Genomic DNA, 55,651 nt, shown 5'->3' on the forward strand with positions numbered 1-55,651 from the left:
TTTGCAGCAGGTTGCGCTGCGCGCCTGGGTCCAGATCAGCCGACAAGCCGGCACTGCTGATGATCCAGCCAGCAATGGCGTGATCAAAATCATCGCCACCCAGGGCGCTGTCGCCGCCGGTCGCGAGCACTTCGAACACACCGCCGGTCAGGCGCAGGATCGAAATATCGAAGGTACCGCCGCCCAGGTCATAAATAGCGACCAGGCCTTCAGCGTGCTGATCGAGGCCGTAGGCCACAGCTGCCGCAGTCGGCTCGTTGAGCAAACGCAGCACGTTCAGGCCGGCAAGTTTCGCCGCGTCCTTGGTGGCTTGACGCTGGGCGTCATCGAAATACGCCGGAACGGTGATAACCGCCCCTACCAGCTCACCACCCAAGGTATTTTCCGCACGCTGGCGCAGCACCTTGAGAATATCGGCCGACACTTCGACCGGGCTCTTGGGCCCCTGGACGGTGTCGATGAACGGCATATGGGACTCGCCGCCGACAAAGCGGTACGGCAGTTGGTCACCCAATTGCTTGACGTCGGACAACCCACGACCCATCAAGCGCTTGACCGACAACACCGTGTTCAAGGGGTCTGCGGACGCGGCGAGCTTGGCCGACTCGCCCACTTCAGTGCGATCTGCGTGATAACGCACAGCGGACGGCAGGATCACCTGCCCATCGGCGTCAGGCAGTGGCTCGGACAGGCCGCTGCGCAAGGCAGCAACCAGGGAATTGGTGGTGCCCAGGTCAATCCCGACCGCCAGGCGACGCTGGTGCGGTTGAGGGCTTTGGCCGGGTTCGGCGATTTGCAGTAGAGCCATGGTAATCAGGTCTTATCTGTCTATCAGGCGTGCATCACGGGCAGCACTGGGTTAATCGTCGAGGCGCTCTTCTAGCTGGCGCACTTCGTAGGTGAGCTTGTCGAGAAACTGCATGCGCCGCATCAGGCGCTCGGCCTGTTCGCGTTGCGCCGCATCATCCCAACAGGCTGCGAAGCTTTCGTTGAGCTCATCCTGGGCGGTTTTCAGACGACGCTTGAAGACCGCGACACCCGCCACATCGGCTTCGTCCTGCAGTTCTTCGAGTTCTTCACGCCATTGCATCTGCTGCATCAGGAAGTCCGGATCATGCACGGTGACCTCCATCGGCAACTCACCGCCCTTCATCGCCAGCAAATAGCGCGCGCGTTTGGGGGGGCTTTTGAGCGTCTGATAGGCTTCGTTGAGGCTGGCCGATTGCTCAAGGGCCAAGCGCTGCTCACGCTCGGAAGCGTCAGCGAAGCGGTCCGGATGCACCCCACGCGCCAATTCACGGTAGCGCGTGGCGAGCTGCTCAAGGTCCAGCCGAAAGCTCGGCTGCAGCTCGAATAAAGCGAAATGACAAGGAGTACCCACGAGTAGCCTCAGATGTTGAAGCTTTCGCCGCAGCCACATTCACCGCGCACGTTAGGGTTGTTGAACTTGAAACCTTCGTTCAACCCTTCCTTGACGAAATCGAGTTCGGTGCCGTCCAGGTAGGTCAGGCTCTTGGGGTCGATGATCACTTTCTCGCCGTGACTTTCGAACACTTGATCCTCTTCAACCACCTCGTCGACAAACTCCAGCACGTAGGCAAGGCCGGAACAGCCCGTGGTGCGTACACCCAGACGAATCCCCTCACCCTTACCGCGCCCATTCAGGGAGCGGCGAATGTGCTGCGCAGCCGCTTCTGTCATGCTGATAGCCATCGTTGACTCCTTACTCGTCGCCAAATGCTTAGATCAAGCCTTTCTTCTGCTTGTAGTCGCGAACAGCTGCCTTGATGGCATCTTCAGCGAGTACGGAGCAGTGGATTTTCACTGGCGGCAACGCCAGTTCTTCGGCCAGCTGGGTGTTGCTGATGGTGACAGCCTCATCCAGGGTCTTGCCTTTCATCCATTCGGTCGCCAGGGAGCTGGAGGCGATGGCCGAACCGCAGCCGTAAGTCTTGAATTTGGCGTCTTCGATAACGCCAGCATCATTGACCTTGATCTGCAGGCGCATTACATCGCCGCACGCCGGGGCGCCGACCATGCCGGTGCCGACATCTGGATCTTCCGCGTTCATCTTGCCGACGTTGCGCGGGTTTTCGTAGTGGTCGATGACCTTTTCGCTGTAAGCCATGGTACTGAATCCTCACTCATCAGGGCCGCTCTGGAACCCTGTAGAAACGCCTGCGTTTTCCGCCACGTTCCTACAGAGCTTGGGTGGCGGCTTCTATAGTTAGTGTGCCGCCCACTCGATCTTGGAAATATCGACACCGTCTTTGTACATGTCCCACAGTGGCGACAGAACGCGCAGCTTGTTGACGGCTTCGCAGACCTTCTGCGCGGCGTAGTCGACTTGCTCTTCGGTGGTGAAGCGGCCGAACGTAAAGCGGATAGAGCTGTGGGCCAGTTCGTCGTTGCGGCCCAGGGCGCGCAGTACGTACGAAGGCTCAAGGGACGCCGAGGTGCAGGCCGAACCGGACGATACCGCCAGGTCCTTGAGCGCCATGATCAGCGACTCGCCTTCGACGTAGTTGAAGCTCAAATTCAGGTTGTGCGGTACACGAGCGGTCATGCTGCCGTTGATGTACAGCTCTTCAAGGTTTTCGACCTGCTTGTAGAAGCGATCGCTCAGGGCCTTGATGCGCACGTTTTCGGCAGCCATGTCTTCCTTGGCCACACGGAAAGCTTCGCCCATGCCGACGATCTGGTGGGTCGCCAGGGTGCCCGAACGCATGCCGCGCTCGTGACCGCCGCCATGCATGGTGGCCTCGATACGTACGCGCGGCTTGCGGCTTACGTAGAGAGCACCGATGCCTTTAGGGCCGTAAGTCTTGTGGGCCGAGAACGACATCAGGTCGACTTTCAGCTTGGACAGGTCGATATCGACCTTGCCAGTGGACTGAGCAGCGTCGACGTGGAGCAACACGCCCTTGGAGCGAGTCAGCTCGCCGATGGCGGCGATGTCGTTGATAGTGCCGATTTCGTTGTTCACGTGGATCACCGAAACCAGGATGGTGTCTTCACGCATCGCGGCTTCGATCATGGCCGGGGTGACGATACCGTCGGTGGTTGGCTCAAGGTAGGTAACCTCGAAACCTTCACGCTCCAGTTGGCGCATGGTGTCCAGGACAGCCTTGTGCTCAATCTTGGTGGTGATCAGGTGCTTGCCTTTGGTCGCGTAGAAATGCGCCGCGCCCTTGATAGCCAGGTTGTCGGACTCGGTGGCACCAGAGGTCCAGACGATTTCGCGCGGGTCGGCATTGACCAGGTCAGCGACTTGGCGACGAGCGTTCTCGACCGCTTCCTCGGCTTTCCAGCCGAATACGTGGGAACGGGAGGCCGGGTTGCCGAAGTTTCCGTCGACCAGCAGGCATTCGCTCATTTTTTGCGCGACACGCGGATCAACCGGGGTGGTCGCTGAGTAATCAAGGTAAATCGGCAATTTCATGGACTTTCTCCTAAATCAGGCTGGCTGGCGTGCCGTTAGCTCTTCGGCTGTCACTCGACGGCGGACGCTTCAATCTTGTCCAGACGCGGCGCCTTGGTGTTGCAACGGCGCTGGTCCTGACGCTGGGCTACTTCTTGCACCTCACGGCGAGTCACAAGATCAGCCAAGCTGATACCACTCAAAAACTCATGGATCTGCAGGCTCAAGTCACACCACAAGTGGTGCGTCAGGCAGGTGTCACCGGCATGGCAGTCACCCAAACCCTGGCATTTGGTGGCATCGACGGATTCGTTGACCGCGTCGATCACCTGGGCCACCTGAATGCCCTGCATGTCGCGGGACAACTGATAGCCACCACCCGGACCGCGAACGCTGGAAACCAGATTGCTACGGCGCAATTTGGCGAACAACTGCTCGAGATAGGACAGGGAAATGCCTTGGCGCTCGGAGATATCGGCCAGGGACACCGGCCCAGTTTGCGCGTGCAAGGCCAAGTCGAGCATGGCGGTCACCGCGTATCGGCCTTTTGTAGTCAGTCTCATGGACAAGTACCAAGGTGTTTCAGAATGGGAGCAAGTATGCGATTCCCGAGTATTTAAGTCAACTATAAGACCTAGTACTTTAGTCAGGAATACCCGTAAAAAGGGCGCGCGAATCATAGCAGGATGGGGTGGGATCGAACAGCGCAACCAGGCCTGCTGCAAGACCACCGAGCCAATGGAGATCAAATGTGGGAGCTGGCTTGCCTGCGATTGCGGTGGGCCAGCAACCTATAAGCAAGCTGATAGACAGCTATCGCAGGCAAGCCAGCTCCCACAAGAGTCCGCATTCAGCCCGCCTTGGTGGTAGCGGCCTCGTCCTTGATCTCAGCAAAATCCTCTTCACGCAGTTCAGGCAGGTCTTTGGCGCAGTACGGGCTGCCCAGCTCCTTCAGCGCCCCGCACATGCCCTCCAGCTTGCCATCCACCGCCTGCAGATGATCAAGCAATTGACCAATAGCACGAGCCACTGGATCGGGCATGTCTTCACTAACGCCATAGGCATCGAAACCAATCTTTTCGGCCATCGCCTTGCGCTTGGCCTCTTGCTCATCACCGTCTTGCGGCTTGACGATGATGCGGCCTGGAATACCCACAACCGTGGCACCCGGCGGCACAGCCTTGGTCACTACCGCGTTGGAGCCAACCTTCGCGCCCGCACCCACGGTAAACGGCCCGAGCACCTTGGCGCCCGCCCCTACTACCACCCCATCGCCCAGCGTTGGGTGGCGCTTACCCTTATTCCAGGTGGTGCCGCCCAGGGTCACGCCTTGATAGAGGGTGACGTCATCGCCGATCTCGGCTGTCTCGCCAATCACGATGCCCATGCCGTGATCGATAAAGAACCGACGGCCCACCTTGGCACCCGGGTGGATCTCGATACCGGTCAACCAGCGCCCGAAGTTCGATACCAGCCGCGCCAGCCATTTCCAGCCCATGCCCCACAGGGCGCCGGACAGGCGGTGGATCCAGATCGCGTGCATGCCCGGGTAGCAGGTCAGCACTTCAAAGGCATTGCGCGCCGCCGGGTCACGGTGGAAAACACTCTGGATATCTTCTCGCAAACGCTCGAACATTTTTAATCCTTCCGCTTAAGAAGCTCACCACGGGCCGCTTTCTGGGTTTCCGTGAGGATGCCACGCAATATGTTCATTTCAGCCCGGCTCACCGAGCTGCGGCCGTACAAACGACGCAGGCGCGCCATCAAGTGCCGTGGCTTTTCAGGGTCGAGGAATTCGATGGCGACCAGGGTTTGCTCCAGGTGCTCATAGAACCGTTCCAGCTCGTCCATGGTGGCCAACTCGCCACTTTTGGTCGATGCAACCTCTTCCTTTTCCACCTTGCTCGGCTGGCCGGCAGCGGCCAGCCAGGCCATGCGCACTTCGTAAGTCAGCACCTGCACCGCAGCCCCGAGGTTCAGCGAGCTGAACTCAGGGTCTGATGGGATATGCACGTGGTAATGACATCGCTGCAGCTCTTCGTTGGTCAGGCCGGAGTCCTCACGGCCGAATACCAAGGCGATTTCAGCACCGCCAGCAGCCTCCTCCACCACTTTAGTGCCGCATTCGCGCGGATCCAGCAGCGGCCAAGGGATACGACGGTCACGGGCGCTGGTGCCGAGCACCAGATTGCAGCCGACCAAGGCGTCCTCCAAGGTGGCGACCACCTGGGCATTTTCAAGCAAGTCATTGGCGCCGGACGCACGGGCATCCGCCTCGTGGTGCGGGAATACCCGCGGTTCGACCAGCACCAGGCGCGTCAGCCCCATGTTTTTCATGGCTCGCGCCACCCCGCCGATGTTGCCGGGATGACTGGTATTGACCAAGACGACACGAATGTTTTGCAGCAAGGGAGGCGCTCTCGGACACGGGAAAGGGGAGCAAATCTTACAGAACCGCCTAAGGTTATGCCATGAAAGCGAACGTCGTCCTTCACCTGAGGAAAGTTTCTGCTAGAATGCTCGGCTTTCTTTAACAACCTTAGGTGACCTATCCATGCAGCCCATGCTGAATATCGCGCTGCGCGCCGCCCGCAGCGCCAGTGAATTGATCTTCCGCTCCATCGAGCGCCTGGATACCATCAAGGTCGACGAAAAAGACGCCAAGGATTATGTATCCGAGGTGGATCGCGCCGCCGAACAGAAAATCATCGACGCCCTGCGCAAGGCCTACCCTACCCACGGCATCCTCGGTGAAGAAACCGGCCTGCACAAAGGCAGCGGTGAAGGCGAAGACTACCTGTGGATCATCGACCCACTGGATGGCACCACCAACTTCCTGCGCGGCATCCCGCACTTTGCCGTGAGCATCGCTTGCAAATACCGTGGCCGCCTGGAACACGCCGTCGTGCTGGACCCGGTTCGCCAGGAAGAATTCACCGCCAGCCGTGGTCGTGGCGCCCAACTGAACGGTCGTCGCCTGCGTGTCAGCGGCCGCACTAGCCTGGAAGGCGCTCTGCTGGGTACCGGCTTCCCATTCCGTGACGACCAGATGGACAATCTGGAAAACTACCTGGGCATGTTCCGCGCCCTGGTTGGCCAGACCGCCGGCATCCGCCGCGCCGGCGCAGCCAGCCTGGACCTGGCGTATGTAGCCGCCGGTCGCTTTGATGCGTTCTGGGAGTCGGGCCTGTCCGAGTGGGACATGGCAGCCGGCGCCCTGCTGATTCAGGAAGCAGGCGGCCTGGTGAGCGACTTCACCGGTGGTCATGACTTCCTGGAGAAAGGCCACGTCGTGGCTGGCAACACCAAATGCTTCAAGGCAGTACTGACGGCGATCCAGCCGCACCTGCCGGCTTCGCTGAAGCGCTAAGCGAGCGAGCACAAAAAAAGCACCCCTCGGGGTGCTTTTTTTATGCCTGGGATTTAGCAAAAAACCAATTCCAACTGACTCAATACAAGCCAATGTGGGAGCTGGCTTGCCTGCGATAACAGCCTGCCAGCCAACTCACGGGTTACTGACCCACCGCCATCGCAGGCAAGCCAGCTCCCACACTTGAACCTTGCAAGGCTTGGGATTACTGCTGGTTCTGACCTAGGATCAAACGACCTTCCTTATCCACCGGAATCTGGCTGCCAGGGTCACGCTCCATACGCACGGTACCTTCCTTGCCATCCAGGTTGTAACGCACGTCATAACCGACCACCTTGTCGCTGATGTCGTTAACGGTGTTACAGCGAGTTTGTGTGGTGGTGTAGGTATCGCGGTTCTGCATGCCTTCCTGAACCTTGTTACCGGCATAACCGCCACCGACAGCACCGGCCACGGTGGCCAGCTTCTTACCGTTACCGCCACCAATCTGGTTGCCCAGCAGGCCACCCGCAAGGGCGCCCACCACGGTACCGGCGATTTGATGTTGGTCCTGCACCGGACGCTGTCGGGTCACGGTGACGTCCTTGCAGACCTCACGCGGGGTTTTGATCTGGGTTTTCACCGGCTGTACCGCCAGTACTTGCGCATACTCAGGGCCGCTTTTTACCAGGCTGTAGGTGGCAACAGCGCCTCCGGCAGTCACACCGACAGCACCCAATACCGCACCAACCAGCAACGACTTGTTCACATGAACCTCCTGACCATCACAAGCGGACCGAAAGATCCGCGCTATACCCAGCCTTGGAGCAAAAAAAAAGGCGCGAGTTCAATACTCGCGCCTTTCTTGTAACAGCGGATCAACAAACGCCCATCAAGGACGGTCGTCGACCTCCTTGTCGGTAGCGGCAGGAGGGATCAAGTCTTCGCTGTTGAGGTTCAGCCAGATCAGCACCACGTTGGCGATGTAGATCGACGAGTAAGTACCCGCCAGAACGCCGATAAACAGCGCCAGGGAGAAGCCCCACAGGTTATCGCCACCGAAGATCATCAGCGCAGCAATCGCCAGCAAGGTGGAGATCGACGTCGCCATGGTCCGCAGCAGGGTCTGCGTGGTGGAGATGTTGATGTTCTCGATCAACGTCGCCTTGCGCAGCACCCGGAAGTTCTCACGAACCCGGTCGAAGACCACGATGGTGTCGTTGAGCGAATAACCAATGATCGCCAGCACAGCTGCCAATACGGTCAGATCGAAGGTGATCTGGAAGTAGGCCAGGATACCCACGGTCACGATCACGTCGTGGATCAGCGACACAATGGCGCCGACACCGAACTTCCACTGAAAGCGGAATGCCAGGTAGATCATGATGCCGACCAGCGCCATCAGCATGCCGAGGCCGCCCTGATCGCGCAGTTCTTCACCCACTTGCGGGCCGACGAACTCGACGCGCTTGACCGACGCCGGGTTATCGCCGCCCACCTTCTGCAAGGCCTCGGCTACCTGGTGACCCAGTTGCGGGTCTTCGCCAGGCATGCGCACCAGCAGGTCGGTGGTGGCACCAAAGCTCTGCACCACGGCTTCGTGATAGCCGGCCTTGACCAGCTCGCTGCGCACCAGGGTAACGTCGGCCGGCTTCTCGTAGGTCAGCTCGATGAGCGTACCGCCGGTGAAGTCCAGGCCGTAGTTCAGGCCCTTATGGAACCAGCTGAACAACGCCAGAACGGTAAGGAGCACGGTAACGCCGAACGCAATATTGCGAACGCCCATGAAGTTGATTGTACGTAACATGGCAGCCCCTTAAATCCACAACTTCTTGAAGTCACGCCCGCCAAAGATCAGGTTGACCATTGCGCGGGTCACCATGATGGCCGTGAACATCGAGGTAAAGATCCCGAGGGACATGGTCACCGCAAAACCTTTCACCGGGCCTGTGCCCATGGCGAAGAGAATCCCGCCGACCAACAGTGTGGTCAGGTTGGAGTCGAGGATCGCGGTAAATGCCCGGCCGAAGCCTTCGTTGATTGCACGCTGCACGGTCATGCCGGCGGCGATCTCTTCACGAATCCGCGAGAAGATCAGCACGTTGGCGTCCACCGCCATACCCATGGTGAGTACGATACCGGCGATACCTGGCAGGGTCAGTGTGGCGCCCAGCAACGACATCAACGCCAGCAGCATCACCATGTTGCCCGCCAGGGCGACAGTGGCGATCACACCAAAGAAGCGGTAGATGGCGATGATGAACAGCGACACGAACAGCATGCCCCACAGCGCGGCATCGACACCCTTGGTGATGTTGTCGGCACCCAGGCTCGGGCCGATGGTACGTTCTTCAGCGAAGTACATCGGTGCCGCCAGGCCACCGGCACGCAGCAGCAACGCCAGCTCGGAAGACTCGCCCTGGCCGTTCAGGCCAGTGATGCGGAACTGAGCACCCAGCGGCGACTGAATGGTCGCCAGGCTGATGATCTTCTTCTCTTCCTTGAAGGTCTGCACTGGCACGTCTTTCTCGACGCCATTGACCATTTGCTTGGTGTAGGTGGTCACCGGGCGCTGCTCGATGAAGATCACCGCCATGCTGCGACCAACGTTGCTGCGCGTGGCACGGCTCATCAGTTCGCCGCCATGGCCATCCAGACGGATGTTCACTTCAGGCGTGCCGTGCTCGCCGAAACCGGCCTTGGCGTCGGTCACCTGGTCACCGGTGATGATCAAGCCACGCTCGATCAGCGCAGGAGGACGGTTGCCTTCACGGAATTCGAATTCTTCGGAAGTTGCACGCGTAGCGCCTGGGTCTGCCGCGAGACGGAACTCCAGGTTGGCGGTCTTGCCGAGGATACGCTTGGCTTCAGCAGTGTCCTGTACGCCTGGCAGCTCAACCACGATGCGGTTGGCACCCTGGCGCTGCACGATCGGCTCTGCCACACCCAGCTCGTTGACGCGGTTACGGACCGTGGTCAGGTTCTGCTTGATGGAGTATTCGCGGATTTCAGCGATCTTGGCCGGGCTCATCGCCAGACGCAGTACCGCTTGGCCGTTCAGGTCGGCAGGCACGATGTCGAAGTCATTGAAGTTCTTGCGGATCAGCGCACGGGCCTGTTCGCGGGATGCTTCGTCAGCAAAGCCCAACTGGATGGCGCCATTGAGCTGCGGCAGGCTGCGATAACGCAGCTTCTCTTTGCGCAGGAGGCTCTTCACGTCGCCTTCGTAGACCTTCAGACGTGCGTCCAGGGCCTTGTCCATGTCGACTTCCAGCAGGAAGTGCACACCGCCGGACAAGTCCAGACCCAGCTTCATCGGGTGCGCGCCAATGCTGCGCAGCCATTGTGGCGTGGTCTGGGCCAGGTTGAGCGCGACAACGTAGTCGTCACCCATGGCCTTGCGTACGACATCTTTGGCCGGCAATTGGTCTTCTTGCTTGGTCAGGCGCAACAAGCCGCCTTTGGATCCAGCCGCCAAGGTTGCCGCTTTAACCTGGATACCCGCGTCGGTGAGCGCTTTGCTCGCACGGTCCAGGTCAGCCTGATTGACCTGCAGCGAAGTGCTGGCGCCAGAGATCTGGATCGCCGGGTCATCAGGATAGAGATTGGGAGCGGAATAAATAAAACCGATCGCCAGCACCGCCAGGATCAGTACGTATTTCCACAGAGGGTATTTGTTCAGCATCACGCCGCCCGCTTATAACGCGGGGCGCCTTGCGCGCCCCGTCGATTGGTAAAGGTTGTTACTCAGATCGCTTTGAGCGTGCCTTTAGGCAGCGTGGCGGCGATGGCGCCCTTCTGGAACTTCATTTCCACGGTGTCGGAGACTTCCAGTACCACGAAAGCATCGGAGACCTTGGTGATCTTGCCGGCGATACCGCCAGTGGTCACGACTTCGTCGCCTTTTTGCAGGCTGCCCAGCAGGTTTTTCTGCTCTTTGGCGCGCTTGGCCTGTGGACGCCAGATCATCAGGTAGAAGATGACCAGGAAGCCGACCAGGAAAATCCACTCGAAACCACCGCCCATAGGGCCGGCAGCAGCAGGCGCAGCGGCGTCAGCCATGGCGTTAGAGATAAAAAAGCTCATTTAGCACTCCAGTTGCAAATAGTGAATCTTAGGGTCGGAAAACTCAGTCCAAGGGCGGCACAGGGAGGCCACGCTTGGCATAGAAGGCATCGACGAAGGCGGCCAATGTACCCTGTTGAATAGCCTCGCGCAAACCAGCCATCAGGACTTGGTAATGACGCAAATTGTGGATGGTATTCAACATGCTACCCAGCATTTCCCCGCACTTGTCCAGATGGTGCAGATAAGCACGGGAGAAGTTCTGGCAGGTGTAGCAGTCACAGGTAGGATCCAGCGGCGAATCATCATGGCGATGGAACGCGTTACGGATCTTCAGCACGCCTGTATCGATGAACAGATGCCCATTGCGGGCATTACGGGTTGGCATCACGCAATCGAACATGTCCACACCGCGGCGCACACCCTCTACGAGATCTTCCGGTTTGCCAACGCCCATAAGGTAACGAGGTTTGTCTGCGGGCATCAGGCCCGGCAGGTAATCCAGCACCTTGATCATTTCATGCTTGGGCTCGCCCACCGACAAACCGCCTATGGCCAGGCCGTCGAAGCCGATCTTGTCGAGGCCTTCCAGCGAGCGTTTGCGCAGGTTTTCATGCATGCCGCCCTGGACAATACCGAACAACGCCGCGGTGTTATCGCCATGGGCATTCTTCGAACGCTGGGCCCAACGCAGCGACAACTCCATGGAGATACGCGCCACGTCTTCATCGGCCGGGTACGGCGTGCACTCGTCGAAAATCATCACGATGTCCGAACCCAGATCGCGCTGTACCTGCATCGACTCTTCCGGGCCCATGAACACCTTGGCGCCGTCGACCGGCGAGGCAAAGGTCACGCCCTCTTCCTTGATCTTGCGCATGGCGCCCAAGCTGAACACCTGGAAACCACCGGAGTCGGTAAGGATCGGGCCTTGCCACTTCATGAAGTCATGCAGGTCGCCGTGCTTCTTGATCACTTCCGTGCCCGGGCGCAGCCACAGGTGGAAGGTATTGCCGAGGATAATCTCGGCACCGGTGGCGACGATGTCGCGGGGCAACATGCCTTTGACGGTGCCGTAGGTGCCGACCGGCATGAAGGCCGGGGTCTCCACAGTGCCACGCGGGAAGGTCAGGCGACCACGACGGGCTTTGCCGTCCGTAGCGAGCAATTCAAACGACATACGACTCATAAGTTGTCCTCAGGGCCGCGCGGCGCCGGGTTACGGGTGATAAACATCGCATCACCGTAGCTGAAAAAACGGTACTCGTTAGCGATGGCGGCCTGGTAGGCAGCCATGGTTTCCGGGTAACCGGCAAATGCCGACACCAGCATCAACAGCGTGGATTCGGGCAAATGGAAGTTGGTGACCAGGCAATCGACCACATGAAAGGGTCGCCCTGGAAAAATGAAAATATCGGTGTCGCCACTGAACGGCTTGAGCACGCCATCACGCGCTGCACTCTCCAGCGAGCGCACACTGGTGGTGCCCACGGCAACCACTCGACCGCCACGCGCCTTGCACGCCGCCACCGCATCCACCACGTCCTGGCTGACCTCCAGCCATTCGCTGTGCATATGGTGGTCTTCGATGTTATCCACACGCACCGGCTGAAACGTACCGGCCCCCACGTGCAGGGTTACATAGGCGGTGTCGACGCCCTTGGCGGCAATCGCATCCAGCAGTGGCTGGTCGAAATGCAGCCCGGCAGTCGGTGCGGCGACGGCGCCGAGGCGCTGTGAGTACACGGTCTGATAGCGCTCGCGGTCCGCGTCTTCGTCGGGGCGGTCTATATAAGGAGGCAACGGCATATGGCCGACGCGCTCCAACAGCGGCAACACTTCTTCGGCAAACTTGAGCTCGAACAAGGCATCGTGGCGCGCCACCATCTCGGCTTCGCCACCGCCCTCGATCAAGATGCTCGACCCCGGTTTGGGCGACTTGCTGGAGCGCACATGGGCCAGCACGCGATGGCTGTCCAGCACCCGCTCCACCAGGATTTCCAGCTTGCCGCCGGACGCTTTCTGGCCAAACAGCCGCGCCGGAATCACCCGGGTGTTGTTGAAAACCATCAGATCGCCTGGGCGCAAATGCTCAAGCAAATCAGTGAATTGACGGTGTGCGAGGGCACCGCTGGGCCCGTCCAGGGTCAGCAGTCGACTGGCGCGACGCTCGGCCAAAGGGTGGCGAGCGATCAGCGAATCAGGGAGCTCAAAAGTAAAGTCAGCAACGCGCATGATGGGGTTCGTCTAGCAGGGCCGGGAAGTCTAGCGGAAATAGTGAAAATAGACCATGAAACGTGATTGACCAACGGTAATCTCATCTCTATACTTCGCCGCCATTGAGCCCTGATGGCGGAATTGGTAGACGCGGCGGATTCAAAATCCGTTTTCGAAAGGAGTGGGAGTTCGAGTCTCCCTCGGGGCACCATCTTAAAGAAAGACCTTGAAATTCAAGGTCTTTTTTTTCGCCTGCAAAAAAGTGCCAGGCGTGGCAGTGGAGGGAGCGGGACCATGGAGTTGACGCTTGAAGCGGTTGCGTTGTTCGCGTTGAAGCTGGTGCATGAGACTGACCACGGCAGCCCATTGCTGCGCGATGATCCCGTGATGGAGGGCTATGATCGCGAGGTGTTTGGGTTGTTGGTGCGCCAGGGAAACCTGGCCGAGATCCAGTTGAAGCTCGATGAGTGCATCACCCAGGCGTTGATTGCATTGGGTGGAGCGGACAGCGTTCTCGGGCGTGAATTGCAAAGGCTATCCACCGATGTGCAAAACATCGCTCGTCTTGATGAGTTGACCTGCCCGCTGACCGTACTAAAGAGCTATCTGAAAGATGTGCAATGAATCGGTAATCAGGGTAACGACCAGGTAAACCATCAACACCGCCACCCCTGCATCCAGCCAGCGCCAGACCGCAGGCTTGCGAAACAATACCGTCAATCGCTGACAGCACAGCGCCAACACCACGAACCACACGAGTGATGCCGTCATGGCGCCTGTCGCGAACAGCGCCTGTTGGCCCGCAGGTTTCGTGGCACCGATGGAACCAATCAACACCACGGTATCGAGCCAGGCGTAAGGGTTGGCAAAGCCGAGTATGACCGCCGAGCGCAACAGCCCTCTTTGCGAGTTGCCGCCTTGAGCGTCCGGCATGGACTGATCCCGGATGCAGGCCAACAGACGTTGGCCACCAAACCAAAGCAGATACGCAGCGCCGGACAACAGCAATAGTGCCATCACCTCAGGCCGGCTTCCCAACAACGAACCTAAACCCGTGACCCCGAAAGCGATCAGGAAAATATCGGCCATTACGCAAATAGCGACAACGCCCCAGATCGGCCCGCGACCGACACCTTGGCGGATCACCAAGGTGTCTTTCGGGCCAGGGGCGGCGAACAGTCCGATACCCAAGAGCAAACCTTCGATGTAAAGGGCATTGAAGTGAGGAAACATGGACTGTTCGAGCCCTCCAGGACTATTTAGCGCAGTTGAATCGGTTGATTACCGAAACCGGTATGACGAGCATTCACAGTACTGCCCAGGTCAATGGATTTCTGGCGGTAAAAGGTCGTCAGCAACTGATCCGGATTGGGATTTGCAAAGTAGATCAATGAGCTTCTGGCGACCGGTTTGCTGGGCGCAAGTACAGCATGGTAGGCGGCAGGCACGGCATGATCGGAGAGCTCTGTCAGCAAGGAACCCGCCAGCACCGCGACCTCGTTCTCCAGAAGGCGTACCGGCTCCAACGATCGTCCTTTCATCAAAACCAGCCCTTCGCGGGTAGGCTTGATAAACGAAAGCATATGCCCGTCTTCATGAGGATCCTGGGCATATTGACGAGAATGGTCTTTCGCCTGTGGACCATAGACACATAACTGGATGTACGATGCCGCGCGAAAGGGGGCCAAGGGGGCAACGCCAAATTCCTCGCAAATGCCATCCATAACTCCCTGGGCCAACTCGCTCATCTGTCGTTCAAAACTGCCGACTGCGACAACGAAAGTACTTCGGGTGAATTCGAAAGCGGTTCTTTTTGAAGCGTGCGCGGGCCAGTAACAAAACCGCTCGCACAGGTCCGGGTGCTCCTCGGCAAGGGAGTACTCGGCGCCAAAAGGGAAAAAACCATCCGTGTCCTGGGCAAAGGAAAACTCATCCTTGATGGCCTGGGGAATGGCCGAATAGCCATCAATGATCTTTTTGTAGTCCTGCAACATCGCATCAGGAATTTGCAGGATGCCAAAGCCTGATCGGGCAATGGATTCACAGCACGCTTTCATTGGACTCATAGCTATATCCACAGATAGATGTAAAGGAATGCAACACACACAAGGTTCGCAAGCATGTGAGAAACCGCGACACTGGATATGCCAACCAAACCGGGACCTATCCATGTCTTTCACAACGTCGCCAGCAAGACCAAAGTCTGAATCGCTATGTAACCGTGACGGCGGGCAGGTTGTCCTTTTTGGCTTACAAGATGACGACTTCCACTGGAAACGGGTTTGCAAAATATGAGCATCAAAACTGGCGATACTCTTCGAGCGCTTGTTGTACGACGCAGCCGAGAACTGGGAAAACCCCTGACTAACCTGGCTAAGGAGGCTGGCATCTCCAGAACCTACCTTTATGCATTGGCGGACGGTGCTTCAAAAGATCCGTCCGTACGTACCCTGATCAAATTAGCCAAAGCGCTACGTGTCTCCCCGCTGCTGCTGTTTCGCTACTTTGCCGACCTGACCGGTGCTCCAACTGATGCTTACTCAATGGCTATCACCAACCGGGCCATTGGCTTGCACGACCCATCTGACATTGCCGTATTCAATGCAGACGTGACCACGCCTGACCAGACCGTAGTGCTGCCCGGTGAAACCTTTCAGAAAACCTGGGAGATCCAGAACCTCGGGATTCGCCCCTGGCGCGGCCGGCGATTGGTGAGAGTGGACGGTGAGTACGTGATCGCCCGTCGAACCGCTTCGGGGGAGCCATTGGAAGTGGTGATGGATAGCCATCTGCGAAGCCTGAATAACGATATTCCGATAGCAGATACTTTGCCCGGCCAGCCAGTGCATATCACCGTGGAGTTCGGAGCCCCGAGGGAGACCAGTACCGTCACCTCAATCTGGCGTATCGAAGATGAACATGGGCAGCCTTGCTACGGGCCAGCATTCATCCTGCATGTGATTGTCAACGTCATGGCGCGCTGAAAGCAGCCTTACTTGCGCCCCTCTACCGCCATCCGCACCGCCAAACCCATCAACACCGACCCCATCAGCCAGCGCTGCAGCACCTGCCAACCTGGCCGTGTGACGAAAAACACCGCAATAGAGCCCGCCATGCAGGCAATCACCGCGTTGACGCTCACGCTGATAACAATCTGCAGGGAGCCCAGCGCCAGGGATTGCATCAGCACACTGCCATGACCATTAGGGTCGATGAACTGGGGCAGCAACGACAAATACATCACCGCCACTTTGGGATTGAGCAAGTTGGTGACCAAGCCCATGGTCACCAACTTGCGCGGGCTGTCCTTGGGCAAGTCGCGCACCTGGAATGGCGAGCGCCCACCCGGCTTGACCGCCTGCCATGCCAGATACACCAGATACAACGCCCCGCCGAGCCGCAGCGCGTCGTAGGCAAACGGCACAGCCATCACCAACGCCGTGATACCCAGCGCCGCGCACACCATGTACACCACAAACCCCAGCGCCACCCCGCCCAGGGAAATCAACCCGGCCGTGCGCCCCTGGCAGATGGAGCGGGAAATCAGGTAGATCATGTTCGGCCCGGGAGTCAGTACCATGCCGAGTGAAATCAGGCCGTAGGCGAGCAAGCTGGACATATCAGGCATGGATTGGCTCCTGGTTTTTTAGGCTGCCAGCGTGAAATCCTTCGACGCGGTCGTGTTGAGCGTCATGCTAGGGGCTTGCAGGCCAGGGCGTTAGATACAGATCCGCAGGCAAAACGTCATACACCGACGGCACCACTTACCCAGGACAGGCACATGATCGACTTCAACAACAAAGGTTTCTTCAAGCTCAAGCAAAACAACGAATACGCCGAACGCGTAGCGGCCCTGCTGCTGGACGGCGAAGAAGTGGTCGACGCCTACAAGGCCATGCGCGACGGCGTCGTGTTCACCACCAAACGCATCATCGCGGTGAACGTGCAGGGAATTACCGGCAGCAAGAAGGATTTCACCTCATTGCCATACAAGAACATCGTGGCGTACTCGGTGGAAACGTCCGGGACGTTTGACTTGGATTCGGAGTTGGAGATTTATTTTTCGTCGTTGGGGAAGGTGAAATTCGAGTTCACTGGCAAGACCTCGATCGTGGAAATCTCCCGGCTGATTTCCAAGCATCTGCTGAGTTGATCCGCAGGCACCCAAAAGACCTTGGTGTTTCAAGGTCTTTTTTATTGCGGCTCAGCTGACGTACACCGGGCTCATCCTGCTCACAGCATCATTTCATAGGGTCCCATTGCCTTGCTAGTCTGCACCAAGCCCTGCCGCATCAACATCTCAAGATAACTTCCCGCCTCCATCGCGGGCTTCTTCAACGCCCTCCTCTGCTTCTGCGCCGCTCCCAACACTGCCGCCTGATCCAAATCCCAGAGATCCGAAATAAAGTCATCCGGATGCATCGGTTCAATGTCATAGGCAGCCAATATATGAGGTGGAAAGTCTTTCAAATTGAAGGTCACGATGACCTCAGCTTTACTCCGAATTGCCGCCGCCAACACATGCCGGTCATCCGGGTCTGGTAAATCCAAACTCGAACACAGATCCTCATATCCCGTCACCAACGCGTCAGGTATAGCAATGTCCATTAGCGCCGACATGCAGTCCACCTGAGCCGCCGTAAGATCGGGTCGGTTCTTAAGTACGTTGCGCTTCCACTCATCCTGAATCTGGCCAGTCCATCGCGCTCGATACAAACCAGACAAACCAAGCCACATGAGTAAGTCCCTAAGTGCCGCAGGATAGAGAACACAAGCATCGTACACCGCAGTAAAGGGCGAACACCTCATCCGTCATACCCCATTCCCAACTCTTGGGCCTGTTGAACCAGCGCTTCCATTGCCTCTTGGCTTTGCTCGTCACGCCGTTGCTTGAACGCCATCAAATCCGAAAAACGGACTCGCCGATGTCGGCCCGTTTTTGTAAAGGGGATGGCGCCTTCCTCCAGCATCTTGACCAAATGCGGGCGTGACACATTAAGCAGGTCGGCAGCCTCCTGCGAGGTCAACTCGGCATGAACCGGCACTACCTTGACGGCATTGCCCAGCGCCAATTCGCCCAGAATATCGACCAGCAGACGCAGTGCGGAGGTTGGTAGGACAAGCCTGTGTGGCTTGTCTTCTTTGTCGAAGATATCGATGCGCTGGGTTTCAAATTTGGTCGACAATAGGGACGCTAATTCACGCTGACCTTGCACTGCCGCCTCGACTTCTTTTTCCAGCGGAAGGATCGTTTTGGGAAGATTGTTGATGGTCATGATGCAACTCCGGCCTTACGCAATTCAGTTGAGGTCAACGCTAAACAAAACAAACGAAAATCGCAATATTCGAAACAATGCTGGCGACTCACGTACCAGTCAACTTTTCCCACATCAACTGACAAATTGAGCTGATATCGGTTTCTGACTCCCCCTCATAGGCTCACTCCCTCGCACAAGGAAGTGAATCGGTCATGTCAGAACGCTTTTATCCACCCACCGAACAAGCGTTACTCAAGCGACGAATCCTCACCCGGCAACCGTCGCGTGTGCCGTATTCGCCTACTATCGATTTTTTCGAGCCGTCCCCTGCCCAGCCACCTACACCAGCCCAACCTCCAAGCTGCGTTTTCATAAAACCATGCCAACTGCCTGACGGTATCGCTCATTACTCGAGCCCCACCGGTTTTGTCCCACTGGAACTGATCAAGGAGTACGGCCATGTAAGTCTGTTGGGCGGGCGCGAAGTGGACGCCCGGGGCGCGGTTGCCTTGCGCAAGATCAGTGGCAGCGCACTGCCAACCGGCTTAGGGCAGTTGGCATTGCGTTCAGCGTTTTTGGAGTCGGCGGCGACAGTCAGCGCATCCGTCGCTGGTAGCCTGTTGACAGGATTGGTAGCGCTGGCTTGGCCGTCGGATCTAAATGATAGCGCGCTCTACAACGAGGAACAGTTGCGTTCGCTGCAACGAGCGCGTTCGCAAATGCGGCTGCATATCGAGCAACGCGACGACGGCACGCTTAAGGGGTATGGGTTTTACACAGGTAACAATGCCGATTGGCAGATGATTGACGTGGTGCAGTTTCAAAACCGCAGCGGCCAGTTAATAGCAGATTTGAATAATGGCGTAGAGCTGATCTGGACGCCCTCCGTTGATCCAAATGACACCTTAGGTGTTCCGGCATTGGAGGCTGCGCCGCAAGCACCCGTGATCTGGATCTACCCACCGACTGAGACGGCGGCGCAGATTCTGGTTAACCCTATTTACCCACCGGCCTATCGGGATTTTATTCTGGTGTTTCCGGCGGGGTCGGGGGTTCGGCCGCTGTATGTGGTGGTAGGTGCCAAGTCTGGGGATCACAAGTACCACAAAGCGCCCGACACTGAACAAATAACTGGCTTTGAAAAACTGATAAAAGCAAAACCCAAGACTCCCAGACAAGGAGGCGCCGGGCTGAGAGAACGCTGGATTGAGGAAAAAGGTCGGAAGATCTATGAATGGGACTCTCAGCACGGAGAGCTGGAGGTTTATCTAGCGAGTGATGGGAGCCATATAGGTGCGTTCAACCACATAAGCGGCGAGCAGCTAAAAGGGCCAATCAGAAAACGAAACATCAAAAAATATCTGTGAGGGCTACATGGGACTAAAAATAAGGTTGGAATGGTTCGACAGAACCACAGAGAGGCTAAACGGAACGGAGAGTTCAGCGGACTGCGGAGATGACTACTCGGTGATTTCCACGCTCGGGTTGTTGAGCGCAGTGGACGTCAATAACGGCATGTTTGAATTGCGCAGGGAATGGCTATCAGTGATACAGCCACACTTTTTTCATGAAATTGCTCTTTCAGAAAGTGACTACTTCATCGCATTTGATTACGAAATTGCAAACGAGTAATGCAGACTCAAAGAATTCAGCCTGAGCTGTAGTAGATGAAAAAGCAAATGGTGCACAAGTGACCCGATCATCCATCATCAAAATAGACCTGACCCGCATTCAGAACCCCAAAGAGCTTCACGCCACGCTGGGCACTTCACTCAACTTCCCCACTTGGTATGGCCAGAACTGGGATGCTTTTTGGGACGCCATCACCGGCTTGGTAGAAATGCCCGAGACGCTTGAGTTTTCTGGTTGGGATATTTTTTCAGAGTGCCTACCTCACGATGCCAAGATGCTGCGGCAGTGCTTGGCTGAGCTCGCGACCCATTACCCGGACCTTGCGTCGCGGGTTCGCTACTGATGCCCGTCAGCCTGGGCGCCTCACTTGGGCTGGAATGTCGCTAAGTACGCCAGGATATTTTCAATCTTCTCTTGGTCACTGATCCCCCAGAAGATCATCCGCGTGCCACTGACCACCGACTTCGGATCTTCAATGTAGGCCGCCAGTTTTTCCCGTGTCCACACCACGCCTGAGTTCTTCATCGCATCCGAATACTGATAGTCCGTGGTAGTACCGGCAGGCCGGCCAATGATGCCGTTCAGTTCCGGGCCAAAACCACCCCGCGCGCCTTCACCAATGCTATGGCAGCCACCGCAGGTCTTGGTGAAGAGTTTGCCGCCCGCGTCGGCGTCGCCCGCAGCGAACGCGGGTGCGGCGATAACGGTCAGGACGAGGGTCAATAACACATACTTCATTCACGTATCCCTATCGGCTGTTGCCGTGGATTATGCCTGTTCGACCGGCCTTTCTCCCAGCCGCTGCACCAGACGCACCAGATAACCGTCCGGGTCTTGCACGATGAACTGGCGCTGCCCGGCCTCCACGTCACCGGCTCGGTACCAGGCATCTTCAACATCGCGGAACAATGGCCAGCCAATGTGCGCCAACCGTTGCAGGATAGGCGTCACGGCGGGCACATCGATTTGCAGGTTGATGCCGCGCCCGAACGGTGGCTGCAACGGTGCGGTCAGCCACTGGCCGGCGTCGGGGTCGTATTGTTCGAGCATGATTTGCGCGCCGTGCAGGTCGAGGTAGGCAAAGCCTTCTTCAGCGCGCTGGTAGGCGATGGTGAAGCCTAACTGTTCGACCCAGAACGCCAGGCTGACACTGAGGCGAGTGACAATCAGTTCCGGCACGAGCGGGTTACGGTTAAACATGGCATTCCTTGGGACGGCGGGGTGGCGTTCACCTTAACGGATTGTCGTGCCCATGGCTCACAAGCAGTCAAACGACCACCCATCGATTAAAAAACATCCAATCGAACCTATCCGGCCACCTTCCACTCCACCTTACTGAACCCCCTGATGGTGGAGTAAGGATCATGGCTCAGCCATCGATTTTGGTATTGGAAGACGACGAGATCATTCGGGCGTTGATGGTAGATGTGCTGGAAGACTTTGGTGCGGTGGTGACATCGTTTGCATCGGCAGACGAAGGGATGATTTACCTGGAGCGCGGCGATGACCCGGTGGATTTGATTGTCAGTGATATTCAAATGCCCGGCTTGCTCAATGGTTATGACTTGAGCCGTGTGGTCGCCCACCGCTGGCCTGAAGTACAAGTAGTGCTGACCTCAGGTAATACGAAAATCGCCGCCGAGTTGGGCAGTTCCGTGCGGTTTCTGCCCAAGCCCTGGAGTACCGACCACTTGCTTGAGTGCGTGCAGACAGCATTGACGCACTAGGGCCTGCCCCTGCGTTGATAGCAGCGCGATATCATTTCAACCGAACTTGAGGGCCAGTTCTGCGGTCATGTAAGGTGCAGGGAGCGACTTTTCTGATCCGCTGGTCAGCCTTTTCGCTTCTGCGTTCAACTGACGACAATGAGTTGTGTAGAATCGTCGCCCATTTTCACGCGTCATTCATGGCCGACAGGCCCACAGTTCGAGCTCATTGAATGCATTCACAGGCCCATGACGTTAGTGCGCCCTCCTTGTTGGAAACGTTGCGCACGGGCACGGGCCTGCTGCATGTGGCGTTGGAACAGCGCCTGCCGTTTTTTTCCGAGCGCCTGGATGCCCAGTGGTATCGGCGCCTGCTGCAAGCGTACTACGGCTTTTATCAGCCGATGGAAGCGGCGCTGTATGACAGCGGTTTGATTCCCGATGGATATGAGCCTGTGTTGCGTGTGAAAACGCCAACACTGGTCCATGACCTGCACGCACTCGGCCTGACTGACCACGCCATCCATGCCCTGCCTCGCTGTGCCCAACTCCCCGTATTAGACACGCCGGCTGCGTGTCTCGGCGCCCTGTATGTGCTGGAAGGCGCCACCCTGGGTGGCCAAGTGCTGCGCCGGGAAATGGCCCTGCGCCTGGATGTGAACGCCGACAACGGCGGTGCCTTTCTCAATGTATACGGCGCCGAGACCGGACGGCGCTGGAAAGATTTCCTCGATTATCTGAGCCGCCAGCCACTGGATACAGATGCCGCCGCGCGCGCGGTGATGGCGGCCCGTTCGACATTCAGCGGCTTTGAGCAATGGCTCGACAGCCAGGAGGTATTGCTATGAAACCCGAAGATTTTGAAGAGCTGCTTGCCAACTGCGCCGACGAACCCATTCGTTTTCCAGGGGCCATCCAGCCCCACGGCGTGCTGCTGACTTTGTCGGAACCTGGCCTGAACATTATTCAGGTAAGTGCCAACGTCGGTACGTTGTTCGGCCACGCCCCCGAGGCGCTGTTGGATCAACCGTTGCACAGATTGATTGGCGAGGAGTACGCCCAGGCCGTGCGAACCATGGCCGAGGACAGCGCATTCCTGGACTCGCCGCCCCTGCTGATCACCTTCAAGGGTGAGCAGTTCGAAGGCCTGTTGCATCGCCACCAGGGCGTGTTAGTGCTGGAATTCGAACCACGGCTCAAGGATTTCAAACCCCGAGCGCACAATGGCCGCACCAGCGATCTGGGCAAGATGCTGCACCGCCTGCAATCGGCAAAGACCTTGGAGGCGCTCTACGCCATCACCGTCAACGAAATCCAGGCCATGACCGGTTATGACCGGGTGCTCATCTATCGCTTCGAAGAGGAAGGCCATGGCCAGGTGATCGCGGAGGCCTCGGCGCCGTCAATGGAATTGTTCAACGGGCTGTTCTTCCCCGCGTCCGACATCCCCGAGCAGGCTCGGGAGCTGTATCGCACCAACTGGCTACGGATCATCCCGAATGCGTCCTACGAACCGGTACCGCTGGTGCCCAAATTGCGCCCGGACACCGGGCAGCCCCTGGACCTGAGCTTGGCCACCCTGCGCAGCGTGTCGCCGATTCACTGCCAGTACATGCAGAACATGGGCGTGTTGTCGTCCATGAGTATTTCGTTGATGAAGGGCGACAAACTCTGGGGCCTGATCAGCTGCGGCAACCGTGAGCCGCTGCTGGTACCTAATGACCTGCGCATGGCCTGCCAGACCATCGGCCAGGTGCTGTCATTGCAGATCAGTGCCATGGAGGCCCTGGAGCTGACCCGCCAGCGCGACGAGAAAGTCCAAGCGCTGGCGCTGCTGGACCTGGCGATGAAAGCCTCTGCCAATAACGTCTTCGACGGCCTGGCCCAACAAGGCCGAATGCTGATGGACCTGACCCTCTCCGGCGGCGTGGCGATCATCGAAGATAAACAACTGCACCGCTACGGCAATTGCCCGGAACCGGCGCAGATACGCGCGCTGCACAAGTGGTTGCAGGCCAACGGTGAACCGGTATTTTCCAGCCATAACCTGGCCTCGGTTTACCCGCCTGCCGCTGAGTTCCAGAGCGTGGCCAGCGGCGTGCTCGCCATGAGCTTGCCCAAGCCTGTGGATAACGGTGTGTTGTGGTTTCGCCCGGAAGTCAAAGAGAACATCCACTGGAGTGGCGACCCGCAGAAGCCGCTGAATCTGGAAACCTGCGACGCGGGCATGCGCCTTCGCCCACGCACCTCGTTTGAAATCTGGAAGGTGGAGATGGCCGGCATCTCCACCAAATGGAGCCATGGCGACCTGTTTGCCGCCAACGATTTGCGCCGCTCGGCCCTGGAGAACGACCTGTCCCGCCAAGTGCTGCGCGAGCAACAAGCGGTGCGTGCGCGGGACGAGCTGGTCGCGGTGGTTTCCCACGACCTGCGCAACCCCATGACCGTCATCTCCATGCTCTGCGGCATGATGCAAAAAGCCTTCAGCTCCGATGGTCCACACACCTCACGCCGTATCTCTTCCGCGATCGACACCATGCAACAGGCCGCCGGGCGCATGAATGTGTTGCTGGAAGATTTGCTCGACACCTCGAAGATCGAGGCCGGGCGCTATGTGGTCAAGCCGGTGGCGCTGGACGTCAGCCAGATCTTTGAAGAAGCGTATTCGTTGCTGGCCCCCCTGGCCTCGGAAAAAGGCATCGACCTGTCGTTCAATGTCGAGCCCGGCCTGCAGATCAAGGCCGACCCGGAGCGCTTGTTCCAGGTGCTGTCGAACCTGATCGGCAATGCGATCAAGTTCACCCCACGCCAAGGCAACATCGGCATCAGCGCCATGAGCAACGGCGAGGAGATTGTATTTTCGGTGCGAGACTCCGGTGAAGGCATTGCACCGGACGATTTGCCCCATGTGTTCGATCGCTATTGGACCCAGACTGAAAACAACCCCACCGGCAGCGGGTTGGGGCTGTATATCACCCAGGGGATTGTCCAGGCTCACGGTGGGCGCATCGAGGCCGAAAGTGAGTTGGGGTGCGGTAGTGAGTTCAGGTTTACGGTGCCAAAGCCTGCCTGAAACGCGCCCATTTTCTAAACCCAACATGCGGATACCTTTGGCCGGGAACGAACAACCCGGCCAATGCCACTGAAACGGTGCGCACTCAAAGGGAGTATTGGTGCGACAACAGTCCTCCAATTGAGTAAGGGGTTGTACCGATGATCATTGGCAATTCGTTTGACAGCTTGAGCTATAACATCCAGCAAGGCATGAAAGATAACCAGCCTTCAGCCAATCCCGCCCCCATCTCTTCGCCGATTGACAGCCCCCCACAGGGGCAGGACACGCGACCAAAACCCAAAGATTCGGGTATGACCTCTCTCGGAGGAGGCAAACTGCTTTAAACCGTTAGGAGTCACCGGCAACGAGTGCAGCGCAACGCGCTGCACTTGCGTTAACAAAACACTGACATCCTCTGCGTTATCCTTTCCAGTCCCACTTGGTATGAGCTGCATTCTTCATGGGTCAACCTGAAATCCTGCCTGCCGTGATCGCCGGCCCCTTGCTAAGACGCCTGGAACCACAGCGCCTGGTTATCTGGTTGGTGGGCAGTCGTGCCCTGCCCCTGTGCTTGCGGCTGCAATTACCCTCGGGCGAGGCGCGGGATATCCCGCTCGATGCAACGCACTGCCAAGTCGTGCCCGTCGGCCGCCATGCCGTTATCCACCTGATCGACATAGCCCTGAGCCACGCCCTGCCACAGGATGAAATCATCGGTTACGACCTGTTGATCGACGGCCTCGGCATTGCACAATGGGCACCGCACTTGCTGTATGGCGACGCGACTACGCCAAGCTTCGTGCTGCATAGCCGCATCCATCACTTGGTGCATGGCTCGTGCCGCAAACCCCACCATCGTGCCGACGAAGGCTTGCTGTGTGTCGACCGTCTGTTGGCGGACGCCCGCACACCGCTCGAACGCCCAGCCTTGCTGATGATGAATGGCGACCAGATCTACGCCGACGACGTCGCAGGGCCCATGCTGCGAGCCATTCACGGGCTGATTGCGCGCCTGGGCCTGTTCGATGAGTTTCTAGAGGGTGCGGTGGTGAGCGACAGCGCCAGCCTTTATGGGCATCGCGCCAGCTATTACCACCGGGCCGACCTGCTCCCTGCGCTGGACAGTAACGAGACCTTGCGCGAACGCTTTTTCGGCGGTGTGAAGAAACCCATCTTCACCAGCAGCACCGCCGACAATCACCTGGTGACCTTTGCCGAAGTGATCGCCATGTACCTGCTGGCCTGGTCGCCGGTACCCTGGACGCTGATCGCACCAGAACCGCCGCCGCTGAGTGCGCAAGAACAACAACGCTATGCCCGCGAACAGGTTCATATCGATCAGTTCCGCGACGGCCTGCCTGGGGTAGCGCGGGTGTTCGCGCACCTGTCGACGCTGATGATGTTCGACGATCACGACATCACTGACGATTGGAACCTCAGCGCCCAGTGGGAAGAAACCGCCTACGGCCACCCCTTCTCCAAGCGCATCATCGGCAATGCCTTGCTGGCGTATCTGTTATGCCAGGGCTGGGGCAACCAGCCCCAGGTGTTTGGCGAACTGCTGGACCAGACCCAGGCACTGACCGGCCGGGTACAGGCCAATCATCTCGAGGCGACGGCGCAAGACGCGTTGCTGGAGGCCTTGCTGAAATTCCAGCAGTGGCACTACGTATTGCCCACCACCCCGGCGCTGGTGGTACTCGACACCCGCACCCGACGCTGGCGCAGCGAGTTCACCCTCAAGCAACCTTCCGGCCTGCTGGACTGGGAAGCCTTGAGCGAACTGCAACAAGCGCTGCTGGACCATCCATCCGCCATCATCGTCTCGCCCGCGCCGGTCTTTGGCGTCAAGCTGATCGAGACGGTGCAAAAGGTCTTCAGCTGGTGCGGTTTTCCCCTGCTGGTAGACGCCGAGAACTGGATGGCCCACCGCGGCGCCGCCCAAGTGATTTTGAATATCTTCCGCCACTCACGCACGCCAGGTAACTACGTGATCCTTTCCGGTGACGTGCATTACTCGTTTGTCTACCAAGTGCTGATCCGACACCGCAACGGCGGCCCCAAGATCTGGCAAATCACCAGCAGTGGCATCAAGAACGAGTTCCCGCCGCGCCTGCTGGAATGGTTCGATCGCCTCAACCGCTGGCTCTACTCCCCGCGCTCGCCCCTCAACTGGTTTACCCGCCGCCGCACCATGCAGGTGATGCCTTATATCCCAGAGCATGCCGAAGCGGGTGAGCGGTTGTGGAACTCGGCGGGCATTGGCCAGGTGTTTTTCAATGAGCAGGGCCAACCGCAGGCCATTTACCAGCACAACGCGGATGGAAGGCCTCGGACAAAGATGATGGCGCCAGAAAAATAGCGTTTCGCCACTCGTCATAAGCAGCACACCTGCCCTATTCAAAGCGCGCAAGCGCCGATGTACAGTAGCGCCAGCCACGGAGTATCGGCGTCAACCATGACTGGCCTTGGGCGCCAGCCCCCCGCAGGAAGCGCGCAGATGGACGATACATCCGGCAAAGAACCGCTACGCAATGAAGTGTCCGACCTTAACGTCGACCTGTTGCACGCCATCATGGAACTGGTCAGTGATGGCATCTGGGACTGGAACGCCAATACCGGCTTCGTCTACCGCAATCCCGGCTGGTACGAAATGCTTGGCTACTCCCACCACTCCCTGGAAAACAGCGTCTTCACCTGGGAGAACGTGATCCACCCCGAGGATTACCCTCGCGTGATGGCGGTGTTCGATGACTATATCAGCCAACGCGCCGCTCATTACCGGGCCGAATACCGTTGCCGAAAAGAAGACGGTACGTACCTCTGGATCGAGGACCGCGGCTACGTCATTGCCCGCAACCCCGACGGTTCCGTGGCGCGCATGGTCGGCGCACACCGCGATATCCATACGCGCAAATGCTCCATCGAACAGTTGCAAAAGCGCAACCAGTCTCTGGAAGCGCTGGTCGCGGAGCGCACCCTCGAGTTGTCGCGCGTCAACCAGCAACTGCAATTGCAACTGGACGAAAACCGCTCTTTGGCCGAGCGGGACGCCCTGACGCGCATCGCCAATCGGTATCGCCTGGAAAAGGTGCTGCTGGAGGAATGCGACCGCGCCGAACGCTTCCGCCTGCCCTTGGCACTGGTGGCCATGGATGTCGATGACTTCAAGCCGATCAATGACCAATACGGCCACGGCGTCGGCGACCAGACGCTGATACGGGTAGTGGAACACCTGGAAGCCTGCGTACGTAAAAGCGACTTGCTGGCGCGTTGGGGCGGCGACGAGTTTATGGTAGTGCTGCCCAAAAGCAGCCTGGACACGGCCAAAGAGTTGGCCGAAAGGATTCGCCATAAAATCAAGGCGGCGGCCCCCTTGGGCGCGTTGAACGTTACCCTGAGCCTGGGCGTAGTAGAGCGGCGCATGGGGGAATCTCCGGCGGCGCTGATGGCGCGGGCCGATCAAGCCTTGTACCGATCCAAGGCGGCGGGCAAGGATGGGGTGTCGGAATAGGCCGCAGCTCCTTCCAAGGTGGAATGACCCGGCAACTTTATTTCGTTTGCGGCAAGGCCAGGCGCGCGGCTTAGATAGCGCTGCGCCCACCACTGCCGAGTCTCCGAGTCATGAGCCACGCTAGCATCAGCCAGTCGATTTCCATCGTTCACCCCATCAGCCTGAGCCACGGTAAAAACGCCGAAGTCTGGGACACGGCGGGCAAGCGTTACATCGACTTTGTCGGCGGTATCGGCGTACTCAACCTGGGCCATTGCCACCCGGCCGTGGTGGCGGCCATTTGCGAGCAAGCCACCCGGCTAACCCATTACGCGTTCAACGCCGCACCGCATACGCCCTACATCGATTTGATGCAACGCCTCTGCGCCTTTATCCCGGTGAGCTACCCCGTCAGCGGCATGCTCACCAATAGCGGTGCCGAGGCGGCGGAAAACGCCCTGAAGATCGCCCGTGGTGCCACCGGGCGCACGGCGGTGATCGCCTTTGACGGCGCCTTCCACGGGCGCACTCTGGCGACCCTCAACCTCAACGGCAAGGTCGCGCCCTACAAGCAGAAGGTCGGTGTACTGCCCGGCCCTGTGTATCACCTGCCCTACCCCAGTACCGATAACGGCATGTCCTGCGCCGAAGCGCTGAAGGCCATGGAGCGTCTGTTCAGCGTGGAGATCGACGTAACCGATGTGGCCTGCTTCATCATCGAGCCGGTACAGGGCGAAGGCGGGTTTCTCGCCTTGGACACTGAGTTCGCCCAGGCGCTGCGGCGCTTCTGCGACCAGCACAACATCCTGCTGATCATTGATGAAATCCAGTCGGGTTTTGGTCGCACCGGCCAGCGTTTCGCCTTCTCGCGCCTGGGCATCGAGCCGGACCTGCTGCTGCTCGGCAAAAGCATCGCCGGCGGCATGCCGCTGGGGGCGGTGGTCGGGCGCAAGGCGCTGATGGACAACCTGCCCAAAGGCGGCCTGGGCGGTACCTACTCGGGTAATCCCATCGCCTGTGGGGCGGCGCTGGCGACCCTTGAGGTGATGAGCGACACAAACCTGCACGCCTGGGGCGTCGCGCAGGCGGCCGCGATTGTGGGCCGCTATGAAGCCTGGCGCGCACAGCAACTGTCGCCCTACCTGGGCCGCCTCACCGGTGTCGGCGCGATGCGGGGCATTGAACTGGCCCATGCCGACGGCACACCCGCCCCCAAGCAACTGGCGCAACTGCTGGAGCTGGCGCGAGAGGCTGGCTTGTTGCTGATGCCCAGCGGCAAGTCGCGGCACATCGTGCGCTTGCTGGCCCCGCTGACCATTGAGCCTGAGGTGTTGGAGGAAGGTCTGGATATTCTCCAGGCGTGCCTCGAAGAACTGGACGAGTAACATGTATCAACAGGTTTGACGCTGCTCCACTCAGTCGTTGAGCTTGTTCGTGAAGTCCGGGCGAGGTGGATGACCGTTGATAAGATTCCCGTTGTGGATATGTACGTATTTCTGTACGTTAACCCCACCCAACAAGGAGTCCCCATGGAAACTATCAACTACACCAACGCCCGAGCCCATCTGTCCGAAACGATGGACCGCGTCAACGATGATCACGTCCCACTTCTACTGACTCGACAAAAAGGCGAGCCCGTGGTGATGATCTCGTTATCAGAGTTCAATGCTCTGGAAGAGACGGCTTACCTGCTGCGCTCGCCTAAAAATGCCGAACGTCTCATTAACTCAGTCAACAGCTTACGAGCAGGCAAAGCCAAGCCAAGGCGGTTGATTGAAGAATGAAAATACTCTTTACCCCTGAAGGCTGGGACGACTACCTCTGGTTTCAACAGAACGACAAAGCCGGGCTCAAGCGCATCAATCTCTTGATCAAGGCCATACAAAGAGACCCGTTCGGCGGCGTGGGGAAGCCTGAACCCCTCAAACATAACCTGAGTGGTTTCTGGTCTCGACGAATCACCGCGGAGCATCGTTTGGTTTATGGCATCGAGGATGATGAAGTACAAATATTGATGTGCCGCTACCACTACTGAAATTATTCTGACGCCCCAGCCACCTTGACCTGATCCCCCCACCCGCTGAAAATGCCCGACGTTTTTTGTCTCCCCGCATACTACGCAGTGAAATTTTAATGTCTGATTCCTACACCGAAAAATCCGCCGAAGAATCCGTAGTCGCCCTGCACGCCAAAGCCGAATACGAAAACGCCATCAATCTTTCACAGCATGTGCCAGCCGCCAAGATCATCAGCGAGATGGTGCTGGACGCGTTTCACACCTCCAAAGAAAGCGACCAGATCCGCGAGCTGCGCGTTGCCATCCGCCAGGCCCACGATGCCTTCGATGATGACAAAGCCTATGAGCTGATGGGCCAGCTCAAGCAATTGAAAGACGCCGAAGCCGCAGACAACGCCGCCCTGGAACACCTGAGCAGTCAGTTCTCGATCAGCCGCATCCTGTCCAGCTTCAAGGACGATCCCGAGTTCCAGGAACTGGTCTATGGCCTGGCCCTCAAGGTGCTTAACCAGTCGCACCAGGCCATCAGCAACCCGAGCGCCGGCAAGGGCAAAGCTGCACGCGCCAAGAAAGACACCGAAGTGTTTGTGATCAGCAAAGATGGCATCAGCGTCACCCTGCCGCTGCGCACGCCGCGCTCCAAGCTCAATGTGGACCGCGAAGCACTGGAGTTCCTGGGCTTCACCTTTGTAGGCGAAGGCAGCGAGGCGGAGCTTGCGAGCGAAACCTTCATCGACAACAGCGGCGCCGAGCAGCCGGTCACGCGCAAGAGCATCGTGACCGCGCTGCAACAGCAAAGCGCCTTTGACGGCTACGCCATCGCCGCCCAGTAAGTGCCCAACACTACAAACTTCGCAGGGTCAAAAGAGCCTGCTCGACCTGGGCGAGAGTGATATGCCGGCCCACCGAGGCACGCACAAAGTGTGTGACGCCCAGGTCCTTAAGCAACAACGGAGTGTGAGCGGTGGTGCCTGCCCACAAGTTGAGCCCCAGCTCGCGGGCTTGGCCGACAAATGCCTTGGCCGGCAGGTTGTGCGGCACAAACGAGACAATTCCAGTCTGCTCGAACTGGTCGCACATTAGCGTCAACTGCGGCAGGCGCCGCAATTCCTTCGCCAGCAGCGCATAGGGCTCTGTACTCACCTGCCCGCCGCCGACCTGCACATACTCCTGCAGCGCCGTATGCATGCCCACCTGGGCCGAGAGGCTTTTTTCAGCAATTTCCAGCACCCGCGCACTGGCCACGTCCAGCCGGTTGACCTGGCCATCGGTGCTGGCGGCGTGCAAGTCGGCAAAATTGAGCTGCAATTGGCCAAGCAAGCGTGGCGACACGTAAGCAACCCCACTGCCACGGGGCCCGCAGAGAAACTTGCGGCCCGCACCTGTCAATAAATCACAATGGATATCCCGCACATCCAGCGGTAACTGCCCCAACGACTGGCAGGCATCCACCACATACAACGCGTTCGCGTCCTTGAGCAACGCGCCCAGCGCTTCCACCGGATTGATCACCCCACAGCACGAAGGCAGGTGCGACACACTGACCAGGAACACATCATCGTCCAAATGACGCCGCACCCACTCCAGATCCAGCGGGCTGGTGGCCGTGGTGGGGATCACTTCGACGCGAATGTCACTCGATAACTTGAGGTAGTTGAAGAAGATCAGGTTGGCCGCGTACTCAGAAGTTGATACCCAGACCCGCTTGCCCCGGGGAAATTGCAGTTTGCCGAGGATGCTGGTCCAGGCTTCGGTGGCACTGCTGAAAAAACCAATCTGTGAAGGCTGAGCATTCAACAGCCCGGCCATCACTCGGTACAGGTCGACGTTGAGCAACTCTTCATAGGCAAGCTCGGCTTCATAGCTGCCTATCTGCGCTTCAATGGAGGTAAAACGCTGTATAGCATTGAGCGTGGCCGACGACATCAGGCCCGCACCGGCGGTGTTCAAATGCACCCTATTCATTTCATGCTTCCTTGTTCCACAAAACAGCCGATCCTTTCATCACGCCCACTGCCACTGCGAACAACAGCAATACCGTACCCGCCAGCAGCCACGGCGACGGCAGGGATGGCTGTGACATCAGCATGAACGCCAGCGGCGGTGTGATCATCACGCCGATATTCACCCCCGCCGAGTAATAGCCGAGGTTGCGGTCAACGGTGTGACGGCTGGAGATACTGCTGACGTAGTGGGTGATACCGGGGAACACAACCATCTCCCCCAGGCTCCAGAGCACGGTGGCGGCCAGCAACAATGCACCGATATGGCTGAAGCCCATCAGGAAAAACCCTACGCCGGCCATCAGGAAACCCGCCACCAGTGAGCGACTGCTCGACAGGTGCGACATGCGTTGGTTAATCGGTACTTCGAATAGAATCACCAGCAGTGCATTGATAAAAAAGATGATGCCGACGTAGTAGGCCGGCAACTCGGTGTAGTTGATGATGTAGGCCGACAGAAACGTTGGCGGCAGCGCATAGGCGATGTGCACCGGCAACGCTGCCAGCAGAATCACCAGCAAGCGCGAACGCTCGTGCATTGCGCTTTCCGGCAGCCCATTGCCTTTACTGGCAACGCCAGCCCCTTGTGTCACCGGCACCGTACGCCCAAACCACAGGCAGGCGATAAAGGCGACAAGGGACAACGCTGCGTTGAGGTAGAACACCGCATCGGCGTTACTCAGGAAAATCAGGCTGCCCAAGAGCGGCCCGATTGCCATGCCGATGTTGATCGCCAGGCGGTTGCAGGAGAACGCCACTTTGCGCGATTCGCTACTGCTGTGAGCCACTGTTTCGGAGAACGTGGCGGGGGTGAATGCTTCGTAGCAGCCCCCCCATAGAAACGACAGCACAAACAACACCACGGTGTTATCCACCGACGGAATGATCAGCAGCAGCACCGCATTGAGCAGTAACGAACCGAGGATCACCCGATTGGCAGAAAAACGCTTGATCACCCCGCCGATGATCAAGTCCACAAACAACGCACCCGCGCCATACACGCCCACCAGCAAACCTGCGGTGCCCGCCGATACGGCGTGCTGATGAATCAGGTACGCCGCATAGAAAGGGAACGCCATGGTGCCCATGCGGAACACCAAGGTGATCAGGAACAGCAACTGCAAGCGGGCATTGAGCCCACGTAAAGCGCGATAGGTGCCCATCATCAGCGGATCACATAGACGTGGTCTTTGTTCTGGCGAATCTGCTCGTAATCCTCGTCGATACTGCGCTGGCTCTCCGATACCAGAAACACCCGCAGAGGGCTGCTGAGCAGGTCCACGGTCTTTTTCATCAACTTGCCGGCCTTGTATTTGACGCTCAGCTTATGCACCGAGGGCAGCGCCTCGATCAGTTGGATAGCTGAGTCGTTGAAGCCAGTGACCTCACCTTGCAGCGTAGTATCGGTGTTGATGACACAGGCTTCCTTGAGCTTTTGATAGCGCTTGCCGGCATAGTTTGCCTTGAACGCCTCACCATCGCAGTACGCCAGATAGGTGAGCTGCGCCTGGTTGCCGCCCAGGCTGATGTCGTGGAATCGGGGCTCCATGTTGCCGTTCAAGCGAGCACCGACTTCTACCAGCGCAGGGCCGGCTTCAGTGAGGATCACTTCCGAATGGGCTGGGCCGTTATTGATACCCAACGCCTTGAGCGCCTGCACGATGTAATCGACCAGTACGTTGGCCTCGGCACTGTCCGGCGCAATCAGAACGTCACGGTCATAGATGTTCTTGCCGCCACTGATTTCACGCTTCACATAACGCCAGATCCCACAGACGTAGGCCTGCCCATCACGGCTGACGGTATCGACGATATACTCCGGGCCCTTGAGGTAGGACTGGCAAAGAATTTCGGTGTTGGCCAGGCCGAAGATATCCAGGTTGGATATGACTTCCTCACAGGCGCGCTTGACGTCCTCGACGTTGTGGCAGATCGAGACGCCGTCTGTCGAAGCCGAGCTCAGCGGTTTGATCACGCACGGAAACACATGGCCGGCCTCTACCCAAGCCAGCAGTTGCTGGGGGTCCGAGGATTTGATCTGGCGGGCGGTCAACAGGCCCGCGGCCGCGACTTTATTGATCATCTCAAACTTGTCGCGGCGCGCACGTGACCCCGCGCTGCCGTTGGAAGTGGACAACTGCAGTTGTTCGCTCAAGTAGTCGGCAAATGGCACGCCTGGCTCCTGGCCAGCAATGACGGCGACTACGTTGAATTCGCGCAGGCGTTGCACGATCTCTTCAGCGTTGTCGTTGAACGCCAAATTGTGTTCGAACTCCGACAGATTCGGCCCGAGCATGCTCGGCATCAACTCTGGGGTACTCTGTACATGGATCAGGCTGAAGCCCGCATCCCGAAAATATTGCGGCAGGAAATTACCGCTCGAGTAGACATCCACCAATGCGACGTACTGCTTCATAAGAATGTCCTTTTTCAGTAATGAGTGGCGGTTTCAGAGGCCCGTGGCGAAGCCACGTCATCCAGCGCCAGGAAAATGTTCTGCGGAAACTCAGCCACACGGTGCAACAGGTGCAGGTACCAATTGATGCCATACACCGCCGACACGCGGGCCTTGACCTGACCCTGGTTTTTCACCTTCTGAATCAATTCAGGGCGCACACCGTGAAGCATCTCCAGCTCGCCTCGGTCGGCGATGCGGCTGGTGAGGATTTCTTCAACCAGCTGTGGGTCCTGGGTCGCGAAAGCGAACGGGCCACGGCCGCCATTGATTCGGTCCAGCAACCCCAGGTAACGCTCGTTGAGCGCATTGCCACGCGGTAAAGCAATCGCGGCAGGCTCAGCATAGACGCCTTTGACCAAGCGTACTTTGCAGCCAGTTTCCAGGACCGCCCCGAGGTCATCCGGGGTTCGATTCAATTGCGCCTGCAAGGTGATACCCACGTTGGGAAAGCGCCCGCTCAGTTGCAGGAAGATATCGAGGATCGAATCCGTCCATTGAGAACGCTCCATACTGATGATCACACCGATATCCTTATCGGCTGCATGGGTGAGGATCTTCGAGCAGTTCTCAATCGCCAGTTCGCGGGAAATGATGGTGCCGACGTTGGACAGGTCGAACCCCAGCTGCGGGGGTTCTTCAAGCTTGGGATGCTGTGCAATCAAGTCGATGAGTTTCAGGTACTCATCGGTAGCCGCGGTGACCTCGGCTAATGTCGTCGCTTCCTCGCCAACGAACTCGACACCGGTGCGATAGCCTTTCTCCAGCAGGGCCCCAAGCTTATCAAGCATCTCCAGGCGATCTTCGGAGATGATGTAACGAAGAGCGGCGGGCCGCAGGAAATCGCGCAGCGTCTCGCTCTGCAGGAACAAATCGCGATAGGTTTTGTTTGCCGCCAGTTTCTTCAGGGCCAGGGTTGCCAGCAGGCTGTTGTCGGTCGTGTTCATGGCATTAAACCCCGTAGGACTGGTTGAGCATACGACGTGCGAAACTCGAATCGTCGGTGTGGTTGGCAATCTTGTGAGCGCGGAACTTGGACGCGTAACTGAGCAACGTTTCCTTGTGGCGGCTCTGCCGATCACGGGTAAAGATCCCGGCCCACAGGTTGTCCCAGCGCGCGTACTCAGGGTGAGTCATCAGCAGCTTATGAGCCTTGCGCATATTCCAGTGGGGAATGGACGGATGTAGGTGGTGCACGAGGTGGTAATTGTCGTCGTGGCGACCGAAAAAGAAGTTCTCCAAAACATTGCCTTTACGGTTGCGGGTCAGCAACAACTTGTCGGTCTCAACCGCCGGCATCGGATAATGCTCGGCCAGCTCGATGATCCAGCCTACGGCCACGGCGGTGGTAAACAGCGGCACCAGCCAGAACAACACCCATTCAGCGACCACCCCAAACCAGGCGACCACAGCAAAGATTACCGCCCAATAAGCCCACATCATCATGCGTTCCTTGCGGATGCGCGGGTCTTGCCCCTGGACACGGTCCTTGACCACATACTTGATGTACTGAAGGGTTCTGTAGCCGGATAGCGCCATCACGACGTTCTTCAAGAAGAACTCGCGCTCGCTTTGTTGAAGGTCATACAGGCCGCACTTGAGATGGAAATTGTAGTCAGGGTCTTTTTCTGGATGCCCCAAGTGCACGTGGTGGTTCTTGATGTGCGAAGTGCTGTAGGACTGGTACAAGTGGAAGACCAGATACCCAGAAAGAAACGTACCGGCAAACCAGTTGATCGCACGGTTTTTTGCCAACACCTTGTGGGTTGACTCATGTAGTACGTTAGTCAAAGCACGTTGGGTGGTGCCGATTAGAAACAGCGAAACCGGGTAGAACCAATAGCTGATGCCCAACGACAGGTAAATGGCAAACGCAATAATTGCATAGTCCTTACCCAGTGCGATGGCCCAGTGATAGTTATCTTTTTTACACAAGTGTTTAAGCATCCCGAATGTTTCCCGGGAAATACCGGCAGCGTATTCGCTAGCAGGTTCTTTGTTTTTATCGACCAGCATAATCACTCCATAATTAAGCGGCGCGCTGCAGCACTCGATCCGCGCAGGGCGAAGATGATTTTTTGAGTGCTGCGCCTATTGTTTTTTTTGCCTGAGCTAGACTCATCGGCTGCAAAAAAACTAAAGCACCGCTTAACAGTGAACAAGCTGCCCTTTTAGACAGGTAGCGCCAAATCACGCGCGCACGCGCGCGCTCGCCGATGAAAAATCATCGGCGAGCGCGGTATTTTTACGAGGGGGGCCTGCCGATCAGGCCTGTTCGCGGATGTAGCCCAGTTGCAAGGCTTTACGGATTGCGGACTTGCCGTTGGTGACATTCAACTTGCTGAAGATATTCTTCATATGAAACTTTACCGTACGCGGGCTCATGGAGACCAAGAGCGCTATTTCGTTATAGGTCTTGCCCAGGCTGGTCCAGGACAATACCTCTGTTTCGCGAGGCGTCAGCACGGTTTCCCGTACAACAGGGGCAAGCGAGGTTGCACCACTTTCCAGCGCCTCGTCGTAAACCGAGACCAGCAGCATCTGCAGTTCGCTTTTGTTGGCCAGCACTCTTTCGCGAAACTGTTGATGCTCTCCGAAACTGCACAGGTTGAGAATGGAATAAAAACCCTGGTTGCCATGCACAATAAAACTGGCGCCCTCGCCCACAGGCGCACACGGCCCCGGCACCGGCACCGCTTCTGCCGCAGGGGCCAGGATGTTTTCATCGCTCCAGAAAAACGGTTTTATGCGGCGCTTGGACAAGGACAACAAATGACCGCGTTGGTAAAAATCATCCGCCGCGTCACCGCGGTCCAGCGCATCGGGGTAATTGGTGATGATTTCCGCTTCGTCCAGCGTCGGCCCGCATTGATAAACCTCGAAATGCCCGAGGCCACGTCGACTCAGCTCGGCATCGAGCAATTGACGCACATCAGCGGGCTGAATGAGCGTGTTGTTATTGGCTTGACCATCGCTTCGCATGAATATCATCCCTGATGAGTGACAACGGGGTGAAGCTAGCGATCTGACGGAAGTGCTTCAATCCGGAAGCTTCTGATCAGAGCCGACCCACTCCGTAGGAAATTTCTCTAAACAGGGGAAAGAATGAAACACGCCTGACGGCCTTGTCCAGTGCTTCCGATGGCGAACCGACCGTGAGCAGCTATAGCGCCGCCTGATCAGACCACCTGCGTCGCAAAGGCCTCGCGAAAACGCTCCATCTCCCGCGAGTTGCCCACCGTCACCCGCACCCAATGCGGCCAGTCCTTCCATACCCGCCCAACCAACACATTCTGCGCCGCCAACTGCTCAATCACCTGCTCTGCCGGCCGCTTCACGTCGATCATGAAGCAGTTGCTGTGGGAGACGGTGCAGCTAAAGCCCCGGCCCTTGAGCCACGCGATTGTTTCATCGCGCAACCTGGCATTGAGCGCTTTGCGTTGGCCCACCAGTTGCGCGTCTTCCAGGCTGGCACGGGCGGCCAGCAAGCTGGCGCCGGCCGGGACGTTGTCGCCGCCAAACACCGCCAACCGCTCCAGCAACGCCGGGTGGCCGATCGCCAGGCCCAGGCGCGCACCGGCCATGCCGTAGATCTTGGAGAAGGTGCGCAGCACCAGCAGGTCGTCGTGGTCGTTGACCCAACTCACGCAACTGGGGGTATCGCAGAATTCGATATAAGCCTCGTCCACCACCAGCACGCTGCCCTTGGGTTTGTGCGCCAGGGCCCGCCGGATGGCATCGGTCGAGGTCAGGGTGCCGGTCGGGTTGTTGGGGTTACACAGGTACAACATGCCGGCCTGTGGGTCAGCCGCGAGCATGGCGGGCACATCATGGGCATGCTGGGCATCCAGGTTCACTTCATGCACCGGCGCCTTGATCGACTCGGCCGCCTGGCGCGGGACTTCGTAGGACGGCGTGGCCATCACCAGGCCGCGGGTCTGGCTGGCAAACGCCAGCACTGCGTAACGCAAGGCAGCCATCGAGCCGGCAAACACCCCGACGTTGTCTTCGGCTATACCCTGTTGTTGGGCGAACAGCGCGGCCAATGCGTACATATCGGGGTAAGGGTAACGTCCGGACGTTGCAATCGCGCGCTGCATTGCCTGGCGAGCCGCGTCTGAAGGGCCGTAGGGGCTTTCGTTGTAATTGAGCAGCACCTGGTCAGATTTTGTCGGCGCTGGGCTGGCGAGGGCCCATTTGAGCTGCCCCATCACAGGCAGGGCCGCGCCCAGCGCGAGAAGGGATCGACGACTGACACGCACCATGGTGACTACTCCTTGTAGAGGCGCGAGGGATTCGCGCAGGCCGTATAGAAGACTATGACGAGAAAGCCGTTGCCTGATTTACCACCAAGGCGTATCCCTGCACTCAGCACTTTATTGTTATAGCGGGCGCATGCAACACTTTCACTGCCGCGAACCTTCAAGAACGGGTTCTGCCGGCATGGACTGATGACTAAATGGAAGTGGTGAGCACTTGATACACAGACGGGAAAAAACCGAGCACTTGAAGAGCAACATCAAGTACTTGATCAAGAGTCGTGGCGAAACCCAGCTTTCGTTAAGCAGTGCCGCCGGCCTGACCAGGACCACCATCTACAACATCCTGGAAGGCAAGGTCGTTAACGTACAGCAGTCGACCATTCGCAAAATCTCGGACTTCTTCGGCGTCTCCTACGAAGAAATCGAGACCATCAGTTTTGAGGCCAAGGAAGTCATCGAGAGCAATGTTTCCCCACTGGGTAACAAGAACCCGGCGGCAGTGCCTGTGCTCAAGGAAAGCCTGCTCATGCAGAACCTGGGCAAGCGCATCGGTGAACTGGCCACGCTTCATCCGCTGACGTATTACTTCGGCAGCGCCTGCAACTTGATCGGCGTGCGCCTGGAGCACGGGATTCCGGGCCTCAATGAACCGGGGGACTTGCTGATCGTGCAGAAAGGCTCGTCGAGCGACGATAAAGAAAAGCTGGTGTACGACCGCGCCACCAAGAAGCTGTTCATCACCCTCGAACCCTGCGGGAACTCAGAGCGTTTGTGTGTCATCGGCGACATCCTTGAGGAGCGCTTCAATGACAACGTCTGAGGGCGCCGTGGAAAACAGCAAATACAAGTTACTGGGCTTTGAAAACGACAAACGCCTGGCGGTGATCATGGTGATCGCCACGGGCAAGGTCCTCAAGATCAAGCTGAGTGAAGTGCTCAGCAGTGAAATGATGGACAACTTCAACAAGATGGAAATCAAGAACCTGTACAAAAAGTTCTACTCCCAAGGCGGGACACTGACCGCCTACGATATAAACGACCGCAATGAAAACTCCTGGATGATCTACATCATCCTGAACTTGCTGCTGTTCACCTTCTATATCTTCACCAGCATTGCCGCGACCAAACCGATTTACCTGGAGTCGTTGGGCATCATCGTCACGCCGGGCACGTTCCTGTACCCGCTGACCTTCTTGATCGTGGACTTGCTCAACGAGAATTTTGGCTTGCGCCTGGCCAGGCGAGCCATTCTGTTTGCGTTTGCCAGCAACGCGATGATCATCATCCTGCTGTATGGCTCCACGTTCCTGCCGGGGCTACCGGGCTGGAAGCTGGATGGGCCTTATACCGACGTGATCCTGCAAGTGTCGTCGGTGCTGGTGGCCTCTTCGGTGTCGTTCTTGGTGTCGGAGAATATAAATTCCTATTTGCTGTGCAAGATCAAGGAGCTGACCAACTCCAGGTACCTATACCTGCGGATATTCCTCAGTACGTTCTTTGCAGTGATTATCGACAGCTTCCTGTTCTGCTTTATCGCCTTCTACGGGGCGATGCAGACCAGCGACATACTCAGCATGATCTATGTACAGATCGCGATCAAAGTCGGCTTTGCGTTCTTCAACATCCTGCCTGCCTACGGGGCACGTTCATTGTTCAAGCGCTATCAATAATCCTGTAAGAGCGAGCTTGCTCGCGAAGAACCCGAGCGCGCCGCGTTCAACCCGATGCGCTGCGTTATCGTTGACGTTCTTCGCGAGCAAGCTCGCTCCTACAAGGGTTATTTCAGCTGCAACTTGTGCTTGAGGCTCTGCATGACAGTTGTCTTGTTCTGCAGGTAGTCATTCAAGCCCCGAGCGCGCAGGTTGCACGCGTCACACTCGCCACAGCCGGTACCGATGATGCCGTTGTAGCAAGTCAGCGTCTGCTCGCGCACCAGCTCCAGTTGCCCGTGGTAGTCGGCCAGGGCCCAGGTTTCGGCCTTGTTCAGCCACATCAACGGGGTGTCGAGGCGCACGTCGTATTCCATGCCCAGTTTGAGGGCCTGGTTGAGTGCTTTGACAAACTCATCTCGGCAGTCGGGGTAGCCTGAGAAGTCGGTTTCGCACACACCGGTGATGACGGTCTCGGCCTTCACTTGATAGGCGTAGATCGCAGCCAGGGTCAGGAACAGGATGTTGCGCCCCGGCACAAAGGTACTCGGCAGGCTTTCACCCGAGCTGTTCACGGTCGGTACCGGGATGTTGTCGCGCGTCAGGCTGCTGATCGCCAGCTCATTGAGCAGGGACACATCCATCACTTTGTGCACAGTGGCCCCCAACTGCTTGGCCAGCTTCTGGGCCACTTCGATTTCTGCCACATGGCGCTGGCCGTAATCAAAGGTAATGCAGTGCACTTCGTCATACAGCGGCAGGGCCTGGATCAGACAGGTGGTCGAATCCTGCCCGCCACTGAAAACCATCACGGCTTTTTTACTCATTGCATTGCTTCCTGCATTTGTAGAATTGGGATGTAGGAGTGCGCTCGCTCGCGAAAAACGTCAACGATAACGCAGCGTATCCGGTTTAGCGCAGCGCTCAATAAAAAACCCCGCACGACTTTCGAAGGCGGGGCTTTTTTACTGCAAGACCACTCAGTGGGCGTAGGTCAGCAACAGCTCTTTCGGCACTTGGAAATCCAGGGACATCATCACGCTGAGCGCGGTGATGGTGAAAATCGAGAACACGAACAGCTTGCGCGCCCAGACGGTGTCATCCACCGCCTTGTAGCCGGTCCAGGCCATGTACAACCAGTACATACCCATCGCGGCGGCGACGGCGAGGTAGCTCATGCCGGCGTAGCCACTGAAGGTCAACATCAAGGTCGCCACGAGGAAGGCCAGGATGTAGAGCAGAATGTGTTTCTTGGCCACCTGAATGCCACGCTTGACCGGCAGAACCGGAATCGACGCAGCCAGGTAGTCATTGAAGCGGAAAATCGCGATGGCGTAGGAGTGCGGCATCTGCCACAGGCTGAACATCACCAGCAGCACCAGCGCGGCCATGTCGAAGCTATTGGTCACAGCCACATAACCAATCACCGGCGGCATCGCCCCCGACAGACTGCCCACCAGCGTGCCGTGAACCGACTTGCGCTTGAGGTACAGGCTGTAGAGACCGACGTAGATGACAAAGCCAATCACGGCAAACAGCGCCGCCAATGGGTTGGCCACCTTGTACAACAGGGCCACACCGGCAACACCCAGGACGGTCGCAAAGATCAGTGCCAGCTTCAGGGAAATAAGCCCCTGGACCAGCACGCGATTCTTGGTGCGCTCCATCTTGATGTCGATGTCACGGTCGATGCAGTTGTTGAATACGCAACCGGAAGCAACCACCAGGGACGTACCGATCATTGCTGCCAGGAAGATGGCCAGATCGACATGTCCCTTGGAGGCCAGGAAGAAACCGCCCGCCACAGAAAGCACGTTACCGAAAATGATCCCCGGTTTGGTGATTTGGATAAAGTGCTTAAGCGACATCGGGTCTTACCTCACTTCGCCATCATGTAGGTGTGGATGCTGAACATGATCCACAGCGACAGACCAACCAGCAGAACGATCACCAGGCCTGCGAACACAAACGCGATCACGTTCTCGCGCTGCTCTTTGGAGCGGTCCAGGTGCAGGAAGTACACCAGGTGAACCAGAACCTGAATCACCGCGAACGCCAAGACGATCATCAAGGTGATCGACTTGGGCAAGGTTGGGTACATCACCAGGCCGAACGGGATCAGGGTCAGGATGACCGACAGGATGAAGCCGATGGCGTAAGACTTTACGCTGCCGTGGCTTGAATCGTGGCTGTCATGGGAGTGTGCATTAGCCATTACAGAGTCCCCATCAAGTAAACGACGGTGAATACGCAGATCCAGACCACGTCCAGGAAGTGCCAGAACAGGCTCAGGCAGCTCAGGCGGGTCTTGTTGGTGTTGGTCAGGCCGTGCTTATTGACCTGATACATCATCACTGCCATCCACAGCAGGCCAGCGGATACGTGCAGACCGTGGGTGCCGACCAGCGTGAAGAACGCCGACAGGAAACCGGAACGGTGCGGGCCGTAGCCTTCGGAGATCAGCAGGTGGAACTCGTTGATCTCCATGCCGATAAAGCCCAGGCCGAACAGGAAGGTCAGGCCCAGCCAGCTCAGTACGCCCTTCTTGTTGCCCTTGTAGAAGGCCAACATGGCGAAGCCGTAGGTGATCGAACTGAACAACAGCAAGGCGGTTTCGCCGAGCACGTAAGGCAGTTCGAAGATGTCGTGGCCCGACGGGCCACCCGCTACGTTGTTTACCAGTACCGCGTACACCGCGAAGATCGACGCAAACAAGATGCAGTCGGTCATCAGGTAGAGCCAGAAACCGTAGACGGTTATTGGCCCCGAATCGTGGTGGTGGTCATCGTGCCCATGGTCATCGACATGGGCGTGTCCAGCATTGGTCACTAAGTTCGACATGGTTTAAGCCTGTTCCAACGAGGTTTCTACACGGTTGGCCGGGATCTTCTTCTCGGCTACCAGGCGAGCGTGCTGCTCGGCTTCGATGCGTTCGATCGTTTCGACCGGCACCATGTAGCCTTGATCATCACGGGCAGCGTGAATGATGAAGTAACCGATAGTGCCCACCAGGCTCGCGATTGCCAGCCACCAGATGTGCCAGATCATCGCGAAACCGAACACGGTCAACAGCGCACCCATCACCACGCCGGTGGCGGTGTTGTTTGGCATGTGGATCGGCTCGTAGTGCTTGGGCTTCTGGTACGCAGTACCGTCTTCCTTGGCTTCGGTGAACGCATCAATGGTGTTCGCAGTCGGGATCACAGCGAAGTTGTAGAACGGTGGTGGCGACGAGGTCGACCATTCCAGGGTGTGGCCGTTCCATGGGTCGCCGGATTCGCACATGTTCTGCTTGCGATCACGCACGCTGACGTACAGCTGGATCAGCTGGCAGGCGATGCCCACAGCGATCATCACCGCACCGAACATGGCAACGTACAGGTACGGTACCCACTCAGGGTTGGTGGTGGCGTTCAGACGACGGGTCATGCCCATGAAGCCCAGTGCATAGAGCGGCATGAACGCGACGAAGAAGCCCGAGATCCAGAACCAGAACGCAGCCTTGCCCCAACCTTCGTGCAGCTTGAAGCCGAACGCTTTCGGGAAGTAGAAGCTGAAACCAGCGATGTAGCCGAATACCGCACCACCGATGATCACGTTGTGGAAGTGAGCGATCACGAACAGGCTGTTGTGCAGCACGAAGTCAGCACCCGGGATGGCCAGCAGTACGCCGGTCATGCCGCCGATGGCGAAGGTCACCATGAAGCCCAGGGTCCACAGAACCTGGCTGGTCATGCGCAGACGACCGTGGTAGATGGTGAACAGCCAGTTGAATAGCTTCACCCCCGTCGGGATTGAAATCAGCATCGTCGCCAGGCCGAAGAAGGCGTTGACGCTGGCCCCCGAACCCATGGTGAAGAAGTGGTGCAGCCATACCATGAAGCCCAGTACGGAGATTGCGCCCGAGGCGTAGACCATCGAGTGGTGACCGAACAGGCGCTTGCCGGTAAAGGTCGAGATCACTTCGGAGAAGATACCGAACGCCGGCAGGATCAGGATGTACACCTCAGGGTGACCCCATGCCCAGAACAGGTTCACGTACATCATTGGATTGCCACCAAGTTCATTGGTGAAAATGTGGAAATCCAGGTAACGGTCAAGCGACAGCAGCGCCATGGTAGCGGCCAGGATCGGGAACGAAGCCACGATCAGCACGTTTGCCCAGGTGCAGGTCCAGGTGAAGATCGGCATGTCCATCAGTTTCATGCCAGGGGCGCGCATTTTCAGGACGGTGGCCAGGAAGTTGACCCCCGTCAATGTCGTCCCGAGCCCTGATAACTGTAGCGCCCAGATGTAGTAGTCCACACCCACGCCCGGACTGTATTGCAAGCCCGACAATGGCGGATACGCAACCCAGCCGGTCTTGGCGAATTCGCCGACGCCCAGGGAAACGTTGATCAGCACCACGCCGGAAACCAGCAGCCAGAAGCTCAGGGAGTTCAGGAACGGGTAGGCAACGTCACGCGCACCAATCTGCAGCGGCAAGGCAAGGTTCATCAAGCCGGTGAAGAATGGCATCGCCATGAAGATGATCATGATCACACCGTGAGCGGTGAAGATCTGGTCATAGTGTTCAGGTGGCAGGTAGCCAGGCGAACCCTCGGTGGCCATGGCCAACTGGGTACGCATCATGATGGCGTCGGCAAAACCACGCAGCAGCATGACCATGGCAACGATGACGTACATGACGCCGATTTTCTTGTGGTCGACCGAGGTCAACCACTCGGTCCACAAGTAGGACCACTTCTTGAAATAGGTGATACCCGCAACCAGCGCCAAACCACCCAGCGCGATCATGGCGATAGTCACCATTACGATCGGCTCGTGGAATGGGACCGCGTCCCAACTTAATTTACCAAACATCGTTTACTCCTCTGCCCCAGCAGTTGAATGCGCGCCCGTATCAGAACCTTCAACCACGGCCACTTCTTTCTTCTCGTGCTTGACCGGCTTGCCTGGCTTCATACCTTCGTACTTGTCGACGATTTTCTGAAACAGGTCCGGCTCATACGCGGAGTACAAGGCGACAGGGTTGTTCTGGCTCGGTTTGGTCAGAGCATCGTATTCAGCTTGATCAAGCTGTTTAGGTGCGGCCTTGACTGCAGCTACCCAGGCGTCGAAATCTTCCTGGCTTGTCGAGATCGCTTTGAATTTCATGCCGGTGAAGCCAGCGCCGCTGTAGTTGGCGGAGATGCCTTCCATTTCAGCTTTCTGGTTGGCGATCAGGTGCAGGCGGGTCTGCATGCCTGCCATCGCGTAGATCTGGCCACCCAGTGCTGGGATGAAGAACGAGTTCATCACGGCGTCGGAGGTGATCCGGAAATTAAGCGGGGTGTGCTCCGGGAAGCGGATCTCGTTGACAGTGGCGATACCCAGGTCCGGGTAGATGAACAGCCACTTCCAATCCAGCGCGACCACTTGGATGTTCACAGGCTTGACGTCGGACTCCAGCGGACGGTACGGGTCCAGCGCGTGGGTCGACTTATAGGTGATGTAACCCAGGGCGATGATGATGAGGATCGGAACCAGCCACACCGCGATCTCGATCTTGGTGGAGTGCGACCACTTCGGCGCGTAGGTAGCGCTGGTGTTGGACGCGCGGTATTTCCAGGCGAAGGCGAAGGTCATCACGATCACAGGCACCACAACCAGCAGCATCAGCAGGGTAGCGGTGATGATCAGGTTTCGTTCATCCAGACCGACCTGTCCTTTTGGGTCGAGCAAGGTCCACTTGCAGCCTCCCAGCATTAACATCATGCCAAGCAGCGGCAAAAAGCCTAGTAATCGGGGGTACCTGTTTTTACTCATCTCACGACCTCTAAAGCAGCTTGCGCAATGCAGTTGGGTTTTGATCGCCAACACTTCACCCTGCCAAGGGTTGGCATTTCTCTTCGATTGAATAAGAGCCTGCCCGACACGTCATGACTGTACGTTTCACGGACCTGCAGTGAGTTCTTATTCGATTTCGTGGCTAAAGGCCTTGTTACAGACCAATTCCATTTGGTGCGGATAGTTGAAAGGCTGCCGGAACCTGGGGTCGCATTGAGCCTTCCATCTGCTCCTCGACCGCTCCAATGCTCAAATATTGAACAGCACCGGACATTCAGTGCGGGCGATTGTAGTTAGCTAGCGATGTATAAACCATGTCTTATAAAGAAATAATTTTTATCGATTCCAGCAACAATCCTTCACCAAAGTTGCAAAGATTCGCGATCTTATCGTGTTCGATTCTCAACAAAAACCACAAAAATTGCCGTGTTATTGGGCACAGTGCCACTTCCCTTACGGCTTGTAAGGGCATGCGGATGCCGTCCAAGTCCCCATAAAACAAGGCATTCATAGAGGCAGCAGGGGTTGGAGCCGCACACAAATCGGGCCACTGCACGAACCACGAACTGACAGCACAATTTGTGCGCCGGGTGCAAATTAAAGGGCCGATTTGGCGGGTCAGAAACGTCCTGCGACAGCGTCCGTGTGACAACATGTCGCACGCTGCGCGCACCTTCCGTTGCCCCTCGTCACGGTGCTTTCACAAATCCCTACAAACAAAAACGCTCCGGCCTTCATTCAGAAGGAACGGAGCGTTTGGCAGCCGCGGCGACTCAGGCTTTGGGGTGACGGTTGCGATAGATGCACAGGGGCACCAGGATCGCCGTCAGCACGAATGCCACCAGTGCCCATTGGGCCAGGGACAGGCCGAGGATCGGTGGGTAGGGGGTGCTGCAGAAGCCGTCGACCTGGAAGCCCAGGGGAAACACCTTGGCCAGGGGCAGGTCGTCGACGATCGGCTGCAACACATCGATGCCGCAGCTGACTTGGGGGAAAAACTGGGTGTACACATGGTGGCCGGCCGCAGCCACGCCACCCAAGGCGCTGAGCACCACCCACCCTTCAAAGAACGTCAGCGCGCCCTTGGTGCGCATGGCGGCGCCGATGAACGCAAAGAGCGCAATCAGCAGCAAGGCGTAGCGCTGCAGAATGCACAGCGGGCACGGCGCTTCGCCCAGCACCACTTGCATGTACAGCGCCCCGCCAATCAGCGCCAGGCAGATGATGCCCAGCAACACCAGAAAGCGCCGCTCCCTGCCTAAACGCATGTCGTCAATCATCCCCGTCTTTCCCTTTCTCTGATTATGGTTGTGCCTGATGGCAACGAGTTTACACACAGGCAGTGGTTAAAACAGAGGGGGGTTAACAGCGGATTAATCGTGGCAAATGTAATGATTGTGCGGACGCCATCGCGGGCAAGCCCGGCTCCCACATTGGAATGCAATCCTCTGTGGGAGCCGGGCTTGCCCGCGATGATGCCGATACGGTCAATTGGCCAAATTCTATTCCAACGCCGCCGCCGGGCCAAAGAACTCATAGCGCGCCTGCTTCTCCGGCACACCCAGCGCCTTGAGATGCCGCTTGATCGCCGCCATGAAGCCCTTGGGGCCCAAGAAGTAGGCATCAATATCACGCTGCTCAGGCAACCAGGCCGCCAGTTGCTCCTGATTGAGCATCCCGACCTTGTCTGCCGCCGGGCTGATGCCGTCATCCTCGGCGTAGCAGTAGAAACGCTTGAGCTGCGGATGCTTGGCCGCCAGGGTGTCCACCCAGTCACGGAATGCATGCACCCCGCCGTTACGGGCGCAATGGATGAAGTGCACCGGGCGTTCGGTTGCCAGGGCGGCTTCGAGCATCGGCAGTGTGGGCGTAATGCCTACCCCGCCGCTGATCAACACCAGCGGTTTATCACTGGCGGCCAGGGTGAACTCACCCGACGGCGGGAACAGGTCAATGGTCGCGCCGACGTGCATCTGGTCGTGCAGGTAATTGGAGACCCGCCCGCCCACTTCGCGCTTGACGCTGATGCGGTACAGCCCGGTGTCGGTGAGGGCCGACAGGGAATAGTTGCGGCGCACTTCTTCGCCATCGAGCACCAGTTTCAGACCGATGTACTGGCCGGGGGCTGCGACCAGGATCGGGCCGTTGTCCACCGGGGCGAAGTAGAAGGAGATGATCTCGTCGCTCTCCTCCACGCGCTTGACCAGCAGGAACGCCCGCGCACCCCGCCAGCCGCCGGGCGCCTGGGCTTTTTCGTCGTAGATGGCCGCTTCGGCGCCGATCAGAATGTCCGCCAACTGGCCGTAGGCCGCGCCCCAGGCACTCATGACCTCGGGGGTGGCAATCTCGCTGCCCAGCACTTCGGAAATAGCCCGCAGCAGGCAGGCCCCAACGATGGGGTAATGCTCCGGCAGAATCTGCAAGGCCACGTGCTTGTTGATGATCTTGGCCACCAGGTCGCCCAGTTGGTCCAACTGGTCGATATGCCGCGCGTACATCAGCACGCCATTGGCCAGGGCGCGAGGCTGGTCACCACTGGCTTGGTGGGCCTGGTTGAACAGCGGACGGACTTCGGGATACTCGGACAGCATCATGCGGTAAAAATGGGTGATCAGTGCTTCACCGCCGCTTTCCAGCAGGGGCACAGTGGATTTAACAATGGCACGGTCTTGGGCACTCAGCATGGGAGACTCCTCGGTCTTTTTACTCATTACCCTTAGGTAGTCAGTATTCGTGCCAACTAATAAACCCATGTTTTTCAATAGTTTAAACACTATGTAGTCAGTATGACCTCCTACGCTTTATAGTCATATCGACTACAAGGAGTCATTATGACTGCAAAACCGCTGCTCACCGCCCTGCTGCCGCTGGTCGCCGATCTGTCCCGGGAACTGCCCGAAGGCGAGCGCTACCGCCGCCTGCTGCAAACCATGCGCGCCCTGTTGCCCTGCGATGCCGCCGCGCTGCTGCGGCTGGATGGCGAGTGGCTGGTGCCGCTGGCGGTGGATGGCTTGAGCCCTGACACATTGGGCCGACGTTTCAAGATCAGCGAACACCCGCGCTTTGAAATACTGCTGAGCAGCCCCGGCCCTACCCGCTTCGACAGCGACAGCCAATTGCCCGACCCCTATGACGGCCTGGTCGCCGGTTTACACGGCCACCTCGAAGTCCACGACTGCATGGGCTGCCCGCTGTTTATCGACGACCAGCCGTGGGGCCTGCTGACCCTTGACGCTCTCGACAACGAGCGCTTTGAACGGGTCGAACTGGACGCCCTGCAAGCCTTCGCCAGCCTCGCCGCGGCCACCGTCAACGTGGCTGAACGCATCGAGCGCCTGGCGCTGCGGGCCGAAGACGAGCACCAGCGCGCCGAAATCTATCGCCAAGCCAGCGGCCAGCAGCACAAGGAAATGATCGGCCAGAGCAAGGCGCATAAACGGCTGGTCGAGGAAATCAAGCTGGTAGGCGGCAGCGACCTGACCGTGCTGATCACCGGCGAAACCGGGGTCGGCAAGGAGCTGGTGGCCCAGGCGATCCATGCCGCGTCATCGCGTGCCGACAAGCCCATGATCAGCCTCAATTGCGCCGCACTGCCGGAAACCCTGGTAGAAAGCGAGCTGTTCGGCCATGTACGCGGCGCTTTCACCGGAGCGCTGAATGAGCGCCGAGGCAAGTTTGAACTGGCCAACGGCGGCACGTTGTTCCTGGACGAAGTCGGTGAACTGTCATTGAGCGTACAGGCCAAGCTGCTGCGCGTGCTGCAAAGCGGCCAGTTGCAGCGCCTGGGTTCGGACAAGGAACACCAGGTGGACGTGCGCCTGATTGCCGCCACCAACCGCGACCTTGCCGAAGAAGTGCGCAATGGGCGCTACCGTGCCGATTTTTACCACCGCCTGAGCGTGTACCCGCTGCAAGTGCCGGCACTGCGTGAACGCGGGCGTGATGTGCTGCTGTTGGCTGGCTTCTTCCTTGAACAGAACCGTTCGCGCATGGGCCTGGGCAGCCTGCGCCTGACCGGCGATGCCCAGGCGGCGTTGCTGGCCTACAACTGGCCCGGCAATGTGCGCGAGCTGGAGCACTTGATCGGCCGCAGCGCGTTGAAAGCCCTGGGCAACTGCCGCGAGCGCCCGAAAATTCTCAGCCTGAGCGCCCTGGACCTGGACTTGCCCGACGTGAGTACGGCGGTGGCAGAACAAGCACCGGCCCAAGCCCTGCCCATGGTCAGCGGCGACCTGCGCCAGGCCACCGAGCACTACCAGCGCCAACTCATCAGCGCCTGCCTGGAACGCCATCAGCGCAACTGGGCCAGCGCCGCCCGCGAACTGGGCCTGGACCGCGCCAACCTGGGGCGCATGGCCAAGCGGCTAGGCCTCAAATAAAGCAGGCACCTCAGTCCAATGTGGGAGCTGGCTTGCCTGCGAAAGCGGTGGGTCAGTTAAAGACACATTGACTGGCACACCGCCTTCGCGGGCAAGCCCGCTCCCACAGGGGATTCGTGGCAGGTGCTGCTTCTATCGGCAAGCCGGCTCCCACATTCAGGCTTGGCTAGCCTTGAGGCCCGCCAAGATGGACCGGGGTTTACGAAACACCAGCACATTCCCCAGCATCACCAGCACCAGCCCCATCAACGCCGGCGCCGTCCACTGGTAGCCCTCGGCCACGGCCGACACATTCAGCGCCACCACCGGAAACAGCACCGTGCAATACGCCGCCTTCTCCGGGCCCATGCGGCCCACCAGGGTGAGGTAAGCGGTAAAACCAATCACCGAACCCGGGATCACCAGGTACCACAGCGCACCGATATACCGCGCACTCCAGTCCATCTCGAAGGGAATGCCACGCACCGCGCAATAGGTCGCCAGCATCGCCGCCCCATAGGCCATGCCCCAGGCATTGGTGGTCAACGGCTTGAGCCCAGCCTTCTGTTGCAGGCTGGACAACAGGTTGCCCGCCGAGAAGCACAGGGTGCCCAGCAGGGCCAAGCCCAGGCCCAACAGGGTTTGCGGGCTAGCGGTATGCCCAACCAGCTCCGGCCAGAATAAAAAGCCCAGCCCCAGCAACCCAAGCGCCCCGCCCATCAACACGTTACGCGCCACCCGCTGGCCGAAAAACACCCGGGCATTGAGCGCGTTCCACAAGGTCGCCGTGGAGAACACCACGGCCACCAGGCCACTGGGGATCCACTGGCTGGCAGTGAGAAAGCACATGAAGTTGACGCAGAACAGGCACAGCCCTTGGGCCAGGCAGATCAGGTGCCCGCGCCGGTTCATCACCTGCAACTTGCGGCTGAGCAGCAACAGCGCAAACAGCACCAGCGCCGCCAGGCCGAAGCGATAGACAATCGACACGGGAATCGCCACCACGCCCAGCTGCCACTTGAGCGCAATCCAGGTGGTGCCCCAAATCAGCACCGTGAGTAAATACAGGAAGAGGTTCATAGCAGGCTCCATCGTTTGAGCCACAGTGTTGCCTTCAACCACCCTGAGGTTCTTGCACATTCTTGCGCTTTTGTCGGGCGATGGGCTCACAGCGCCCGCTGCCGGGAGTAGGATGCAAGACGTCGGAGAACACACCATGCCAGAGCTGGAATCGCTGCACGTCTTTCAATCCCTCAACCGCTCGCCTCACGCACGCTTGGAAGCCTGCGCCGAGCTCGGTGACGGTTTGTCTGCGGCCGTGTGGAGCAACCACCACGATGCCCAGGACTACCAGGCGCCCAGCCATCACACCTTGTCCTGTTATATCGGCGGCGGCACGGGCACCTTTCGCCGTGACCGGCCAGGCACCAAGGGCGGCCCCGACAAATTGTGCATACTGCCGGCCGAGCACCAGTCGGCGTGGGTGATCAATGGCGAGATACGCCTGGCCCATGTGTATTTCAGCCCGGAGCAATTTGCCCTCGGCTGCGTCACCTTGCTGGACCGCGAGCCGCGGGAGTTGCAGTTGCGTGAGACGACCTTCCTTGAGGACGCCCGTCAGGCCCGACGCTTTCACCAGTTGATTAGCCTCAACTGGCTCGAACCCGGCGAGCGCCTGCTGACCAGCAGCCTGGCCCATGAACTGCTCAGCCACACCCTGCTCAACCAGGTCGGCGTGCGCGACGGCCTGCGCCTCAAAGGCGGGTTGGCGGCGCACCAACGGCGGCGTTTGGTGGAGTACATCGACCACCATGTTGAAGATCCCATCAGCCTCGGCCAGTTGGCGTCGATGTGCGCGCTGTCGGAATACCATTTCGCCCGGATGTTCCGTCAGAGCTTCGGCGTGCCGCCCCATCAATACCTGCTGGCACGCCGCCTGGCACGCGCGCAAACTTTGCTGCGCAACAGCTCGTTGCCCTTGGGTGAGGTCGCCTTGAGGTGCGGTTTTTCCAGCGCCAGCCATTTCAACCAACGCTTTCGCCAAGCCATGGGCGCCACCCCGGGTGAATATCGCCAGGCACTGCGCGCCTAGGCCATCAAGCCCAGCGTCTTGGCCTTGGCCACCGCCTGAGTGCGGCGCTCCACCCCGAGTTTGCTGTGGATGCGCCGTGCATGGGTCTTGACGGTGTGCAAGGAGATATACAGGCGGTCGGCGATTTCCAGATTGGAGTTGCCCAGGGCGATCAACTGCAACACTTCGAGTTCGCGCTGGCTCAGAGGGTTTTGCGTCGCACCGGCAGGCGTGACCTGAGGCTCCAGGCCCAGCTCACTCAATAGCCCGGGTGCACGCAAGCGCAGTTCGCGAATCGCCTGCTGTACCTGGCAACGAGCCGCCAGCGCCAGCCCGGCCTGCAATGCACGACGGGCCAACGCCGGGTCACCGAGTTGCCAGGTCACCTCACCCAACACCAGGTGCAGTTCGGTTTCCAGACACAGCATGCCGCGCTGCCGGGAGGTTTCGAGCAAGGCATTGAGCCGTGCGATAGGTTGCTCGGCACAGCCCAGCCTGACCTCGGCCAGCACCAGCAAATACTCCAGACGCGGGATCAGTTCCAGGGTCGCCGGCGGTGCCTGCTTGGCACTGGGCCCACGGAAATGGCGCAACACCCGGCGCACCGCTTGTACCGTCAATTCAGCCCGGCCCTGTTGTAGCCACAGGTGTCCGCTGACCAACAACAACACCGCGCGATACACCGTCTCCGGGACATGGCGCTGCTGCATCAGGCGCTCGGCGTTGCGCAATTGAATGAACGCCTGGGCGTAGTCGCCACGGTTGGCCGCCAGCAGCGCCAGGCCGAGATAGCCATATAGCACGCGCTTGTCCTGGCTTTGCAGGCACATGCTCAAGCCGGTCTCGAAACACTCGGCGGCCAGGGTGTCTTGGCCCTGACGCAAGGCCAGATGCCCACATCGCAGGACAATACGCCCCACCAACGGCCCGGCGGTGAGCCGTTGCCCGGCCAACATCGCTTGCACCGTTTCCAACAGGCTTTGTGCCCGGTACGGCGCGCCACGCTGTTCCAACAACTGGGCGTGATCCAACTCCAGCAGGGCCTCCAATACCAGCGAACCGTGGGCCCGGGCCAGGCATAGCGCTTCACGGTTCAAGCGTTGGGCGGCCTCCAACTCACCGCGCAGCAAGGCTTGCTGGGTCAGGCCCGACAGGCACATCAGCCGTGATGTCCAGGCGCTGTCAGGCAGCGCTTGCAGGGCTTCGAGAAAGTGCTCACGGGAGCGCTCGGCATCACCGCTCAAATGCAGCAACCACCCCCACTGCGCCTGCCAACGCGCCAGCAGGTAGCGCTGCGCGGCGGCCGTCGGTTGCGGGGCGAACCGGGCCAGTTGGTCGATGCACAAGGCGGCCTGTTCGAAGCGCCCGGCAAACAACAACGCGGCCGTAAGCAGCCCCACCAACTGCGCCGAACCCAACATCAACTCATCGCCATGCTGTTCATGCAGGCGCAACAGCAGCAGGGCATTTTGCTGGCGAAACAGATCCTCAAAACTGAAATACTGCAACAGGCTCACCGCCACTTCGTATTCATGCGCCAGCAACGCCTGCTCGAACGCGGCCTGCCAGTCACCCTCGGCGCTGAACCATTGGCACGCGCGTCGGTGCCAGGAGCGTTTGGCCGGCCAGGGCTCATCGCGCAGCAGTCGCGCCAACGGTGGGAAAACGTGGAGCCAGTCGCTGGTGTCTTCCCAGGGCTGGATAAACGCACCCAGTGCCTGCAATTCGCGCAAATGCTCAGCGCCGTCACCACCACCGAACAAGTACTCACACAGGTTCAGGTTGAAACGCGGCAGATGGGCCAACACCCGCCAGGCCTCAGCCAATGGCGCCGACAAGGTGTTGAACAGCTCATGCTGCAGGTAATCGAGCAGGGTTTTGTCGGGGTGGCCGTCGCCCAACAAGGCGATACGCACACCGGCGCACCAACCGGCGCTGAACTGCATCAGGCTGTCGACGGTATGCCCCGGGGCGAGCAGTTGCTCGACTTCCTCGGCGCTGAAAAACAACTCGCTGCACTCCAGCAACTCATCGTCGAGCAACAGGCGTGGCCAATTGCACAACGGGCGCCGTCGCGCGCCCAGCCACCAGGTCAACTGCGGGCTGCCAGCGGCGAGCAAACGGTCCAGCAGCGCATCCAGCTCAGGCGCAGGTGAGCGACAGAAATCATCCAGAAACAACCACGTGGTGTGTGACCAACGGCCCAAGTCGAGCAATAACGTGGCTTCATCCACAAACGGCAAGCCAAGCTGCTGCGCCAGCCGTGCGCAGAATTCCAAGGGGCTGAGCGCGGCACCGTTGAGTGGCATCCACACCACCCGGCACCCCTTCGGCGCCTGCAACGCACACTCGGCGAGCAACGCGCTCTTGCCACTGCCACCCGGCGCGCACAGCAACCTTACCCGCGCCTGCGCCGTCAGCAGCGGCACAGTCAGCCGCGCACGCAACACATGGTGGGCGGACAGCCGTGGCATAAATCCAGAACGGTCCAGGCAGCGGGTCATGGCGGTCATTGCTGCATCCTGCTGTTTTTATTGTTGCGTCACCCTAGACCTGTGGTTGGCGGTTGTTGAAGAAGTATTCAGCGGGTTGATTGAAGACCATAAAAACCAAGGTATACGTCCTTCAGTGTGGGAGCTGGCTTGCCTGCGATGGCGGTGCAACAGCAATCGATGAGCGGCCTGGCCCACCGCTATCGCAGGCAAGCCAGCTCCCACATTTTCAACCTCATTTCAGTGTGGAATCAGCGAACGCCCGCCGACCTCAGTGCGGCCGGGGTGTAGTCCGCCGCCTTGGCTGCGAAACCGAACA

Annotated in this window: 59 protein-coding genes and 1 tRNA gene (2 of these 60 only partly in view); 21 read left to right on the plus strand and 39 right to left on the minus strand. The window is 58.5% G+C overall.

Going from position 1 to position 55,651, the window contains the following annotated elements:
- From hscA to trmJ, 8 genes are all read right to left on the minus strand, one after another.
- Nucleotides 1-808: the start of a Fe-S protein assembly chaperone HscA gene (hscA, locus tag MHH62_RS19220; protein WP_103451181.1), read on the minus strand. 1,055 nt of this gene lie to the left of the window's left edge; 808 of the gene's 1,863 nt are visible here — the first part of the coding sequence; it begins with the start codon at nt 806-808; its stop codon lies off the left edge, out of view.
- A 51-nt stretch (nt 809-859) separates the two neighbouring features.
- Nucleotides 860-1,381, minus strand: a complete 522-nt coding sequence (gene hscB / locus MHH62_RS19225) for a co-chaperone HscB (protein WP_014719822.1) — start codon at nt 1,379-1,381, stop codon at nt 860-862.
- Between the two features lie 8 nt (nt 1,382-1,389).
- A complete protein-coding gene (gene iscA / locus MHH62_RS19230) occupies nt 1,390-1,713 on the minus strand; it encodes an iron-sulfur cluster assembly protein IscA (protein WP_003209680.1) in 324 nt (107 codons plus the stop codon).
- A 28-nt stretch (nt 1,714-1,741) separates the two neighbouring features.
- Nucleotides 1,742-2,128, minus strand: a complete 387-nt coding sequence (gene iscU / locus MHH62_RS19235; RefSeq protein WP_003175965.1) for a Fe-S cluster assembly scaffold IscU — start codon at nt 2,126-2,128, stop codon at nt 1,742-1,744.
- 99 nt (nt 2,129-2,227) lie between these two features.
- Nucleotides 2,228-3,442 carry an IscS subfamily cysteine desulfurase gene (locus MHH62_RS19240; RefSeq protein WP_003194019.1) on the minus strand — a complete coding sequence of 405 codons (1,215 nt, stop codon included), beginning with the start codon at nt 3,440-3,442 and terminating at the stop codon, nt 2,228-2,230.
- A gap of 50 nt (nt 3,443-3,492) precedes the next feature.
- Complete coding sequence (gene iscR / locus MHH62_RS19245) at nt 3,493-3,984, minus strand: Fe-S cluster assembly transcriptional regulator IscR (protein WP_003194020.1); 492 nt, start codon at nt 3,982-3,984, stop codon at nt 3,493-3,495.
- 287 nt (nt 3,985-4,271) lie between these two features.
- Entirely contained in the window at nt 4,272-5,057 is a 786-nt protein-coding gene (gene cysE / locus MHH62_RS19250; RefSeq protein ID WP_014719823.1) for a serine O-acetyltransferase, read from the minus strand.
- 2 nt (nt 5,058-5,059) lie between these two features.
- Complete coding sequence (gene trmJ / locus MHH62_RS19255; protein WP_014719824.1) at nt 5,060-5,830, minus strand: tRNA (cytosine(32)/uridine(32)-2'-O)-methyltransferase TrmJ; 771 nt, start codon at nt 5,828-5,830, stop codon at nt 5,060-5,062.
- 145 nt (nt 5,831-5,975) lie between these two features.
- Here trmJ and suhB point away from each other — a divergent pair, with 145 nt between their 5' ends.
- On the plus strand, nt 5,976-6,791 hold the full coding sequence (gene suhB / locus MHH62_RS19260; RefSeq protein WP_005791195.1) for an inositol-phosphate phosphatase: 816 nt from the start codon (nt 5,976-5,978) through the stop codon (nt 6,789-6,791).
- Nucleotides 6,792-6,996: 205 nt separating this feature from the next.
- On the opposite strand, the gene MHH62_RS19265 is transcribed toward suhB, so the two are convergent.
- The 6 genes from MHH62_RS19265 to queA all read right to left on the minus strand — a co-directional run bounded on the left by MHH62_RS19265 (nt 6,997) and on the right by queA (nt 13,070).
- Nucleotides 6,997-7,539, minus strand: coding sequence for a glycine zipper 2TM domain-containing protein (locus tag MHH62_RS19265; RefSeq protein ID WP_003194023.1), 543 nt, complete (start codon nt 7,537-7,539; stop codon nt 6,997-6,999).
- A gap of 123 nt (nt 7,540-7,662) precedes the next feature.
- A complete protein-coding gene (gene secF, locus MHH62_RS19270) occupies nt 7,663-8,577 on the minus strand; it encodes a protein translocase subunit SecF (protein WP_014719825.1) in 915 nt (304 codons plus the stop codon).
- Nucleotides 8,578-8,586: 9 nt separating this feature from the next.
- The gene (secD, locus tag MHH62_RS19275) at nt 8,587-10,455 is read right to left on the minus strand and encodes a protein translocase subunit SecD (RefSeq protein WP_014719826.1); all 1,869 of its coding nucleotides are present in this window, start codon (nt 10,453-10,455) and stop codon (nt 8,587-8,589) included.
- A 62-nt stretch (nt 10,456-10,517) separates the two neighbouring features.
- A complete protein-coding gene (gene yajC / locus MHH62_RS19280) occupies nt 10,518-10,856 on the minus strand; it encodes a preprotein translocase subunit YajC (protein WP_003175975.1) in 339 nt (112 codons plus the stop codon).
- Between the two features lie 43 nt (nt 10,857-10,899).
- Nucleotides 10,900-12,015 carry a tRNA guanosine(34) transglycosylase Tgt gene (gene tgt, locus MHH62_RS19285; RefSeq protein ID WP_161937012.1) on the minus strand — a complete coding sequence of 372 codons (1,116 nt, stop codon included), beginning with the start codon at nt 12,013-12,015 and terminating at the stop codon, nt 10,900-10,902.
- 5 nt (nt 12,016-12,020) lie between these two features.
- Nucleotides 12,021-13,070, minus strand: coding sequence for a tRNA preQ1(34) S-adenosylmethionine ribosyltransferase-isomerase QueA (gene queA, locus MHH62_RS19290; RefSeq protein ID WP_003194027.1), 1,050 nt, complete (start codon nt 13,068-13,070; stop codon nt 12,021-12,023).
- Between the two features lie 108 nt (nt 13,071-13,178).
- Here queA and MHH62_RS19295 point away from each other — a divergent pair.
- Both MHH62_RS19295 and MHH62_RS19300 read left to right on the plus strand, forming a co-directional pair.
- Nucleotides 13,179-13,263, plus strand: a tRNA-Leu gene (locus MHH62_RS19295).
- Between the two features lie 83 nt (nt 13,264-13,346).
- Nucleotides 13,347-13,676: a hypothetical protein gene (locus MHH62_RS19300; RefSeq protein ID WP_020302001.1), complete on the plus strand. Its 330-nt coding sequence runs from the start codon at nt 13,347-13,349 to the stop codon at nt 13,674-13,676.
- On the opposite strand, the gene MHH62_RS19305 is transcribed toward MHH62_RS19300, so the two are convergent.
- Both MHH62_RS19305 and MHH62_RS19310 read right to left on the minus strand, forming a co-directional pair.
- Nucleotides 13,647-14,285, minus strand: coding sequence for a LysE family transporter (locus tag MHH62_RS19305; protein WP_339231666.1), 639 nt, complete (start codon nt 14,283-14,285; stop codon nt 13,647-13,649). The genes MHH62_RS19300 and MHH62_RS19305 overlap by 30 nt on opposite strands.
- 26 nt (nt 14,286-14,311) lie before the next feature.
- The gene (locus tag MHH62_RS19310) at nt 14,312-15,118 is read right to left on the minus strand and encodes a 2OG-Fe(II) oxygenase family protein (protein ID WP_038451451.1); all 807 of its coding nucleotides are present in this window, start codon (nt 15,116-15,118) and stop codon (nt 14,312-14,314) included.
- 225 nt (nt 15,119-15,343) lie between these two features.
- Here MHH62_RS19310 and MHH62_RS19315 point away from each other — a divergent pair, with 225 nt between their 5' ends.
- A complete protein-coding gene (locus MHH62_RS19315) occupies nt 15,344-16,036 on the plus strand; it encodes an NBR1-Ig-like domain-containing protein (RefSeq protein WP_020302004.1) in 693 nt (230 codons plus the stop codon).
- Nucleotides 16,037-16,044: 8 nt separating this feature from the next.
- Here MHH62_RS19315 and MHH62_RS19320 read toward each other — a convergent pair whose 3' ends face one another.
- The gene (locus tag MHH62_RS19320; RefSeq protein WP_072435030.1) at nt 16,045-16,680 is read right to left on the minus strand and encodes a LysE family translocator; all 636 of its coding nucleotides are present in this window, start codon (nt 16,678-16,680) and stop codon (nt 16,045-16,047) included.
- 153 nt (nt 16,681-16,833) lie between these two features.
- Here MHH62_RS19320 and MHH62_RS19325 point away from each other — a divergent pair, with 153 nt between their 5' ends.
- Nucleotides 16,834-17,205: a PH domain-containing protein gene (locus MHH62_RS19325; RefSeq protein ID WP_014719840.1), complete on the plus strand. Its 372-nt coding sequence runs from the start codon at nt 16,834-16,836 to the stop codon at nt 17,203-17,205.
- Between the two features lie 80 nt (nt 17,206-17,285).
- On the opposite strand, the gene MHH62_RS19330 is transcribed toward MHH62_RS19325, so the two are convergent.
- Nucleotides 17,286-17,861: a PIN domain-containing protein gene (locus MHH62_RS19330; RefSeq protein WP_032903667.1), complete on the minus strand. Its 576-nt coding sequence runs from the start codon at nt 17,859-17,861 to the stop codon at nt 17,286-17,288.
- Nucleotides 17,858-18,328: a helix-turn-helix domain-containing protein gene (locus MHH62_RS19335; RefSeq protein ID WP_014719842.1), complete on the minus strand. Its 471-nt coding sequence runs from the start codon at nt 18,326-18,328 to the stop codon at nt 17,858-17,860. Before MHH62_RS19335 ends, MHH62_RS19330 begins: the two co-directional genes overlap by 4 nt.
- A gap of 194 nt (nt 18,329-18,522) precedes the next feature.
- On the opposite strand from MHH62_RS19335, the gene MHH62_RS19340 reads away from it, so the two are divergent.
- The 3 genes from MHH62_RS19340 to MHH62_RS19350 are packed head-to-tail and all read left to right on the plus strand — an operon-like array spanning nt 18,523 to nt 20,285.
- On the plus strand, nt 18,523-19,677 hold the full coding sequence (locus MHH62_RS19340) for an S-type pyocin domain-containing protein (protein WP_032903666.1): 1,155 nt from the start codon (nt 18,523-18,525) through the stop codon (nt 19,675-19,677).
- Nucleotides 19,678-19,684: 7 nt separating this feature from the next.
- The gene (locus MHH62_RS19345) at nt 19,685-19,942 is read left to right on the plus strand and encodes a colicin E3-like toxin immunity protein (protein WP_032903665.1); all 258 of its coding nucleotides are present in this window, start codon (nt 19,685-19,687) and stop codon (nt 19,940-19,942) included.
- Nucleotides 19,943-20,000: 58 nt separating this feature from the next.
- A complete protein-coding gene (locus MHH62_RS19350; RefSeq protein WP_014719845.1) occupies nt 20,001-20,285 on the plus strand; it encodes a barstar family protein in 285 nt (94 codons plus the stop codon).
- Nucleotides 20,286-20,305: 20 nt separating this feature from the next.
- Here the strand turns inward: MHH62_RS19350 and MHH62_RS19355 are convergent, their stop codons facing one another.
- Together MHH62_RS19355 and MHH62_RS19360 are read right to left on the minus strand one after the other, a co-directional pair.
- Entirely contained in the window at nt 20,306-20,680 is a 375-nt protein-coding gene (locus tag MHH62_RS19355; protein ID WP_019817492.1) for a cytochrome c family protein, read from the minus strand.
- 30 nt (nt 20,681-20,710) lie between these two features.
- The gene (locus MHH62_RS19360) at nt 20,711-21,142 is read right to left on the minus strand and encodes a VOC family protein (protein ID WP_020302009.1); all 432 of its coding nucleotides are present in this window, start codon (nt 21,140-21,142) and stop codon (nt 20,711-20,713) included.
- 164 nt (nt 21,143-21,306) lie between these two features.
- Here MHH62_RS19360 and MHH62_RS19365 point away from each other — a divergent pair, with 164 nt between their 5' ends.
- The 9 genes from MHH62_RS19365 to MHH62_RS19405 all read left to right on the plus strand — a co-directional run bounded on the left by MHH62_RS19365 (nt 21,307) and on the right by MHH62_RS19405 (nt 31,046).
- On the plus strand, nt 21,307-21,669 hold the full coding sequence (locus tag MHH62_RS19365; RefSeq protein WP_003194033.1) for a response regulator: 363 nt from the start codon (nt 21,307-21,309) through the stop codon (nt 21,667-21,669).
- Nucleotides 21,670-21,881: 212 nt separating this feature from the next.
- Complete coding sequence (locus MHH62_RS19370; RefSeq protein ID WP_019817490.1) at nt 21,882-22,496, plus strand: biliverdin-producing heme oxygenase; 615 nt, start codon at nt 21,882-21,884, stop codon at nt 22,494-22,496.
- Nucleotides 22,493-24,721, plus strand: a complete 2,229-nt coding sequence (locus MHH62_RS19375; RefSeq protein WP_198833714.1) for an ATP-binding protein — start codon at nt 22,493-22,495, stop codon at nt 24,719-24,721. Before MHH62_RS19370 ends, MHH62_RS19375 begins: the two co-directional genes overlap by 4 nt.
- A 442-nt stretch (nt 24,722-25,163) precedes the next feature.
- Nucleotides 25,164-27,065 carry an alkaline phosphatase D family protein gene (locus MHH62_RS19380; protein WP_339231674.1) on the plus strand — a complete coding sequence of 634 codons (1,902 nt, stop codon included), beginning with the start codon at nt 25,164-25,166 and terminating at the stop codon, nt 27,063-27,065.
- 138 nt (nt 27,066-27,203) lie between these two features.
- Nucleotides 27,204-28,217: a sensor domain-containing diguanylate cyclase gene (locus MHH62_RS19385; protein ID WP_019817488.1), complete on the plus strand. Its 1,014-nt coding sequence runs from the start codon at nt 27,204-27,206 to the stop codon at nt 28,215-28,217.
- 110 nt (nt 28,218-28,327) lie between these two features.
- Nucleotides 28,328-29,581: an aspartate aminotransferase family protein gene (locus MHH62_RS19390; protein WP_339231676.1), complete on the plus strand. Its 1,254-nt coding sequence runs from the start codon at nt 28,328-28,330 to the stop codon at nt 29,579-29,581.
- Between the two features lie 144 nt (nt 29,582-29,725).
- Nucleotides 29,726-29,980 (plus strand): type II toxin-antitoxin system prevent-host-death family antitoxin, encoded by a 255-nt coding sequence (locus MHH62_RS19395; protein WP_003194039.1) that lies wholly within the window; start codon nt 29,726-29,728, stop codon nt 29,978-29,980.
- Nucleotides 29,977-30,231, plus strand: coding sequence for a Txe/YoeB family addiction module toxin (locus tag MHH62_RS19400; protein WP_014719853.1), 255 nt, complete (start codon nt 29,977-29,979; stop codon nt 30,229-30,231). Before MHH62_RS19395 ends, MHH62_RS19400 begins: the two co-directional genes overlap by 4 nt.
- A 98-nt stretch (nt 30,232-30,329) precedes the next feature.
- Complete coding sequence (locus tag MHH62_RS19405) at nt 30,330-31,046, plus strand: hypothetical protein (RefSeq protein WP_020302011.1); 717 nt, start codon at nt 30,330-30,332, stop codon at nt 31,044-31,046.
- Nucleotides 31,047-31,056: 10 nt separating this feature from the next.
- On the opposite strand, the gene MHH62_RS19410 is transcribed toward MHH62_RS19405, so the two are convergent.
- The 7 genes from MHH62_RS19410 to MHH62_RS19440 form a co-directional block, all read right to left on the minus strand.
- Complete coding sequence (locus MHH62_RS19410; protein ID WP_014719855.1) at nt 31,057-32,178, minus strand: aminotransferase class V-fold PLP-dependent enzyme; 1,122 nt, start codon at nt 32,176-32,178, stop codon at nt 31,057-31,059.
- 1 nt (nt 32,179) lies between these two features.
- Nucleotides 32,180-33,382 (minus strand): MFS transporter, encoded by a 1,203-nt coding sequence (locus MHH62_RS19415; protein ID WP_019817486.1) that lies wholly within the window; start codon nt 33,380-33,382, stop codon nt 32,180-32,182.
- On the minus strand, nt 33,382-34,632 hold the full coding sequence (locus MHH62_RS19420; protein ID WP_014719857.1) for an ATP-grasp domain-containing protein: 1,251 nt from the start codon (nt 34,630-34,632) through the stop codon (nt 33,382-33,384). Before MHH62_RS19420 ends, MHH62_RS19415 begins: the two co-directional genes overlap by 1 nt.
- A 14-nt stretch (nt 34,633-34,646) precedes the next feature.
- Nucleotides 34,647-35,618 carry a proline dehydrogenase family protein gene (locus MHH62_RS19425; protein WP_020302012.1) on the minus strand — a complete coding sequence of 324 codons (972 nt, stop codon included), beginning with the start codon at nt 35,616-35,618 and terminating at the stop codon, nt 34,647-34,649.
- Between the two features lie 4 nt (nt 35,619-35,622).
- Nucleotides 35,623-36,687 (minus strand): fatty acid desaturase family protein, encoded by a 1,065-nt coding sequence (locus MHH62_RS19430; protein ID WP_014719859.1) that lies wholly within the window; start codon nt 36,685-36,687, stop codon nt 35,623-35,625.
- 249 nt (nt 36,688-36,936) lie between these two features.
- Nucleotides 36,937-37,653 (minus strand): LuxR family transcriptional regulator, encoded by a 717-nt coding sequence (locus MHH62_RS19435; RefSeq protein ID WP_020302014.1) that lies wholly within the window; start codon nt 37,651-37,653, stop codon nt 36,937-36,939.
- Nucleotides 37,654-37,850: 197 nt separating this feature from the next.
- A complete protein-coding gene (locus MHH62_RS19440; protein WP_032903657.1) occupies nt 37,851-38,936 on the minus strand; it encodes a pyridoxal phosphate-dependent aminotransferase in 1,086 nt (361 codons plus the stop codon).
- 211 nt (nt 38,937-39,147) lie between these two features.
- Between MHH62_RS19440 and MHH62_RS19445 the strand changes: the two genes are divergently transcribed.
- Together MHH62_RS19445 and MHH62_RS19450 are read left to right on the plus strand one after the other, a co-directional pair.
- On the plus strand, nt 39,148-39,753 hold the full coding sequence (locus MHH62_RS19445; RefSeq protein WP_003194047.1) for a helix-turn-helix transcriptional regulator: 606 nt from the start codon (nt 39,148-39,150) through the stop codon (nt 39,751-39,753).
- Complete coding sequence (locus MHH62_RS19450) at nt 39,740-40,603, plus strand: queuosine precursor transporter (RefSeq protein ID WP_014719862.1); 864 nt, start codon at nt 39,740-39,742, stop codon at nt 40,601-40,603. The genes MHH62_RS19445 and MHH62_RS19450 overlap by 14 nt, the downstream gene beginning before the upstream one ends.
- 107 nt (nt 40,604-40,710) lie before the next feature.
- Here MHH62_RS19450 and queC read toward each other — a convergent pair whose 3' ends face one another.
- The 8 genes from queC to hmpA form a co-directional block, all read right to left on the minus strand.
- Nucleotides 40,711-41,409 (minus strand): 7-cyano-7-deazaguanine synthase QueC, encoded by a 699-nt coding sequence (gene queC, locus MHH62_RS19455; protein WP_014719863.1) that lies wholly within the window; start codon nt 41,407-41,409, stop codon nt 40,711-40,713.
- Nucleotides 41,410-41,562: 153 nt separating this feature from the next.
- Nucleotides 41,563-42,450 carry a heme o synthase gene (gene cyoE, locus MHH62_RS19460; RefSeq protein WP_019817484.1) on the minus strand — a complete coding sequence of 296 codons (888 nt, stop codon included), beginning with the start codon at nt 42,448-42,450 and terminating at the stop codon, nt 41,563-41,565.
- An 11-nt stretch (nt 42,451-42,461) separates the two neighbouring features.
- The gene (cyoD, locus tag MHH62_RS19465) at nt 42,462-42,797 is read right to left on the minus strand and encodes a cytochrome o ubiquinol oxidase subunit IV (protein WP_003194051.1); all 336 of its coding nucleotides are present in this window, start codon (nt 42,795-42,797) and stop codon (nt 42,462-42,464) included.
- Nucleotides 42,797-43,423 (minus strand): cytochrome o ubiquinol oxidase subunit III, encoded by a 627-nt coding sequence (locus MHH62_RS19470; RefSeq protein ID WP_003194052.1) that lies wholly within the window; start codon nt 43,421-43,423, stop codon nt 42,797-42,799. The genes cyoD and MHH62_RS19470 overlap by 1 nt, the downstream gene beginning before the upstream one ends.
- 3 nt (nt 43,424-43,426) lie before the next feature.
- On the minus strand, nt 43,427-45,445 hold the full coding sequence (gene cyoB, locus MHH62_RS19475) for a cytochrome o ubiquinol oxidase subunit I (RefSeq protein WP_003194053.1): 2,019 nt from the start codon (nt 45,443-45,445) through the stop codon (nt 43,427-43,429).
- A 3-nt stretch (nt 45,446-45,448) separates the two neighbouring features.
- Entirely contained in the window at nt 45,449-46,390 is a 942-nt protein-coding gene (gene cyoA / locus MHH62_RS19480; RefSeq protein WP_003194054.1) for a ubiquinol oxidase subunit II, read from the minus strand.
- Nucleotides 46,391-47,184: 794 nt separating this feature from the next.
- Entirely contained in the window at nt 47,185-47,691 is a 507-nt protein-coding gene (locus MHH62_RS19485) for a disulfide bond formation protein B (protein ID WP_014719865.1), read from the minus strand.
- Between the two features lie 222 nt (nt 47,692-47,913).
- Nucleotides 47,914-49,095 (minus strand): NO-inducible flavohemoprotein, encoded by a 1,182-nt coding sequence (gene hmpA / locus MHH62_RS19490; protein WP_032902543.1) that lies wholly within the window; start codon nt 49,093-49,095, stop codon nt 47,914-47,916.
- A gap of 147 nt (nt 49,096-49,242) precedes the next feature.
- On the opposite strand from hmpA, the gene norR reads away from it, so the two are divergent.
- Complete coding sequence (gene norR, locus MHH62_RS19495) at nt 49,243-50,790, plus strand: nitric oxide reductase transcriptional regulator NorR (protein WP_032902541.1); 1,548 nt, start codon at nt 49,243-49,245, stop codon at nt 50,788-50,790.
- A 156-nt stretch (nt 50,791-50,946) separates the two neighbouring features.
- Here norR and MHH62_RS19500 read toward each other — a convergent pair whose 3' ends face one another.
- Nucleotides 50,947-51,849, minus strand: coding sequence for a DMT family transporter (locus tag MHH62_RS19500; RefSeq protein ID WP_020302018.1), 903 nt, complete (start codon nt 51,847-51,849; stop codon nt 50,947-50,949).
- Nucleotides 51,850-51,985: 136 nt separating this feature from the next.
- On the opposite strand from MHH62_RS19500, the gene MHH62_RS19505 reads away from it, so the two are divergent.
- Complete coding sequence (locus MHH62_RS19505; RefSeq protein ID WP_020302019.1) at nt 51,986-52,861, plus strand: AraC family transcriptional regulator; 876 nt, start codon at nt 51,986-51,988, stop codon at nt 52,859-52,861.
- Here MHH62_RS19505 and MHH62_RS19510 read toward each other — a convergent pair.
- Together MHH62_RS19510 and MHH62_RS19515 are read right to left on the minus strand one after the other, a co-directional pair.
- Entirely contained in the window at nt 52,858-55,353 is a 2,496-nt protein-coding gene (locus MHH62_RS19510; protein WP_339231680.1) for a LuxR C-terminal-related transcriptional regulator, read from the minus strand. The genes MHH62_RS19505 and MHH62_RS19510 overlap by 4 nt on opposite strands.
- A gap of 230 nt (nt 55,354-55,583) precedes the next feature.
- A protein-coding gene (locus MHH62_RS19515; RefSeq protein ID WP_336827158.1) for a DUF1329 domain-containing protein crosses the window boundary here: on the minus strand, nt 55,584-55,651 show its final stretch. 1,291 nt of this gene lie beyond the right edge of the window; only the last 68 of its 1,359 coding nucleotides appear in the window; the start codon falls outside the window, past its right edge; the stop codon is at nt 55,584-55,586.

The organism is Pseudomonas sp. FSL L8-0168 (genome assembly GCF_037976155.1).
In the GTDB taxonomy this organism is placed as follows: domain Bacteria; phylum Pseudomonadota; class Gammaproteobacteria; order Pseudomonadales; family Pseudomonadaceae; genus Aquipseudomonas; species Aquipseudomonas paracarnis.

Bases quoted from the DNA above. Each gene is read 5' to 3' on its own strand.
- iscA (WP_003209680.1), bottom strand. From the start codon at position 1,713: ATGGCTATCAGCATGACAGAAGCGGCTGCGCAGCACATTCGCCGCTCC.
- iscU (WP_003175965.1), bottom strand. From the start codon at position 2,128: ATGGCTTACAGCGAAAAGGTCATCGACCACTACGAAAACCCGCGCAAC.
- MHH62_RS19240 (WP_003194019.1), bottom strand. From the start codon at position 3,442: ATGAAATTGCCGATTTACCTTGATTACTCAGCGACCACCCCGGTTGAT.
- iscR (WP_003194020.1), bottom strand. From the start codon at position 3,984: ATGAGACTGACTACAAAAGGCCGATACGCGGTGACCGCCATGCTCGAC.
- cysE (WP_014719823.1), bottom strand. From the start codon at position 5,057: ATGTTCGAGCGTTTGCGAGAAGATATCCAGAGTGTTTTCCACCGTGAC.
- suhB (WP_005791195.1), top strand. From the start codon at position 5,976: ATGCAGCCCATGCTGAATATCGCGCTGCGCGCCGCCCGCAGCGCCAGT.
- secF (WP_014719825.1), bottom strand. From the start codon at position 8,577: ATGTTACGTACAATCAACTTCATGGGCGTTCGCAATATTGCGTTCGGC.
- secD (WP_014719826.1), bottom strand. From the start codon at position 10,455: ATGCTGAACAAATACCCTCTGTGGAAATACGTACTGATCCTGGCGGTG.
- yajC (WP_003175975.1), bottom strand. From the start codon at position 10,856: ATGAGCTTTTTTATCTCTAACGCCATGGCTGACGCCGCTGCGCCTGCT.
- tgt (WP_161937012.1), bottom strand. From the start codon at position 12,015: ATGTCGTTTGAATTGCTCGCTACGGACGGCAAAGCCCGTCGTGGTCGC.
- queA (WP_003194027.1), bottom strand. From the start codon at position 13,070: ATGCGCGTTGCTGACTTTACTTTTGAGCTCCCTGATTCGCTGATCGCT.
- MHH62_RS19300 (WP_020302001.1), top strand. From the start codon at position 13,347: ATGGAGTTGACGCTTGAAGCGGTTGCGTTGTTCGCGTTGAAGCTGGTG.
- MHH62_RS19305 (WP_339231666.1), bottom strand. From the start codon at position 14,285: ATGTTTCCTCACTTCAATGCCCTTTACATCGAAGGTTTGCTCTTGGGT.
- MHH62_RS19310 (WP_038451451.1), bottom strand. From the start codon at position 15,118: ATGAGTCCAATGAAAGCGTGCTGTGAATCCATTGCCCGATCAGGCTTT.
- MHH62_RS19315 (WP_020302004.1), top strand. From the start codon at position 15,344: ATGAGCATCAAAACTGGCGATACTCTTCGAGCGCTTGTTGTACGACGC.
- MHH62_RS19320 (WP_072435030.1), bottom strand. From the start codon at position 16,680: ATGCCTGATATGTCCAGCTTGCTCGCCTACGGCCTGATTTCACTCGGC.
- MHH62_RS19325 (WP_014719840.1), top strand. From the start codon at position 16,834: ATGATCGACTTCAACAACAAAGGTTTCTTCAAGCTCAAGCAAAACAAC.
- MHH62_RS19330 (WP_032903667.1), bottom strand. From the start codon at position 17,861: ATGAGGTGTTCGCCCTTTACTGCGGTGTACGATGCTTGTGTTCTCTAT.
- MHH62_RS19335 (WP_014719842.1), bottom strand. From the start codon at position 18,328: ATGACCATCAACAATCTTCCCAAAACGATCCTTCCGCTGGAAAAAGAA.
- MHH62_RS19340 (WP_032903666.1), top strand. From the start codon at position 18,523: ATGTCAGAACGCTTTTATCCACCCACCGAACAAGCGTTACTCAAGCGA.
- MHH62_RS19345 (WP_032903665.1), top strand. From the start codon at position 19,685: ATGGGACTAAAAATAAGGTTGGAATGGTTCGACAGAACCACAGAGAGG.
- MHH62_RS19355 (WP_019817492.1), bottom strand. From the start codon at position 20,680: ATGAAGTATGTGTTATTGACCCTCGTCCTGACCGTTATCGCCGCACCC.
- MHH62_RS19360 (WP_020302009.1), bottom strand. From the start codon at position 21,142: ATGTTTAACCGTAACCCGCTCGTGCCGGAACTGATTGTCACTCGCCTC.
- MHH62_RS19365 (WP_003194033.1), top strand. From the start codon at position 21,307: ATGGCTCAGCCATCGATTTTGGTATTGGAAGACGACGAGATCATTCGG.
- MHH62_RS19370 (WP_019817490.1), top strand. From the start codon at position 21,882: ATGCATTCACAGGCCCATGACGTTAGTGCGCCCTCCTTGTTGGAAACG.
- MHH62_RS19375 (WP_198833714.1), top strand. From the start codon at position 22,493: ATGAAACCCGAAGATTTTGAAGAGCTGCTTGCCAACTGCGCCGACGAA.
- MHH62_RS19380 (WP_339231674.1), top strand. From the start codon at position 25,164: ATGGGTCAACCTGAAATCCTGCCTGCCGTGATCGCCGGCCCCTTGCTA.
- MHH62_RS19385 (WP_019817488.1), top strand. From the start codon at position 27,204: ATGGACGATACATCCGGCAAAGAACCGCTACGCAATGAAGTGTCCGAC.
- MHH62_RS19390 (WP_339231676.1), top strand. From the start codon at position 28,328: ATGAGCCACGCTAGCATCAGCCAGTCGATTTCCATCGTTCACCCCATC.
- MHH62_RS19395 (WP_003194039.1), top strand. From the start codon at position 29,726: ATGGAAACTATCAACTACACCAACGCCCGAGCCCATCTGTCCGAAACG.
- MHH62_RS19400 (WP_014719853.1), top strand. From the start codon at position 29,977: ATGAAAATACTCTTTACCCCTGAAGGCTGGGACGACTACCTCTGGTTT.
- MHH62_RS19405 (WP_020302011.1), top strand. From the start codon at position 30,330: ATGTCTGATTCCTACACCGAAAAATCCGCCGAAGAATCCGTAGTCGCC.
- MHH62_RS19410 (WP_014719855.1), bottom strand. From the start codon at position 32,178: ATGAATAGGGTGCATTTGAACACCGCCGGTGCGGGCCTGATGTCGTCG.
- MHH62_RS19415 (WP_019817486.1), bottom strand. From the start codon at position 33,382: ATGATGGGCACCTATCGCGCTTTACGTGGGCTCAATGCCCGCTTGCAG.
- MHH62_RS19420 (WP_014719857.1), bottom strand. From the start codon at position 34,632: ATGAAGCAGTACGTCGCATTGGTGGATGTCTACTCGAGCGGTAATTTC.
- MHH62_RS19425 (WP_020302012.1), bottom strand. From the start codon at position 35,618: ATGAACACGACCGACAACAGCCTGCTGGCAACCCTGGCCCTGAAGAAA.
- MHH62_RS19430 (WP_014719859.1), bottom strand. From the start codon at position 36,687: ATGCTGGTCGATAAAAACAAAGAACCTGCTAGCGAATACGCTGCCGGT.
- MHH62_RS19435 (WP_020302014.1), bottom strand. From the start codon at position 37,653: ATGCGAAGCGATGGTCAAGCCAATAACAACACGCTCATTCAGCCCGCT.
- MHH62_RS19440 (WP_032903657.1), bottom strand. From the start codon at position 38,936: ATGGTGCGTGTCAGTCGTCGATCCCTTCTCGCGCTGGGCGCGGCCCTG.
- MHH62_RS19450 (WP_014719862.1), top strand. From the start codon at position 39,740: ATGACAACGTCTGAGGGCGCCGTGGAAAACAGCAAATACAAGTTACTG.
- queC (WP_014719863.1), bottom strand. From the start codon at position 41,409: ATGAGTAAAAAAGCCGTGATGGTTTTCAGTGGCGGGCAGGATTCGACC.
- cyoE (WP_019817484.1), bottom strand. From the start codon at position 42,450: ATGTCGCTTAAGCACTTTATCCAAATCACCAAACCGGGGATCATTTTC.
- cyoD (WP_003194051.1), bottom strand. From the start codon at position 42,797: ATGGCTAATGCACACTCCCATGACAGCCACGATTCAAGCCACGGCAGC.
- MHH62_RS19470 (WP_003194052.1), bottom strand. From the start codon at position 43,423: ATGTCGAACTTAGTGACCAATGCTGGACACGCCCATGTCGATGACCAT.
- cyoB (WP_003194053.1), bottom strand. From the start codon at position 45,445: ATGTTTGGTAAATTAAGTTGGGACGCGGTCCCATTCCACGAGCCGATC.
- cyoA (WP_003194054.1), bottom strand. From the start codon at position 46,390: ATGAGTAAAAACAGGTACCCCCGATTACTAGGCTTTTTGCCGCTGCTT.
- MHH62_RS19485 (WP_014719865.1), bottom strand. From the start codon at position 47,691: ATGATTGACGACATGCGTTTAGGCAGGGAGCGGCGCTTTCTGGTGTTG.
- hmpA (WP_032902543.1), bottom strand. From the start codon at position 49,095: ATGCTGAGTGCCCAAGACCGTGCCATTGTTAAATCCACTGTGCCCCTG.
- norR (WP_032902541.1), top strand. From the start codon at position 49,243: ATGACTGCAAAACCGCTGCTCACCGCCCTGCTGCCGCTGGTCGCCGAT.
- MHH62_RS19500 (WP_020302018.1), bottom strand. From the start codon at position 51,849: ATGAACCTCTTCCTGTATTTACTCACGGTGCTGATTTGGGGCACCACC.
- MHH62_RS19505 (WP_020302019.1), top strand. From the start codon at position 51,986: ATGCCAGAGCTGGAATCGCTGCACGTCTTTCAATCCCTCAACCGCTCG.
- MHH62_RS19510 (WP_339231680.1), bottom strand. From the start codon at position 55,353: ATGACCGCCATGACCCGCTGCCTGGACCGTTCTGGATTTATGCCACGG.